This window comes from Methylobacterium sp. J-078 (assembly GCF_022829285.1).
Classification (GTDB): Bacteria; Pseudomonadota; Alphaproteobacteria; order Rhizobiales; family Beijerinckiaceae; genus Methylobacterium.
Genome location: NZ_JAKSYI010000120.1, coordinates 111886 through 167019, shown reverse-complemented (window position 1 = coordinate 167019; position 55134 = coordinate 111886). Strand labels below are relative to the sequence as shown.

Genomic DNA, 55134 nt, shown 5'->3' with positions numbered 1-55134 from the left:
GATCACCGCCTCGCTGGTGGGAGCGGCATCGCTGCGCGCGCCCCCGCTCCGGCCCGGTATCGGCTTGCCCGAGCTCATGCGGCTTCCCCGATCGCTTCGACGGCCCCGTCGCGACCGCCCGTGAAGGCGCGCGCCAGGAGCGCGGTGGCGGTCGCCGGGTCGGTGGTGGTGAGGAGCCGCATCCGCGCCTCCGGATTGAGGCCGCCGCCGGCCTCCGCATAGGCCGCCAGATGCTTGCGGGCGTGGCGCACGCCCATGCGCAGGCCGTAGAGGGCGAGCAGGCCCTGGTAGTGCTCCACCGCCAGGGCGGCCATCTCGGCGCCCGAGAGCACGGGTGCGGGGCGCCCGGCGAGGCCGGCCGCCAGGGCGCCGACGACCCAGGGCCGGCCCACCGCCGCCCGCCCCACCATCAGGCCGGCGGCGCCCGAGCGCGCGAGGCACGTCCGCGCCTCGGCCAGCGTGGCGATGTCGCCGTTGGCGATGACGGGGATCGCCACCGCCTCGACCACGGCGCGGATCGCGCCCCAGTCGGCCCTGTCCTTGTAGAATTGCTGCCGGGTCCGCCCATGAACCGTCACGGCATTCAGCCCGAGCCCTTCGGCCCGGCGCGCCAGCTGGGGCGCGTTGAGGGTCGCGTGGTCCCAGCCGAGGCGCATCTTCACCGTGACGGGCACGCGGACCGCGCCGCGCACCGCCGCGAGGATGCGGGTCGCACCTTCGAGGTCGCGCATCAGGGCCGAGCCCGAGGCCACGCCGGTGACGACCTTGGCCGGGCAACCCATGTTAATGTCGATCACGTCGGCGCCATTCGCCTCGGCGATGCGCGCGGCCTCGGCCATCGGCTCGGGCGCGCAACCGGCGAGTTGGACGATATGGGGATCGACGCCGCTGCCCTCGGCGCGGAGCCGCGCCTCCTGGTCGCCGCGCGCCAGCTCGGCGGCGGCCACCATCTCGGAGACGACCGCGCTCGCCCCGAGGCGGCGCGCGATGCGCCGGACATGCAGGTCGGTGACGCCGGAGAGCGGCGCCAGCAGTACCGGCACCGGCCGACCGCCATCGGTCGTCGCCGAGACTCCGGCGGCCCCCGCCAGCCGGAGAAAGCTCAAATAATCATCAGCGCTCATTGTGCTCAACAAATAGACAAATCGGCCCGCCGCGCAAGCGATTCCGAAGATTTGATTTCAGCTTCTCCCGCGCTTAAACGACAGACCGCCCCATTGGCGGGTCGCCGGAGCCTTCGCATCGCGAACGCGCGGGGGCTCGACGTGCCGGGGTTCCTCATAACACCCGAAGCGCGGGAGCATACGCATGTCCGGCACCGCGTGGAATGCCGCAGCGGTGGTTGTCGCGGCCGGCCGTGGCATCCGCATCGGCGGCGACACCCCGAAGCAGTACCGCCGTGTCGGCGGCCAGGCCGTGCTGACCCGGACGTTGGCGGCCTTGGCCGCCCATCCGGGCATCGCCCGCATCCAGCCCGTGATCGCGCCGGACGCCGTCGACTTCTACCGCGCCTGCCTCGACGACCTCGACGCCGCGACCCGGGACAAGCTCGCCGAGCCGGTCCCCGGCGGGGCCACACGGCAGCAATCGGTCCGCGCCGGCCTCGAGGCCCTGGACGGCGCGGATGCGCCAGACCTCGTCCTCGTCCACGATGCCGCCCGCCCGCACGTGGACCGCGCGCTGATCGAGCGCGCCCTGGTGGCCGGACGCGACCACGGCGCCGCCGTGCCGGGCATCGCCGTCACCGACACCATCAAGGTGGTGGAGGATCTCGGCGACGGCACCGGCCGCGTCCGCGAGACGCCGCCGCGCGAGCATCTCCGCGCCGTGCAGACACCCCAGTCCTTCGCCTACGCCCCCTTGCGCGACGCCCACCGCTGGGCGGCGGAGGCCGATCTCCACGCCTTCACCGACGACGGGGCGCTCGCCGAATGGGCGGGCCTCGCCGTCGTCGTCTTCGAGGGCGACCCGCGCAACCGCAAGATCACCCAGCCGGCCGACCTGATCGAGGCCGATCGCGGCTTCTCCGGCCAAACCCACGACGCCCTAAGCGAGGCCCGTTCCATGACCACCTACGTCACCCGCCTCGGCACCGGCTTCGACGTCCACGCCTTCACGGAAGGCGACCATGTCTGGCTCGGCGGCGTGAAGATCCCCGCCGACCGAGGCGTGCTCGCCCATTCGGACGGCGACGTGGCCCTGCACGCCCTCACCGACGCGCTCCTCGGCGCGATCGCGGACGGCGATATCGGCACGCACTTCCCGCCGAGCGACGAGCAGTGGCGCGGTGCCTCGTCCGATCGCTTCCTGGCGCACGCGGTGGAGCTGGTGCGGGCGCGCGGCGGCAAGATCGACCACCTCGACATCACGGTCCTGGCCGAAGCGCCCCGGATCGGTGCCCATCGGGAGGCGATCCGTGCCCGCATCGCCGAGATCGCGGGCGTGCCCTTGAGCTCCGTCTCGATCAAGGCGACCACCACCGAGAAGCTCGGCTTCGTCGGCCGCGCCGAGGGCCTCGCCGCCCAGGCTGCCGCCACCGTGCGGCTGCCGGAGGCCGCCCCCCTGAACGCCGCAGACGAAACGGCCGAGCGCCGCGCGTGATCGACGACCCCGCCCTGCTCGCCCGCGCGGAGGTGCTCGTCGCCGCCTACGCGGCGGCGGGGCTGACGGTCGCCACGGCCGAATCCTGCACCGGCGGCCTCGTCGCCGCGCTGCTCACCGCGATCCCCGGCTCCTCGGCGGTGGTCGAGCGCGGCTTCGTCACCTACTCGAACGCGGCCAAGACCGAGAGCATCGGCGTGCCCGCCGACCTCATCGCGGCGCAGGGCGCGGTGAGCATGGCGGTCGCCCGCGCCATGGCCGAGGGCGCCCTGGCGCACGCGCATGCCGATATAGCCGTGGCCATCACGGGTGTCGCGGGTCCCGGCGGCGGCAGCGCCGACAAGCCGGTCGGCCTCGTGCATTTCGGCTTGGCCGCGAAGGGCGCGCCCGTGCGCCACCTCGAGCGCCGCTACGGCGATCTCGGCCGCACCGAGATCCGCCGGCAGGCGGTGAGCGACGCCCTCGGCCTGCTCGAATCGGTCCTCGCGCCCGCGTCTTGAAACCGACACGCTCGGCTGTCAGGTTGCGAATCACGGCGCGTCGTTTCGCGCCGGGTTCGCCCTCGAACCGTTGGGGAGGCTGCATGACATCGGTATCGTTCGCCGCCCCGGTCCGCCCGCGCGTCTCGCGCCCGCCGGCCTGACGCCGCCGCGCGCCCGAGCGCGCCGCGCCCGTCCCCTCCCCGCACCTCTCTGAATCCTCTGCCGGTCGCCCGCGTGCGCCCGCCATGCACGGAGTCGGCGCCCGCCCCGCGCCGTGATCGCATCCCATGCTTCTCGACCGCCTGCACGGCGCGGAGGCCTATCGGGCCGTCCTCGCATTCCTCGTCCGCCAGTGGCGGACCCGCCTCCCCCTCGTCGCCGGTGTCGTCGCGGCGATCGTCGGCTCGACGCTCGCCGACGTGTTCCTGCCCCTGTCCGCCGGCCGGCTGGTCGACGCCCTCTCGGCCGCCGACCGCGCGGCGGCGCGCGCGGATGCCCTTCTCGCCTTCGCCGCGATGGCGGGCCTCGGCCTCGTCACCCTAGGCCTGCGCCACGTGGCCTGGGCCCTGGTGGTGCCACTGACCCTCTCGACCATGCAGGCGGTGGCGCAGGCCGGCTTCCACCGGGTCCAGCGCCTCTCCACTGACTGGCACGCCAACAGCTTCGCGGGCTCCACCGTGCGCAAGGTCTCGCGCGGCATGTGGGCCCTCGAAGGGCTGAACGACACGCTGCTGCTGGAACTGCTGCCGGCCTTCACGGTGCTCCTCGGCACCATGATCCTGCTCGGCCTGCAATGGCCCGTGATGGGCCTGGTGATCGGCCTCGGCTCGCTGATCTATCTCGGCATCGTGGTGATGCTCGCCACCCGGGTCATCGCGCCGGCGGCCCAGCTCTCCAACGTCTGGGATTCCCGCCTCGGCGGCGCGCTCAGCGACGCCGTGGGCGCCAACGCCGTGGTCAAGGCCTTCGGCGCCGAGGCCCGCGAAGATGCGCGCCTCGCCCGGCTACTCGGCAAGTGGAACCGGCGCACCCACCGCACCTGGATGCGGATCACCTGGAGCATCACGGCGCAGTTCGCGCTGCTCCTGGTGCTGCGCACCGCCATCGTCGGTACCGCCCTCTGGCTCTGGTGGACGGGGGCGGCGAGCCCCGGCGACGTCGCCTACGTGCTGACCACCTACTTCGTGGTGCACGGCTACCTGCGCGACATCGGCAGCCACATCAACCGGGTCCAGCGGGGCGTCAACGAGATGGAGGAACTCGTCGCCCTCGAGGCCGAGCCCTACGGCGTCGCCGACCGGCCGGGCGCCACGGCGCTCGCCGTGACGAACGGCGACCTCCGGTTCGAGCACGTGACCTTCCACTATGCCGGGCACGAGACGCCGCTCTACCGCGACCTCTCGGTGCACATCCCGGCCGGGCAGCGGGTCGGACTCGTCGGCCGGTCGGGCTCGGGCAAGACCACCTTCGTCAAGCTGGTGCAACGCCTCTACGACGTCACCGGGGGTTGCATCCGCATCGACGGGCGCGACGTGTCCGGGGTGACGCAGGCGAGCTTGCGCGCGCACATCGCCATCGTGCCCCAGGAGCCGGTGCTGTTCCACCGGTCGCTGGCCGAGAACATCGCCTATGCGCGCCCCAGCGCCTCAGCCGAGGCGATTGCGCACGCCGCGCGCCTCGCCAACGCGCACGAGTTCATCGCGCGCCTGCCCCAGGGCTACGCCACCCTGGTGGGCGAGCGCGGCGTCAAGCTCTCGGGGGGCGAGCGCCAGCGGGTGGCGTTGGCCCGCGCCTTCCTCGCCGACGCGCCGATCCTGATCCTCGACGAGGCCACCTCCAGCCTCGATTCGGAATCGGAGGCGCTGATCCAGGAGGCGATGGAGCGGCTGATGCGCGGCCGCACGGCCATCGTCATCGCGCACCGGCTCTCCACCGTGCGGGCCCTCGACCGCATCCTCGTCTTCGACGGAGGCCGCATCGTCGAGGACGGCAGCCACGACGACCTGCTGGTCCGGCCGGAGGGGCGCTACCGCGCCCTGTTCGAGCGCCAGGCCGGCGGGGTGGTGGAGGCATGAGGCGCGCGCCGCACGTGCTCTTCGTGTGCAGCCGAAACCGGCTGCGCAGCCCGACCGCCGAGCAAGTGTTCTCGGACTGGCCGGATCTGGAGGTCGCCTCGGCCGGGACGGATGCGGCGGCCGACGAACCGGTCTCGGCGGAGTGGCTCGCCTGGGCCGATCTGATCGTGGTGATGGAGAACCGGCACCGGGCGCTGCTGCAGCGCCGCTTCCGCGCGAGCCTGAAGCACGCGCGGCTCGTCTGCCTCGACATCCCCGATGTCTATGGCTTCATGGACCCGGACCTCGTCCGGCTGCTGCGCGCCCGCGTGACGCCGCACCTGCGCTGACGTTCAGGCCGCGCCGTAGACCCGGTTCGCCCGCGCCTCGAAGGCGTCGGTGAACTTGCGGAAGGCGCGGTCGAACATCGTGCCCATGAGCATGCCGAGGGTCCGGCTCTTGAACTCGTAGGTGATGAAGAAGTCGACCGTGCAGCCGCCGCCTTCGCCCTCCTTGAACACCCAGCGGTTCTCAAGGTGGCGGAACGGGCCGTCGATGTACTCGGCGACGATGCGCAGGTTCTCGGGGTCGAGGGTGACGCGGGTGGTGAAGCGCTCGCGGATCGCCTTGTAGCCGACCCCCATCTCGGCCACGAGCACCTCCGTGCCGTCCGCCCCCGGCTGGCGCCGCAGCACCCGCAGGGATTCGCACAGCGGCAGGAAGTCGGGGTAGCGCTCCACGTCGGCCACGAGGTCGTACATCTGGCGCGGCGAGTGCCGCACCGCGCGGTTGATCCGGAATGAGGGCATCGAGACTCTAAGCGTTGGCGATGCGGGCGAGACGGGCCGCCTTCAGCTTTGCGAAATCCTCACCGGCGTGGTGGGAGGAGCGGGTCAGGGGCGTCGCCGAGACGAGGAGGAAGCCCTTGGTGTAGGCGGTGGTCTCCAGGCCCTTGAACTCGTCCGGGGGCACGAAGCGCACCACCTCGTGGTGCTTCTTGGTCGGCTGGAGATACTGGCCGATGGTCAGGAAGTCGACATCGGCCGAGCGCAGGTCGTCCATGAGCTGCACGACCTCGTTCCGCTCCTCCCCTAAGCCCACCATGATGCCCGACTTGGTGAAGATGGTCGGGTCGAGTTCCTTGACCCGCTGGAGCAGGCGCACCGAGTGGAAATAGCGCGCGCCCGGGCGGACCGTGAGGTAGTTGCCCGGCACCGTCTCCATGTTGTGGTTGAACACGTCGGGCCGGGCCGCGACCACGACTTCGAGGGCGCCGGGTTTGCGCAGGAAGTCCGGGGTCAGCACCTCGATGGTGGTGGCGGAGCTGCGCGCCCGGATCGCCCGAATGGTGCGGGCGAAGTGCTCGGCGCCGCCATCGCCGAGATCGTCGCGGTCCACCGAGGTGATGACCACGTGGTGCAGGCCGAGCTTGGCCACCGAATCCGCGACCTTGTCGGGCTCACCCGCGTCGAGGCCCTCGGGCAGCCCGGTGCGCACGTTGCAGAAGGCGCAGGCCCGCGTGCAGGTGTCGCCCATGATCATGAAGGTGGCGTGCTTCTTCTCCCAGCACTCGCCGATGTTGGGGCAGCCCGCCTCCTCGCAGACCGTGACGAGGCCGTGCTCGTGCACGATCTTGCGCGTGTCCTCCCAGCCCTTGGAGCCGGGTGCCTTCACGCGGATCCAGTCGGGCTTGCGCTGGATCGGCTTGTCGGGCCGGTGCGCCTTCTCGGGATGGCGCGGACGCTGATCGTTGCGAAGGAGGTCGAGGACGACGGCCATGACAATCCACGGGATTCGCCCGCGACAGGCCGGCGTATCCTCCGACTTAAGCCGTGACGCCCGCCACCGCAAACCCGCCGCGACGGGATGGCGCGACAGGGTCTCGCGTTCGTCAGGCGCCCTGTGATCAGTATCGGCGCCCGGCGATCGCCCGATAGATCGTGATGATGATGACGGCGCCCACCGTCGCCGAGATCAGGTTGCGCCAGAATCCGAAAACCGGGATGTGCAGCTTGTGCGCGAGATAGTTGCCGAGCAGGCCGCCGAGGATGCCCATCACGATATTGGCGATGAGCCCCATATTCGCCGCCGTGAACCGCTCGGCGAGCCATCCCGCCAGCGCCCCGATCACGATAGCCATCAGAAAGCCGACGCCGGGTTGACCCATGGCGCCGTAGACCTGTCCGTCCATCCCGCGTGTTCCCTCTCTGCGCCGCTCGACCCGTGGCCGGCCGGCGCTCAGGTGTCACCGGGCAGCGCGGGTTTCAAGCCGAGCGGTGCCCGTCGCGTCCGGGGCGGCTCCCGATCAGGTGTGGATCACCTTGCCGTACGCATCCAGCACGCTCTCGTGCATCATCTCGCTGAGCGTCGGGTGCGGGAAGACCGTGTGCATCAGGTCTTCCTCGGTGGTCTCCAGGTTCATGGCGACGACGTAGCCCTGGATCAACTCGGTGACTTCGGCACCGACCATGTGGGCGCCGAGCAACTGGCCGGTCTTGGCGTCGAAGACGGTCTTCACGAGGCCGTCCGGCTCGCCGAGCGCGATGGCCTTGCCGTTGCCCGCGAAGGGGAAGCGGCCGACCTTCACGGCAAAGCCCTGCTCCTTGGCCTTGGCCTCGGTGAGCCCCACGCTTGCGATCTGCGGCTGGCAATAGGTGCAGCCGGGGATCTTGGCCTTGTCCATGGCGTGGGTGTGCAGCCCCTTGATCGTCTCGACGCAGAGCACGCCCTCGTGCTCGGCCTTGTGGGCGAGCATCGGTGGGCCGGCGACATCGCCGATGGCGTAGATCCCCGGCACGTTGGTCCGACCCAAGCCGTCCGTGACGACGATGCCGCGCTCGATCGCGACGCCGAGTTTGTCGAGGCCGATCCCCTCGATGTTGCCGACGACGCCCACCGCCGAGATCAGTTTCTCGGCGCTGAGCTGCTGAGACTTGCCGTCGCCGGTCTCGATCGTCGCCGTGATGGCGGCGGCGGATTTCTCCACCTTCGTCACCTTGGCGCCGGTGAGGATCTTGATGCCCTGCTTCTCGAAGCGCTTGCGGGCGAGGCCGGCGATCTCCGCATCCTCGACGGGGAGGATCTGCGGCAGGAGCTCGATCACCGTCACCTCGGCGCCCATGGTGCGGTAGAACGAGGCGAACTCGATGCCGATGGCGCCCGAGCCCATGACGAGGAGCGATTTCGGCATCGTCTCCGGCACCATGGCCTCGTAGTAGGTCCAGATCTGCTTTTTGTCGGGCTCGATGCCCGGGATCGCGCGGGGGCGCGCGCCGGTGGCCACGATGATGTGCTTGACAGAATACGACCCCGCCGCCAGGGCGCCCTTCGGGGCGGGCGCGCGGGTGGTCTCCTTCACGGTGACCTGGCCCGGCTGGTTGCCCTTGGCGGCGGCCGTGATGGTAGCCTCGCCCCAGATCACGTCGACCTTGTTCTTCTTCAGCAGCATGCCGACGCCGCCGTTCAGCCGGGTCGAGACCCCGCGCGAGCGCTGGACGATGGCGGCCGTGTCGAACCCGACCTTCTCAGCCGACAGCCCGTAATCGGAGGCGTGCTGCATGTAGTGGTAGATCTCGGCCGAGCGCAGCAGCGCCTTGGTGGGGATGCAGCCCCAGTTCAGGCAGATGCCGCCGAGATGCTCGCGGTCCACCACGGCGGTCTTGAAGCCGAGCTGGGCCGCCCGGATCGCCGCCACATAGCCGCCGGGGCCGGCGCCGATGATGAGGATGTCATAGGTGTCGGCCATGTGGGCTCCTACGCCCCGGGTTCGGCGGGGCCATGGGTCGGGGATGGGATGATCGCGAGGGCGGCGCGGATCGTCTCGAGGACGCCGTCGATCCGGTGCATCACGTCAGTGTTGGTGACGCGCAGGACGCGGAAGCCTTGTCGTTCGAGGGCGATCGTGCGCGCCTCATCGTAGACGATGCGGTGATCGAGGGTATGCTGCCCGCCATCGACTTCGACGATGAGCCGCGCCGACAAGCAGCAGAAATCCGCAACGTAAAGACCTAGGGCGACCTGGCGCCGGAAGTGCGAGGCCTGGATCGGGAGGCGATGGCGGAGATGACGCCACAACCGCCGCTCCGCATCGGTCGAGGTTCGACGCAGGACCCTCGCATGCACGAGGGCGCGAGGCGAGGCTTCGGCCGATCGCGATTCTCTCCAAGGCATAGGCCGTCGCGCCTCCAACCAACCGATCCGGTTTCCGCGCCTCCCTCCCCCTTGTGGGGAGGGATCGAAGGTGGGGGTGGTTCCGCTAACCTCCGCAGGTCGAGGGTGACCCAACCACCCCCACCTCCACACCCTCCCCACAAGGGGGAGCAGGGACCGTTCTGTTTGTTGCGGACCGACTAGACCAGCATCCCCATCGGGCTCTCGATCAATCCCTTGAACGCCGAGATCAACTCGGCGCCGAGCGCCCCGTCGAGCACCCGGTGGTCGCAGGACAGCGTCGCGGTCATGACCTGTGCGACGGCGGGTGCCCCGTCCCGTACCACGACGCGCTTCTCGCCCGCACCCACCGCGAGGATCGAGGATTGCGGCGGGTTGATCACCGCCGTGAAGTGCTTGATGCCGAACATGCCGAGGTTCGAGACCGAAGTGACGCCGCCTTGGTATTCCTCGGGTTTCAGCTTCTTGGCCCGTGCGCGCGCCGCGAAGTCCTTCATCTCGTTGGAGATGGTGGAGAGCGTCTTCTGGTCAGCCCGGCGGATGACGGGCGTGAACAGGCCGCCGTCGATGGCCACCGCCACGCCGACCTCGGCGTTGTCGAAGCGCAGGATGCGGTCCTCGGCCCAGACGGCGTTCGCCGCCGGCACCCGCATCAGGGCGAGGCCCATCGCCTTGATGACGAAGTCGTTCACCGAGAGCTTGAACAGCGGCTTGCCGTCCTTGGTCGTGCCGGCGCTCTTGTTCAGCTGCTCGCGCAGGGTCATCAGCGCGTCGAGCTCGCAATCCACCGTCAGGTAGAAGTGCGGGGCCACCTGCATCGCCTCGGTGAGGCGCTTGGCGATGGTCTTGCGCATGCCGTCGAGGGGCACTTCCTCATAGGTGCCCTTGGCGTAGAAGCCCCGGACCTGGTCCGTGGTGAGGCCGCTGGCCTTTGGCGCCGCGGCCACCACCGGGGTGGCCTTCGGGGCTTCGGCGGTCTGCGCGGCCTCGGCGGGCTTCGGCGCAGCGGCCTTGCCGGTGCCGGCAGTGAGCGCTGCCCGCACGTCGCGCTCGATCACCCGGCCGCGGGGGCCGGAGCCCGTCACCGCCGCCAGGTCGACGCCCTCCTGCTTGGCGATCCGGCGAGCCAGCGGTGAGGCGAAGACGCGCTTACCCTCGGCCCCGGGGGCGGACGCGGCGCCGGCAGTCTCCGCGCCCTTGCCGCGATCGGGCTTCGCGCCGTCCGGTGCCGCGTCAACGCGGGCGTAGGACATCGTCCCGCCGCCCGGGGTTGCGTTCTCGGCATCCGCCTTCGGGGCTTCGGTCTCGGGAGCCTCGGCCTTGGGAGCTTCTGCGCCGCCCGGGGCCTGGATGCTGGCCGGGTCCTCGCCGTCCGCCGCGATGATCGCGATGAGGTCGTTCACCGGCACGTCGGCCGTGCCCTCGGCCACCAGGATCTTGGCGAGCACGCCCTCGTCGATGGCCTCGACCTCCATCGTCGCCTTGTCGGTCTCGATCTCGGCGAGCACGTCGCCGGATTTCACCGCATCCCCCTCCTTCTTGAGCCACTTGGCGAGGTTGCCCTTCTCCATCGTGGGCGACAGGGCGGGCATCAGGACGTTGATCGGCATGGGGTGAAATCCTGATCGTCAGCGGGCGAGGTCGGGGGGCGGCGGTCAGTTCAGAATCGGTGCGTCGGGATCGAGGCTCTCGGCTTCGAAGCCGGCGCTGATGCGCGCGAAGGCTTCGTCCTCAGCCATCTCCGTCTCCAGCGCGTAGACCCGCGCCGCCTGGCGGGCGAGGTCGGCCAGAAGACGGCCCCAGGTCGCTGGATCGTCGAAGGAGCGGCGCAGGGCGATGCTCACCGCGCCGTCGACGACGCTGGCGCGAAGCACCTCGATGCCGCCGTTCTCGATGGCATCCGGCGGGGCGGACAGTTCTTCGAATTTCTGGGTCATCATCTCGTCTCCGGTCTCTCCCCGGCACGGGGAGAGTTGGAGGTGAACGCGTGCGGCCCTTAGCGGTAGCAGACCGCCTTCACCGCCTCGATGACTTCGGCGACGTTGGGCAGCGCCAGCTTCTCGAGGTTGGCCGCGTAGGGCATCGGCACGTCCTTGCCGGTGACGCGCAGGACGGGGGCGTCGAGGTAGTCGAAGGCGTCGACCATCAGCCGGGCCGAGATCTCGGCGCCGATGCCCGATTGCGGGAAGCCCTCTTCGACGGTGACGCAACGGCCCGTCTTCTTCACCGATTCCACCACCGTGTCGGTGTCCATCGGACGCAGGGTGCGCAGGTCGATCACCTCCGCCTCGATGCCCTCCTCGGCCAGCGCCTGCGCCGCCTTGAGGGCGTAGGTCATGCCGATCGAGAACGACACGATGGTCACGTCCTTGCCGGTACGGTGGATGCGCGCCTTGCCGATGGGCAGCACGAAATCGTCGAGCTTCGGCACCGGGAAGCTCTGGCCGTAGAGGATCTCGTTCTCGAGGAAGATGACCGGGTTCGGATCGCGGATCGCCGCCTTCAGGAGGCCCTTGGCGTCCGAGGCCGTGTAGGGCGCGATGACCTTGAGGCCGGGCACGTTGGAGTACCAGGCCGAATAGTCGTGGCTGTGCTGGGCGCCGACGCGGGCGGCGGCACCGTTGGGGCCGCGGAACACGATGGGGCAGCCAAGCTGGCCGCCGGACATGTAGAGGGTTTTCGCCGCCGAGTTGATGATGTGGTCGATCGCCTGCATGGCGAAGTTGAAGGTCATGAACTCGACGATCGGGCGCAGGCCCGTGAAAGCCGCGCCGACGCCGATGCCGGCAAATCCGTGCTCGGTGATTGGGGTGTCGACCACGCGCCGCGCCCCGAATTCCTGCAGCAGCCCCTGCGTGATCTTGTAGGCGCCCTGGTACTCGGCGACCTCCTCGCCCATCACAAAGACGTCGTCGCTCCGGCGCATCTCCTCGGCCATGGCGTCGCGCAGGGCCTCGCGGACGGTCGTGATGACCATCTCGGTGCCCTCCGGGAACTCCTCCATCACCGGCGCGGGCGCCTTGTTGGTGATGGTGGCGGGCGCCGCCGGGGCCTTCGGCGCGTCGTCGCCGGTCTTGGCGCTCGGGGCGGGCTTCTCCGCCTGGCCTTCGGCCTGCATGTCGGGCGCCGGGGCGGGCTGGGCTGACGCCTCGGGCTTCGGGGTGCCGCCGCCGGCGGAGGCCGCCGAGACGTCCTCGCCCTCGGCCGCGATGATGGCGATCGGCGTGTTGACCTTCACGCCCTCGGTGCCTTCCTCGACCAGGATCTTGGCGAGCACGCCCTCGTCGATGGCCTCGACCTCCATGGTCGCCTTGTCGGTCTCGATCTCGGCGAGAACGTCCCCGGATTTGACCGGATCACCCGCCTTCTTCAGCCACTTCGAGAGCTTGCCCTCCTCCATGGTCGGAGAGAGGGCGGGCATCAGGATGTCGGTCGCCATGAAAAACTCGTCGATCGAGGATGAGGCGGTCAGCCCGTCGGAGGCAGGGGCGCGGCCCCATCCCCCGGTCTCCGGCGCGTGATGGGGCTCAGGCCCGGGCTTCCAGCAGGATGTCGGTCCACAGCTCGGCCGGATCCGGCTCGGGATCGTGCGTGGCGAACTCGGCGGATTCGTTCACGGTCTCGCGCACCCGGGCGTCGGTGGCCTTGAGCTCGGCTTCCGCCACGCCGTGCATCTCGATCAGGCGCTTGCGCACCATCTCGATGGGGTCGTGCTCCTCGCGCATCTTCGAGACCTCGTCCTTGGTCCGGTACTTGGCCGGGTCCGACATCGAGTGGCCGCGATAGCGGTAGGTCTGCATCTCGAGGATGTAGGGGCCTTGGCCGGACCGGGCGTGCTCGATCGCCCGGGTCGCGGCCTCGCGCACGGTGCGGACATCCATGCCGTCCACCTGCTCGCCGGGGATGCCGAACGAGATGCCGCGCTTGGAAAAGTCGGTCTGGGCCGAGGCGCGGGCGACCGAGGTGCCCATGGCGTAGCGGTTGTTCTCGATCACGTAGACCACGGGCAGCTTCCAGAGCTGCGCCATGTTGAAGCTCTCGTAGACCTGGCCCTGGTTGGCCGCGCCATCGCCCATGTAGGTCAGGCTGACGTTGCCGTTCTTCCGGTAGGCGTCGGCGAAGGCGAGCCCGGTGCCGAGGGAAACCTGGGCGCCGACGATGCCGTGGCCGCCGAAGAACTGCTTCTCGCGGCTGAACATGTGCATCGAGCCGCCCTTGCCCCGGCTGTAGCCGCCGCGCCGGCCGGTGAGCTCGGCCATCACGCCCTTGGGGTCCATGCCGCAGGCCAGCATGTGGCCGTGGTCGCGGTAGCCGGTGATGACCTGATCGCCCTCGACCGAGGCCATCTGCATGCCGATCACGACGGCTTCCTGGCCGATGTAGAGGTGGCAGAAGCCGCCGATCAAGCCCATGCCGTAGAGCTGGCCGGCCTTCTCCTCGAAGCGCCGGATCAGCAGCATCTCGTGGTAGGCGTGAAGGTCTTCATCACGGGTGAACTGCGGCGCGTTCGGGGCCGGCGCGTGGGTCTCGGCCGCGCCCCCGGACTTCGCCCCCGCGGAGCGCTTGGCTCCCGCCCGGCTTGTGTCGGAGGCGGCTTGGCCTGCATCCTTCGCGGCATCCATCGGCAACTCCCCGGGACCATCTGTTCACCCGGGGTTCTAGGGCACGCCTCCGGGGAAAGCGAGGCCGCCGGCCCGACAGAACGGGGAAGTTGTCAGTTGCGAAGCCCCTGCGTCGGCGATGAGTTTTGCCCTGCGGGCGGCCTCAGGGGTCGATGATCACGACGTCGTTTGCGTGGACGCGGCCGAGCATGACGCGGGCGCGCTCCTCCAGGAGGTCGCGGTCGATCTGGTCGCTGCGCAGGAGCGCGACGCGGTGCTCCCAGATCGCCCGGTCGGCCTTGGCCGCCGTGAGTTCCTGGTTGAGGGCCCGCGCCTGGATCTTGAGGGCGCGCTTAGCCTCGAGGCCGCGGTTGCCGCTCTCGGCCTGATGCACGAAGTAGCCCACGACGAGGCCCGACACGGCGTAGAGGCCGAGGGGCATCAGGACAGCACGGACGCGACGACGGACCACCATGCCGGCAGGATGCGCGCGCAGGGTTAAGGAAGTGCTGACGCCGAGGGGAGAGACCGCCATGTGTGATGAACCCGGCCGATGATGCGCTTCGACCTCGTCGATCTTTCGCTGTTCCGGCACGTGGTGGAGGCGGGCTCGATCACCCACGGCGCGGGGCGCGCTAACCTCGCGCTGGCCGCCGCCTCCGTGCGCATCCGCGCCATGGAAGAGACCCTCGGGGCGGCACTCCTCACGCGCGGGCGCCAGGGCGTGGTGCCGACGCCGGCGGGCCGCTCGCTCCTCGCCCATGCGCGCGGTCTCCTCGAACGCATCGACCGCATGCAGGAGGATCTGGCCGCGTTCTCGGGCGGCACGGTGGGGCAGATCCGCCTCGTCTCGAACACCAACGCGCTCACCGAATTCCTGCCCGAGGTCCTGAGCGCCTTCCTGGCGCGCCAGACCGGCGTCAGCGTCGACATCGAGGAGCGGACCTCGGACGAGATCGTCGGGCTGGTCGCCGAGGGCTCGGCCGATCTCGGCATCGTCGCCGGCACCGTCGATACCGGCGCTCTGGAGACCTATCCGTTCCGGCAGGACCGCTTCGTCATGGTGGCGGCGGTCGGGCACCCCCTGGCGGAGCGGACCTGCGTGGCCTTCGCGGAGGTGATCGAGCACCCGCTGGTCGGCCTCGACCGGACCAGCGCCCTGACCCGCTTCCTCGCCGACAAGGCCGCGCGCACGGGCCGCCCGCCCATGCGGCTGCGGGTGCAGCTGCGCAGCTTCGACGCCATCTGCCGGCTGGTGGCCTGCGACGTCGGCCTCGGCATCGTGCCCGAGACCACGGCGGCCCGGGCGGCCCGCACCATGCCGCTGGCCATCGTGCCCCTGGAGGATGCCTGGGCCCTGCGCGATCTCACCATCTGCGTGCGCGACCTCGACGCCCTGCCCCGCTTCACGCGGGATTTCGTGGCCCAACTCCGAGGCTGATCCGGCTTTCGCGCGCCGGGGGGCTCCCATCCGGGGCCGCGCTTGGGTACAACCCGGCTCGGGCGCCGTTCCGGTGCGCGCCGAACGGGGGAGTTCGCCGGCCAGATGCAGGATTCGACATCCTCCGCGCCCGATACGGCCCTCGTCGATCCCGACGTCCACGTGGAGAGCTTCCGGCAGGCCCGCGAGGCACGCCGCCTCGAACTCGTGGAAGACTACGTCGAGTTGATCGCCGACCTGATCGGCGACGGCGGCGAGGCCCGTCAGGTCGACATCGCGGCCCGGCTCGGGGTCGCCCAGCCCACGGTTGCCAAGATGCTCAAGCGCCTGGCCGAGGACGGCCTCGTGCAGCAGCGGCCCTACCGGGGCGTGTTCCTCACCGAGGCGGGCCAGGCCCTGGCCGTGCAGAGCCGCGAGCGTCACCGCATCGTCGAGCAGTTCCTGTGCGCCCTCGGCGTCAGGCCCGAGATCGCCCGCCGCGATGCCGAGGGCATCGAGCACCATGTCAGTGCCGAGACGTTGGAAGCGTTCCGGCTCTTCACCGAGCGGATGGGCTGAGGCGCGGAGCCTCTTCAGGTCGATGCGGCGAGCGCGGTCTCCGTATGCTCGGGCATCGGTTCCCCGTCCGGCACCACGTCGACCTCGACCTTGAGCTTCTGCGGGCCTGAGGCGGAGACGATGCCGTCGATGGGCGAGACGTCGGTGTAGTCGCGTCCCCGCGCCACGACGATGTGGTCGTCACACATGCCGATGCCGTTGGTGGGGTCGAGGCCGATCCAGCCCTCCCCGCACCAGACCGAGACCCAGGCGTGGCTGGCATCGGCCCCGCGCAGGCGCGGCCGCCCCGCCGGAGGAATCGTGCGCAGGTAGCCGCTCACGTAGGCCGCCGGCAGTCCGAGGCCGCGGAGCCCCGCGATCATGATGTGGGTGAAGTCCTGGCAGACGCCGGCCCGCAGGGCGAAGGCCTCGGCCAGCGGCGTGTGGACGGTGGTGGCCTTGGAATCGAAGGTGAAATCGGCGCGGATGCGGCGCATCAGATCGACGGCCCCGCCATAGGCGCTGCGGCCGGGGGGAAAGCTCGCCCGGGCGTAGTCCGTCACCGCCGGCACCAGGGGTACGCGCACGCTGGGGAACTGGAAATGTACCGGCCGGTCGGGGTCGAGCCCCCGCCCGGTTACCGCCCGGTCGCGCACCATCTCCCAGGCCGGACCGGATTCGGGCGCGGGCAGCGGATCGCGCTCCACGCGGACCCGCGAGAGGGCCTCGACCCGCAACTCGGTATGAGGCGCGTCGATCGTCACCGAGACCACGTCGAGGCCGAAATAGTCGCGCCGGACCACGCGCAGACTCGGATCGGGGCTGATGGTCAGGGCGCTCTCCAGCACCGTCTGGCCCTCGCCGTCGCGGGGCCGCAGGCGCAGGGCGCAGCGCGCGAAGCGCACGGGCCGCGTGTAGCGGTAGGTGGTGAGGTGGCGCAGCGTGTAGATCACGCGAGTCCCACGAGCTTTTCCGGGCGCAGGGCGTGCGGTCCGTTGGGAAAGTAGCGGGTCGCGATGGCGTCGGCGAGGCGTTCCACCTCGTTCTCCAGGCGTGTCAGGGCCGCACCGTCGAACTCCGCCGCCTCGCCGGTGGCGAACTCCGCCGCGAGCCGGGAGGCGAGGCGCTGGTGCGGCTCGGGGAGGCCGTCGGCCCGCAGCACCGGCAACTGGCTCAGATGCTGGGCGATCGCCTCCACCTGAAAGGCCACCGAGCGCGGGTTGAACGGATCGAGCAGCACCATGTCGCGCACGGGATCGAGGGCGACGCCCTGGAGGTAGCGCGCGCCGAAGGAGACGTGGGCGTCGCAGAGCGACAGCATCACGCCGAGATCCTCCGCCGTGGCGCCGTCGCCGACGAAGCGCGTCGCGAAGCTGAGAGTGTTGATCGCCCGCTCAATGCGCCGGCCGAGATCGACGAAGTGCCAGCCGGCCGTGCGGTTCATGTTCTCCTGCGCGAGGCCGGACAGGGCCGCGATGTGGCTCAGGGCCCGCTCCGCCAGGCCGAGCAGCTGAGCCTCGGGCAGGGCCTGGGTCGCGTCGATCTCGAGGAGATCCCGGAGGTCGGCAAGCGCCCGCCACGCCTCGCCCGAGAGGCGCTCACGCAGGGTGGCGGCGTTGGCCCGGGCCGACAGGCTGTGGCGCAGGGCCGAGCCGTAGGCGTCGCGCCCGCTCAGCGCCTGCTGCGCCAGGGTGGCGGTGGGCAGGTCGGGCGCCTCGATGGCCCCCCACTCGTCGAGGAGCGCGCGGATGCGAAGCGCCGTCGGCGCCTTGGCGTCGCCCGCCATGTCGGCGATCACGGCCGAGCCGACGCTGCCGAGATGCGCGACGACGAGACGGATCACCGCCTCCGCCCGCTCCACGTAGCGCCCAAACCAGAACAGGTTGTCGGCGGCCCGGGACGGCAGGTGCCCGGCGATGCGGCGCACCCGGGCCGAGCCGGGCTGGATCAGCGAGACCGCCTCGACGGGATCGCGCGACAGGATCCAGACATCGGCCGACTTGATGCCGGCCCGCATCTCCAGAGGTTCGACGTCGGGCCGCTCCGAGATGCGGCAGAACCCGCCCGGCATGACGCGCCAGCCCTCGGGCGTGGCCGCCGCGAAGACCCGCAGCACGAAGGGGCGCGGCACCAGTCGTAAGGCGCCGCCCGTCCGGTCCCAGGCCGGCATGGTGGCCAGCGGCATGGTTTCCTGGGCGACGTAGTCGAAGGGCCGGTCGCGCAGGGCGGCGAGGAGCCGGTCCCGCTCGGCATCGAGGGCGTGGGGCGCCAGGATCGCGTCCCGGACGGCGCCCTTCGGCGGCGTCGCCACCGGGCGCAGGCTCAAGGCGCCGAGGTTGTCGCGGACCTCCGCCAGGGCGTCCGGATCGCCGCACCACCAGGTCTTCGGGCCGGCGAGGCGAAGGTCCCGCTCGAGGAGGTGCCGGGCGATGTTCGGCAGATAGGCGGCCAGCGCACCGGATTCGAGGATGCCCGAGCCCGGCATGTTGCCGACGACGAGGCTGCCGTTGCGCAGGGCCTCCACGAGGCCGGGCACGCCGAGGCGCGAGGCCGGGTTGAGTTCGAGGGGGTCGATGTAGTCGGAATCGATGCGCCGCCAGAGCACGTCCGCCCGCTTGAGACCCGACACCGTGCGGATGTGCAGGGCTCCGTCCTGCATCACGAGGTCGTCGCCCTCCACCAGGAGCAGGCCGAGGTAGCGCGCGAGCGCGGCCTGCTCCACGTAGGTCGAGCTGAACACCCCGGAGGTGAGCAGGCAGATGCGCGGGTCGCTGCGCTCGGCCCCCACGGCGAGGCCATCGCGAAAGGCCTGGAAGAAGGCCGCGAGGCGTTCCACCTGCAGGTCGGCGTGCAGGTCCGGGAAGGCGCGGGTGAGGACGAGGCGGTTCTCCAGGGCGTAGCCGGGCCCGGAGGGGGATTGGGTGCGGTCGGCCAGTACCCGCCAGCGCCCGTCGGGGCCGCGGGTGACGTCGGCGGCGTAGAGCTTGAGGAAGCGTCCGCCGGGCGGCGTGACCCCGACGAGGGGGCGCATGAATTCGGGGCTGCCCGCCACGGCGGCGGCCGGCAGCAGCCCCTGCGCCACGAGGTGCCCGTCGCCGTAGATGTCGGCGAGGATGGATTCCATCAGTCCGGCGCGCTCGACGATGCCGGCGCTCAGGGTCTCCCAGTCGTCCTGCTCGATGACGAGGGGCAGCGACCCCAGCGGCCAGGCATGTTCGCGCTTGTCGCCGTAGATCCGGTAGGAGATGCCGGTGTCGCGGATGCGCCGCACCGCCGAGACGAAGCGGGCGCCGATCTCCAGTTCGTCGAGGTCGCCGAGGCGGTCGAGGAAGCGCGGCCACGCACCCTTGGGCCGGCCGTCCGCATCCATGAACTCGTCCGGCACCCCTGCCTGCGGCCGGTAGGCGGAGGTCCAGCGCGCGAGGCGCTCGGCCCGTCCCTGAACCTCCCCTGCGGCCGCTTCGGTCATGGCGCGGTCGCGCCCGGGGGCGTGTAGCCCGGGGGCACGGGTGTGCGCAGGTCGAGGGTCATCGGGAACTCCCGGTTCAACTCTTCCACCGGCATCGCGACCGGGCCGGCGGTGTGGCCGTGCGGCTGGAAGCGGGCGAGGCGCCGCCCCTCCGCTTCGTAGGTGTTGACCGGGAAGGTCTCGTAGTTGCGCCCGCCCGGATGGCTGACGTGGTAGCGGCAGCCGCCCAGCGACCGGCCGCTCCAGGCGTCCAGGATGTCGATGGTCAGCGGCGAGTGCGCGGGAATCGTCGGGTGCAGCGAGGAGGCCGGCTGCCAGGCCTTGAAGCGCAGGCCCGCCACCGCCTCGCCCGAGGTTCCGGTGCCGGTCATGGGCAGGCGCCGGCCGTTGCAGGAAATGATGTGTCGGCCGGGCACGTAGCCCTCGACCTTCACTTGCAGCCGCTCCACAGACGAATCCACGTAGCGCACGGTTCCCCCGATCGCGCCCTCCTCGCCCAGCACGTGCCAGGGCTCGAGGGCTTGGCGGAGTTCGAGCTTCACGCCGCCCTGCTCCACCGTCCCGAAGACGGGGAAGCGGAACTCGCGCTGCGCCACGAAGGCCGCCGGGTCGAAGTCGTAGCCGGCCCCCCGGAGGTCTTCCAGCACGCCGAGGAAATCGGCCCACAGGAAGTGCGGCAGCATGAAGCGATCGTGCAGGCCCGTGCCCCAGCGGACACAGCCGCCCTCCTGCGGTTCGCGCCAGAGCCAGGCGACGATGGCGCGCAGCAGGAGTTGCTGCGCGAGGCTCATGCGCGGGTCCGGCGGCATCTCGAACGAGCGGAACTCGAGGAGTCCGAGGCGGCCCGTGGGGCCGTCCGGCGAGTAGAGCTTGTCGATGCAGATCTCGGAGCGGTGGGTGTTGCCCGTCACGTCCACGAGGATGTTGCGGAAGATGCGGTCCACGAGCCAGCGCGGGATGTTGGGCGCGTCGGGCCGGGGCACCTGCGCCATCGCGATCTCGAGTTCGTAGAGACCGTCGTGGCGCGCCTCGTCCATGCGCGGGGCCTGGCTCGTCGGGCCGATATAGAGACCGGCGAACAGGTAGGACATCGCCGGGTGGCGCTGCCAGTACAGCACGAGGCTCTTGAGGAGATCGGGCCGGCGCAGGAACGGCGAATCGTTCGGCGTGGCGCCGCCCAGAACCACGTGGTTGCCGCCCCCGGTCCCGGTGTGGCGCCCGTCGGTCATGAATTTCTGCGCGCCGAGGCGGGTCTGGCGGGCATCCTCGTAGAGGTCCGTGGTGATCCGCACGGCCTCCCGCCAGGACGGGGCCGGGTGCACGTTGACCTCGATCACGCCGGGATCGGGCGTGACTTTGATGACGCTGAGGCGCGGGTCGAAGGGCGGCTCGTAGCCCTCGATGTGCAGGGTCTGCTTCAGCTCGGCGGCCGCCGCCTCCAGGTGGCTCAAGAGTTCGAGGTACTCGTCCACCCGCTGCAGCGGCGGCATGAAGACGTGCAGGATGCCGTTGCGCGGCTCCACCGCGAAGGCCGTGCGCACGGCGACGCCGGTGACGCCCGAGCCGTTGACGGTCTCCGTGCCGGGATGGCCCTCGGGCAGGGCCGGCCGCTCCTCCAGGGTGTCCTGGGGCTGGTAGTAGGGGTAGTGCTCCGGCGGGACGTAGGGCAGCGAGGACAGGGGCAGGCGGTAGCCCACCGGCGAGTCGCCGGGCGTGAGGAAGGCGTGGCCGCGCCGGAATTCCCAGGGCTCGGAGATCCAGACCCGCTCGGCATCGCCGTCCTTACCGGTGGGCAGGCTCGCCAGCGGTAGCGCGTAGCCGGCGGCCTCGCCCAGGCCCCGCTCGAACACCCGCGCCATCCGGGCATTGGCCTCGGGGTTCGGGTAGTGCGGCTCGGCGGTGGTGACGTTGACGGGCAGGTCGTCGCGCTTCTCGGTCCAGTAGACCGGGTCCTCGAAGGCCGGGAACACGTAGGCGCCGAGGCCAAGGCGCTTGGCGACGCCGTCGATGAGGTCCTTGGCCTTGTGGATGGTGGCGTTGCGCGGGCCATCCTCCGGCGCGATCAGGTCGGAATCCTTCCAGACCGGCACCCCGTCCCGGCGCCAGTACAGGGCGAAGGCCCAGCGCGGCAGGCTCTCGCCCGGATACCACTTGCCCTGGCCGTAATGCAGCATGCCGCCCGGCGCGAACCGGGTGCGCAGGCGCCGGATGAGCTTGTCGGCGAGGCCCCGCTTGGTCGGGCCCACGGCGGCTGCGTTCCATTCGGCCGATTCGAAATCGTCGACGGAGACGAAGGTCGGCTCGCCGCCCATGGTCAGGCGAACGTCCTGTGCCGCGAGATCCGCATCGATGCGCTCGCCGAGCGCGTCCATCGCCGCCCAGACCTCCTCGGAGAACGGCTTGGTGATGCGGGGCGCTTCCGCCACGCGGGTCACCGACATCTCGAAGCCGAACGTGACCTCGGCCGGCTCGGCGAGACCCGCGATCGGCGCGGCGGAGGCGTAGTGCGGGGTCGCGGCCAGTGGAATGTGGCCCTCGCCGCAGAGGAGGCCGGAGGTGGCGTCGAGGCCGATCCAGCCGGCGCCGGGGAGGTAGACCTCGGCCCAGGCGTGCAGGTCGGTGAAGTCCGTGCTGGTGCCGGCGGGGCCGTCCACCGCGGTGGTGTCTGGGATGAGCTGGATCAGGTAGCCCGAGACGAAGCGGGCGGCCATGCCGAGCCGGCGCAGGATCTGCACCATGAGCCAGGCCGAGTCGCGGCAGGAGCCGCTCTTCAGCGTCAGGGTCTCGGCCGCACTCTGGACGCCGGGCTCCATGCGCACGCCGTAGGTGATCTCCCCCGCCACCTGGGCGTTGAGCGCCACCAGGAACAGCACGGTGTTCGTCTCGGCCGGCAGCCGCTCCAGGAAGGCGTCGACTTCCGGCGACATGGCGTCGTCGAGGACGAGGTAGGGCTTCAGCTCGGCGGTGAGGTCGTCCGCGTAGGAAAAGCCCCGGGTCTGGGCATACTCCTCCACGAAGAAGTCGAACGGGTTGATCACCGACATGTCGGCGATGAGATCGACCTCGATCTTCAGTTCGGATGTCTTCTCGGGAAACACCAGCCGGGCCAGCCAGTTACCGTTCGGGTCCTGCTGCCAGTTGATGAAGTGATTCTCGGGCAGCACCTTCAGCGAGTAGGCCGGCACGGCGGTGCGCGTGTGCGGCGCCGGGCGCAGCCGGATCACCTGCGGGCCGAGGGAAATCGGCCGGTCGTAGGTGTAGTGCGTGACGTGGTGCAGGGCGGCTTTGATCGACACGGGGGCTCCCGCTGTATCTGGACAGGGCGCCGGGCGCGGCGGACGCGCATCGGCGGCGGAGGGACGGGGCACCGCCCTGCGGTGTCCCGGAGGAAGCTTCGCTATGACATACGCGAACACGGACCCATGTGCGATGGCCTTCGCGAGGCGGCGTCGACGAGGGCGCGCCCGGCCGGTGGGCTTGCAAGTTTCGTGCATCGGGCGTTCGATGCACGCCGGGCGAGCGGCGTCCGGAACTTCGCGTGTTGCGCATGCTTTGCCACCGGCAAGCGCGCCGATCCGCTATGACGGTTCCTTCACGGGCAGCGTGCGACGCTGGATGTGACAGGCGAGGCGTCCCGCGACGGGTTCATGAAGATCTTCCAGTGCCAGGCCTGTGACCAGCCGATTAGCTTCGAGAGCACGCATTGCGAGAGCTGTCAGCGGCGGCTCGGCTACGTCTGCGACATCCACGAGATGTCGGCCCTGGAGCCCGTGGGCCAGGTCTGGCACGCCTATGCCAACCCGGCACGGCGCTACCGCTTCTGCGCCAATGCCCATTACGACGCCTGCAACTGGCTGGTGCCGGAGGATTCCCCGAACCGCTACTGCGTCACCTGCCGGCACAACCACGTGGTGCCGGACCTCTCGATCGCCTGGAACCTGACGCGCTGGCGCCAGATCGAGGCGGCCAAGCACCGCCTGTTCTACTCGCTCCTGCGCCTCGACCTGCCGCTGATGACCCGGGACGAGAACCCGGCCACGGGCCTCGCCTTCGATTTCCTGGTCGATCCGTCCGAGAGCTACCAGATCGGCCCGCCGGTGCTGACGGGTCACCGCAGCGGCCTCATCACCCTGAACATCGCCGAGGCCGACGACGTCGAGCGCGAGCGCCGGCGGATGCTGTTCGGCGAGTATTACCGCACCCTGCTGGGCCACTTCCGGCACGAGATCGGGCACTATTTCTGGAACGTTCTGGTGCGCTTCGACCAGAGCCTCTGGACCTTCCGCTCGCTGTTCGGTGACGAGCGGCTGAACTATTCGGGCGCGCTCCAGCGCCACTACGCGCAAGGAGCGCCGGCGGACTGGGAGGAGAGCTACGTCAGCGCCTACGCCACGGCACACCCGTGGGAGGATTTTGCCGAGACCTGGGCGCAGTACCTCCACATCGTCGATACCCTGGAGACCGCCAGCACCTTCGAGATGCATGTGCGCCCGCGCCTGCGCCACGGCCCGGCCGAGCCGGTGGTGATCGACTTCGATCCCTACCGGACCACCGATTTCAGCAAGATCGTCGAGGCGTGGCTGCCCCTGACCTACGCGGTCAATTCGCTCAGCCGCAGCATGGGCCAGCCGGCCCTGTTCCCGTTCAAGCTGACGCCGGCGGTGATCGCCAAGCTCTCCTTCGTGCACGAGCGCATCGAGACCGTGCGTTCCATGGGCAGCAGCGATTCCGACGCCGACATCCTGAAGGCGGTGATCACGGGCCTGCGCCAGAAGGTGGCCGCGCCCAACGCCTGACGGATCAGGGCGTGTCCAGGGGCCGGGGCCGACCCTCGTCGTCGATGGACACGAAGGTGAAGGTCGCCTCCGTCACCTTCTCGCGCAGCTGGGTGCGGAAGCGCCGGGCCCAGGCCTCGACCTCGATCTTCATCGACGTGCGCCCGACCTTATCGATCCGCGTATAGACGCAGAGCACGTCGCCGACGCGCACCGGCCGGATGAAGGTCATCGCGTTCACAGCGACGGTGACCGCCCTGCCCTGCGCCCGCTCCACGGCCGCGATGCCGCCGGCTTGGTCCATCTGCGACATGACCCAGCCGCCGAAGATGTCACCGTTGGCGTTGGTGTCGGCCGGCATCGCGATGGTACGCACCGTCAAGTCGCCCCGGGGAAGCGGCACTCCGTCCGTCTCCGTCATGATCTCATTCGTCTCCGCGCGCCGGCTTCGGGCCGGCCCCACCATAGGACGAAGACGGCTGGGCCGCCCATCCGTGATCGGGGTGGATCAGGGCAGCGCGCCGGCCCATTTCAGGCCACCGGCGAGGATGACGGCGAAGGCCGACATCAGGACCTCAAGGGGTAGCGACTTCCAGTACGCGCAGGCTGGGGCGCGCCGTTCGGCGATGGCGTTCATGGACATTCCTCCGGAGCGGCCCGATCTGACGCGGGCCGTCTCGCGTTCGGCAACTTATCGCATGGTCTCCCGGCTTCCCAGCCGCAATTGCGAAATTTAGTTCCGTTGCACAGCCTGCCCGAAACGATGCGGCCCGGCCCCCGCGGGAGCGGGAACCGGGCCGGGACGACGCGAAGGTGCCGTTTGGACGTCCTATTGGACGCTATGGCTTAGTAGTAGAAGCGACGCGGGCCGTAGAAGCGACGACCGTAATAGGGACGCGGGCCGTAGAAGCGGCGCGGGCCGTAGTAGCGACGGCCGTAGAAGGGACGCGGGCCATAGAAACGGCGCGGGCCGTAGAAGCGGCGGCGGTAGCCGTAATACTGCACATTTTGCACGGCGGCCGGGGCTGCCTCGCTCTGAAGGGCGAGGGCGGGGCCGATCGGGGCGGCCGAAGCGCCCTGGGGTGCCATCGCGGCGAAGCCTAAGGCCAGCAGCGCGGCCAGCACGAGTTTCCTCAGCACGTTCTCAACTCCTTGAAATCTGTCGAGTTCGATATCCGTGCCCGCGCGAAATCCGTTCGCAACTCGAACCCGGTCGCAGCAAACGCACGAGCGGCCGAAAGCGTTGCGGGCGCATCGTGCGGCTTGGATGGAATGGTCAACGAAGCCCTGCGCCTCAATCCCGGGGCGCTCTGACATTCGGCGAGCGACAGGCCGCCATGCGGCCGCGCCGGCAGACCTCGCGGGCTCATGCGATCACGGTCCGCTCTCCGTCCGCTTCAGGCTATCCTGAGGGTCATGTCAACGATTCCTGCTTCGGCGCTGCCCTTCACCAGGGCGATGCCGTGCTCGCAATCCTCGCGGCGGACGTAGGCTTCGGCGGAATCCGCGACAACGTTGCCGTTCTGGGTCCGTAGGCGCCAGCGCCAGCCGCCGGCCGAATCCCGGTACAGTTCAAACCGCATCGCGCGCCTCCCGTGAGGCCGGACGCAGGGGCCCGGCCCCATTGAGATGGCCTTCGGGCTCGACTTGGCAATGGCCGTCGCGCCAGCGAGCGCGCGCACGAAAAACGCCGCCCCGGAAAGCCGGGGCGGCGTGATTTCAGGTCAGATGGTGGTCGAGTTCAGGAGCGCGGGCCGCGATCCAGCCAACCGATGGCGCGGCCTTCGCCGCCACCCTGCGGACGCGGGGCCCGGGGGCGCTCGCCACGGGGCTCGGAGCGATGCTCGGCCGGAGCAGCGGCCTGGCGGCGCTCGCCGCGCGGCTCACCCCGGTTCTCCTGCGGACGGGATGCCCCGTCGGCACGGGCCGGGCGTCCGGCGCCGCCGCGGTTCTCACCGCCGCGACCCTCGAACCCGCGGCCCTGGCCGGGCCGGCCGCCGGGGCGGCTGCTCGGACGCTGGCCCTGGCGCTGGCCGGGACGCTGGCCGTTCGGTGCGGGACGGCGCTCCTCGGCCTGGGCGTTGTCCGCCGCCTCCTGGCGGGAGGGCGGGCTGAAGCCCTCGGGGAAGCCCGAAACGGGGATCTTCTGGCGCGTGGTGCGCTCGATGTCCCGCAGGTAGGCCTTCTCCTCGTCGTTGCAGAACGAGATCGCGAGCCCGTTCGCCCCGGCGCGCGCGGTGCGGCCGATGCGGTGGACGTAGCTCTCCGGCACGTTCGGCAGGTCGTAGTTGATGACGTGGCTCACAGCCTCGACGTCGATGCCCCGCGCCGCGATGTCGGTGGCGACCAGCACGCGGCAGGAGCCGTCCTTGAAGGCGGCCAGCGCCCGCTCGCGCTGCGGCTGGGACTTGTTGCCGTGGATGGCGGAGGCGTTGATCGAGACCTTCTCCAGGCCGCGCACCACGCGGTCGGCGCCGTGCTTGGTGCGGGTGAAGACGAGGACGCGCTCGATCGCCGGATCGCGCAGGATGTGGTTCAGAAGGGCCTGCTTCGCGCCGGTATGGGCGAAGATTACCTCCTGGGTCACGCGCTCGGCCGTCGTGGCGACTGGGGTCACGGCGACCTGCACGGGATCGCGCAGATACTGGTCGGCGAGGCTGGCGATGTTCTTCGGCATGGTGGCCGAGAAGAACAGGCTCTGGCGCTCCTTCGGCAGCATCTTCACGATGCGCTTGAGCGCGTGGATGAAGCCGAGGTCGAGCATCTGGTCGGCCTCGTCGAGGACGAGGATCTCGACGGCCTCGAGGGTCAGCGAGCGGCGCTCGATGAGGTCCATGAGGCGGCCGGGGGTCGCGACCAGAATGTCGACGCCGTTGGCCAGCGCCTTCTCCTGACGGGAGATGGTGACGCCGCCGAACACCACGGTGTTGGTGAACGACAGGTATTTCCCGTAGTCGGAGAAGTTCTCGGCGATCTGGTTGGCGAGTTCGCGGGTCGGCGAGAGCACGAGCACGCGGCAGCCGCGGCGGATCGGCCGGCGCGGGGTCTCGGCCAAGCGGTGCAGGATCGGCAGCGCGAAGGCCGCAGTCTTGCCGGTGCCCGTCTGGGCGATGCCGCAGAGGTCGCGGCCCTGCATGGCGGGGGCGATAGCCTGCGCCTGGATCGGGGTCGGGCTCTTGTAGCCGGCCTCTTCCAGCGCCCGCAGCACGGGCTGGGCGAGACCGAAATCGGTGAATTGGGTCAAGGAATAACTTTCAGGCAGCGGGACCGTGCCGGACGACCTCGTGGAGAGGCGCGTCATCGAAGATGATGGTCGGTCCGTTGAGCTGGAGCCGCCCGCGTGCGGGGGCAGTCCGGGTGCATGCACGTTGAAGAGAGGGGCTCAGGTCGCTCGGGGCCCGCTGATGCGATCCGGCGATCCGTCACGCAGCCCTCTCAAGCGGAACCATGACGGCCGCTGACGCTGCAGTCGCGATATGAGCTTTCGCGCCTGCGAAGTCAATCGAAGCTTCGCCACTTCCGGAGGTCTGACCGACCATCATGCGCTGGACGCATGAAGCGCCTCCCCCGTGAGACCGTTGACGTGTCGGCAACACTGGCGTGCTACCGCATGGGACGAGGCCGGAGCGACCGGCCGGGCTGGTTGCGCCCTGGGGACCCATGATCGCGCGCCACACCCTGACCTATGTGGGCTCGCGGGGCTTCGCCGCCGCCCTGAACATGGCGGCCCTGGCGGTGTTCACCCGCCTCGCGCCGACGGACGTGTTCGGGCTCTACCTGCTCGTCCTGTCCTGGGCGCTCGTGCTCTACAGCGCCACCTGCCAATGGCCGAAATTCTCGTTCTTCGCCCTCTACGCCGAGGACCGGGCGGCGCTGCAGGTCGGCACGGTGGTCCGGCTCCTCGGCGGCATGCTGCTGCTGGCCGGCCTCGGTGCGGCCGGGGCGGCGATGGCCGGCCTCATCGCGCCTCGCGCGGCCGCCGCCATCCTCGTCGCGGTCGTCGGCATGACGGCCTTCGAGGGGGCCGCCGAGATCGCCCGAACCCGCCTCGAGGTCAGCGCCGTCGCCCGCTCCATCGTGCTTCGGTCCGTGCTGGTGCTCGGCCTGGGTAGCGCCGCCCTGCTCGGCGGGGGCGATGCCATCGCGCTCCTGGTGGCCACCGCGCTCGCCAACATGCTGGCGGCGATTCCGTCGCTCCTCGCCATCCGGGCTCTGCTGCGCGGGCCGGGGGACCGCGCCGAGGCCCGGCGCCTGCTGGTCTATGGCTGGCCCCTGGTGCTGTCCTTCGCGGCCGCCGCCCTGGCGCAGACCCTGGACCGCCTCATCATCGGGGCCAGCATCGGTGTGGGCGAACTCGGCGCCTACGGGGCCTTCGCCGATTTCCTGCGCCAGAGCTTCGTGGTGTTCGGCGACAGCATCGCCCTCGCGCTGGTTTCCATCGCCAAGCGCGAGGCCCGGGCGGGCGGACTGCCGGCCGCCCGGCCGGTGCTGGAGGACGCGGCCCGCCTGCTCACGGTGATCGCGGCCTTCGGGGCGGTGTTCTTCCTGTCCTTCGACGACGTCCTTGTGAGCATCCTGCTCGGGCCCGATTACCGCGAGACCGCCCTGCGGGTGGCGCCCCTGCTGGTGACCGCGAGCATCCTGCAGATGCTGCGGGCCTATTACTTCGGTCAGGTGATCTACTTCACGCCCACCAGCCACCTCGATGCGGTGGCCTCGGTGACGCTGCTGGTCGCCATCGGCGCCCTCTCGGCCGTGCTGGTGCCCCGCTACGGCGTCGAGGGGGCGGCGCTGGCCATGGCGGTGGGCCAGGGGCTCGCCTGCCTCGTGTTCCTGTTCGGCTCGCGCGGGGGCAGCCGCATGCCGGTGCCGGTGCGGGACGTGGCGATCATCGTCTGCGCCGCGCTCCTGTGCGGCCTCATCCTGGCGGGCCTCGACCGGGTGCCCCTCGATCCGCGCGCGGGCCTCGCCCTCAAGCTCGCCTGCCTCGCCCTGGTCTCAGCCGCGACGGCCTGGGCCTTCAACATCCTCGGCGTGGCCGACCTCACGGCCCGCCGCTTCAAGCGAGCCGCCTGATGCGACAGATCCGGTCCCGCAGCGTGGTGACGGCGGACGGCCTCGTGGTCGCCCTGCGCCCCCTGGAGGCGAACGCCCCCTGGATCGAGGCCTGGCGCGACCTCAGCCGCCGGCCCCTCGTCCACAACCTGTTCTACGATCCCGACTTCGCCCTGCCGGCCTCGGGCGCCTTCGGCCGCGGCGTGCAGGTGGCCCTGGTGGGCGACCGGGCGCCGGAGGAGCCGGGCCTGCATCTCCTCGGGGCCTGGCCGGTGCGGGCCAGGCGCCTGCGCTGGGGCCTGCCGCTCCTCCTCACGATGGGGTGGATGCATGATTTCGGGATCTTCGGGGTGCCTCTCCTCGACGCCGCCGAACCGGCCCGCGCCCTCGACGCCCTGTTCCTCGGCCTGCGACGCCTGATCGGGCCGCGCCTGATGCTGACTCACGTGCCGACGCAAGGGCCCTTCGCCGAACTCCTCTCGGGCTGGCTCGACCGGCACCGGTTGCGCCACGCCCGGTTCTGGGGGCACGAGCGCGCTTTCCTCGACCTGAGGGGGCGCGATACCGTGGCGCGGGCTGCATACCTCGCGCATCTCTCGTCCCGAAAGCGCCGCAAGATGCGCCAAGCCTGGGACCGTCTCAACGCGGAGGGGCCGGTCAGCGTCGAGACGATCCGCGATCCGGCCGACCTGCCCGCCGCCATCGACGACTACATCGCCCTGGAGAGCGCCGGCTGGAAGGGGCGGCGCGGCACCGCCATCGGCGATGACGGGAGCCAGGCCGCGATGATGCGCACGGCCATCGCGGCCTTCGGCGCGCGCGGCGACGTCCGGATCGACCGCCTGCGCCGCGACGGGCGCACCCTGGCGGCTGTCGTCAGCTTCGTCACCGGTAAGCAGCTGTGGAGCCTCAAGATTTCCTACGACGCGGCGGCGGCCAGGCATTCCCCCGGCGCCCTCGCCTTCCACCAGCTGACGCAGGACCTGGTCGCCGACCCCACCATCACCAGCGCCGATTCCTGCGCGCCGCCGAACTACACCCTGCCGGAAACCTTCTGGACCGAACGCCTGGCCCTCGCCCACATCCTCGTGGAAACGCAGGGCGGTGACCCGCTCTTTCCCCTCGCCGCACGCCTGGAGCGGGCGCGGGCCGCCGCCAACGTCCGAGTCAAGGCCTGGCGGGACCGCCTGCGCGCCCGCCGGGAGGCCAGGGGGAGCGCCCCCCACCGGACCGATGAGGCCGGGGCGGGCGACCCGGCCTGAGGTGCCTCACCATCCGAAGCGCCCGATCTCGGTGAGGCGCGCCCGGGTCGAAGCCTCGTCGCGCCCGAGGGTGGCGAGGCGCTGCGAGAGGCCGTAGCAGGTCGCGCAGAACCCGAGCTGCAGCAGGGGGATGCCGTCCTGGCGAGACCGCGCCACGGACGCGATCAGGCAGCCGATCACCGGCTGGTCCTCCGGTAAATCGATGCAGTCGCCGCGAGCGCTCCCGAACAGGGGCCGGTTCGGCCAGTTCAGGGAAACCACTGTGCCGCCGCGCCGGTCGGGGGCCGGCGGCACGGTGTAGCTGCGCAGGAACAGGGCCGCGAAGGCGAGGACCAGGGCCGGAAGGATCAGGGCGCGCAGCATGCCGGGGCTCGATCCCTCACGCCGGTTCGTCGAACCGGCTCCAGCGGAACACTTCCGTGCCGGCGCCGTCGATCACCCGTACCGCCTCGGCGGGTGCGCCCGAGCGCTGCGGCGCGCGGGCCCGAGCGAATAGCAAGAGCGCTCGCTCCTTGGCCCCCTCGACGGAGCCGGTCCGCACGGAGACGCGCTGCCTCACGGGGTCCTCGCCGCGCGCACCGGCCTCGTCCTCCGAGGCGAGTACTTCGATGTGATAGGTCTCGCGCGGGGTCAAAGCATGTCCTGGGGGCGTCCTGCGGTAGCGGTGCCGCCCCCTCCATAGCCGCCGCTATCCGCCTTGGCACCGTGCGTCGCCCACCTGCGACGAAAAAGGCCGGTGCTCCGGTGGCCCGGTTCGCCGGCGCGATGGGTCTCAGCGCGGTAGCGCACCGGCCGGCGCGCCGCCGGAATTGATGCCGCCTCCGGTGCTCGGAAGAGGGGCCGCATTCGGATTCCGCGCGGCGCCGGTCCCCGGCCCGACCCCACCCACGCTGCCGGTGCTGCCGGTCACGCCCGCGCCGCCGGCTGTACCGCCGACGCTGCCCGGGCTGCCCATGCCGGAATTGCTCATGCCGGAATTGCCCATGCCGGGATTGCTCATGCCGCCGGTACTTCCCGGCCCGCTTGTCTGCGCCAGGGCGGTACCTGCACCGAGGGCCAGGGTCGAGACGGCGAGCAAAATGGTCGCGATGCGCATGGAGGGTCTCCTGTTGGCGGTCTTTCCCGATATCAACGCGGCCTACGAGTCGAGGGTTCAAGTGAGCGACGTCACGGCCGGGCGTGCAACACCCGTCCGGATGTGGTTTGGTGCCGGTCCGTGAGCGCCCGAGCGCGAGTCCCGGCCGGAAACCCTCCGGCTCATCGAACAGAGAACACCATGGCGACGACGCCCTTTGTCACGGCCGAATGGTTCCACGCCCGCCTCGGCGCCCCCGACATCGTGATCCTCGACGCGTCCTGGTACCTGCCGGCCCAGGGACGCGACGCGCGGGCCGAGTACCTCGACGGGCATATCCCCGGTGCGATCCGCTTCGACATCGACACGATGAGCGACGAGACCTCGCCCCTGCCCCACACGCTTCCGCGCCCGGAGGTCTTTGCCTCCCGCATGCGGGCGCTGGGCATCGGCGACGGGGCGCACATCGTGGTCTATGACGGGATGGGCCTGTTCTCGGCGCCGCGGGTGCGCTGGATGCTGCAGACCTTCGGGGTCCGCGACGTCGAGATCCTGGAGGGCGGCCTGCCGGCCTGGATCGCGGCCGGTTACCCCCTCGAGGAGGGCGAGGGGCGCCCGCGCACGCGGCGCCACTTCACCGCACGCCTCGACCACGGCGCGCTCGCGGATGCCGGCGACGTCGCCCGCGCCCTGGAGACCGGCTCCGCCCAGCTGGTGGATGCCCGCTCGGGCGCACGCTTTCGTGGCGAGGAGGCCGAGCCCCGCCCTGGCGTTCGCCCCGGCCACATGCCGGGCGCCCGCAACGTCCACTACGCGGCTCTTCAGTCCGAAGGGCGCCTGAAGGATCCGGAGGCCCTGCGAGCGGTCTTCGCCGAGGCCGGCGTCGATGTGAACAGGCCGGTGGTCACCACCTGCGGGTCCGGTGTCACCGCCGCGATCGTCGGGCTGGCCCTGGAGACCCTGGGGCGCCCCCAGCGCGCGCTCTACGACGGCTCCTGGTCGGAATGGGGGGCCGATCCCGCCCGTCCCGTGGCGACCGGTGCGGCTTAAGCCCCGCCTTGCTTGATCCGGACCGCCCGCCTCCGCGCGTCGCGGCGCCTGAGCGCCAGCGCTCGCGCGGGCGCATCCACCTGAGCGTCGACTGCGCGGACGGCCACGACACCCGCATCCGCGACATCGCCGAGGCAGGCCCCGCCCGCCTGCGCCTGCCACGTCGCCCGAGGGGACCCTGCGAGGCCGTCCTTCTCAACACCGCCGGGGGCATCGCCTGCGGGGACACGTTCGGCGTCACGGTCGAGGTCGGAGCCGGCGCCGACCTCGTCCTGACGACGACGGCGGCCGAGAAGATCTACCGATCCGATGGTCCGGTGAGCCGCCTGACGACGTGCGCCACCCTCGCGGCCGGAGCCCGCCTCGCCTTCCTGCCGCAGGAGACGATCCTGTTCGATCAGGCCGCCCTGGAACGGCAATTCTCGGCGGATCTGGCGCCGGATGCGCGGCTCCTCGCTTTTGAGGCCGTCACGTTCGGGCGCACGGCGCGCCAAGAGCCGATCACGCGGGGCCACCTCACCGACATCTGGCGCATCCGGCGCGGCGGGCGACTGGTCTACGCGGATTCCGTGCGCCTCGACGGCGATCTCTCGGTGCAACTCGCGCGCGCGGCGATCGGCGGAGGCGCCCGAGCCATGGCGACCCTGCTCGACGTCTCTCCCGAGGCGGAGGGCCGCCTGGAGCAGGCCCGCGCGATCCTCGACGACGTGGCGCTGGACGGTGTCGCGGCGGCGGCCTCCGCCTGGAACGGCCACCTCGTCGTGCGGTGCCTGGGCACCGACCCGGATGCCCTGCGGATGCTGGCGCAGCGCCTCCTGACCGCCTATCGCGGGCAGCCGCTCCCTCGGGTCTGGCAGGCCTGAGGGTGTCGGAAGGCCCATCGCGCGGCTTGCGGGCGCGTCGGCACGGAGGATGCAATCTCGGTCGCAGGGGCGCCCTCGCCGGCACTCGGACGATTCAAACCCCGGGCGTGTTTCGCCGCCGCGGGTCACATGCCGCGCGCGAAAGACCCCGTCGCGCCGATCGAGGAGACCCGAACCGATGCTGCCCACCATCCTCGATGCCGCGACCCTGCGCGAAGCCTACGCGTCCCGCGAATTGGACCCCATCGTCGTCGCCGGCATCGTCGCGGAGCGCATGGCGACTTCGGCCGATCCGGCGATCTTCATCACGGCGGTGGCGCACGACGACCTGGTCGCGGCGGCCCGCGACCTCATGGAGCGCCATCCGGAGCCGAACTCGCTGCCGCTCTGGGGCCTGCCCTTCGCGGTCAAGGACAACATCGACGTGGCGGGCCTGCCCACAACCGCCGCCTGCCCGGCCTTCGCCTACACGCCCGAGGCGGACGCCGCCGTGGTGGCGCGCCTCAAGGCGGCGGGTGCCCTCGTGACGGGCAAGACCAACCTCGATCAGTTCGCCACCGGCCTTAACGGTACGCGCTCGCCCTACGGAGCGCCGCGCAGCGTGTTCAGCGCCGAGTACGTCTCCGGTGGGTCGAGTTCCGGTTCGGCCGTGGCGGTGGCGGCCGGGCTCGCCTGCTTCAGCCTCGGCACCGACACGGCCGGGTCCGGCCGCGTGCCGGCGGCCTTCAACAACATCGTGGGCATCAAGCCGACCCCCGGGGCGCTCAGCACGACCGGTCTCGTCCCCGCCTGCCGCAGCCTCGACTGCATCACGGTCTTCGCCGCCACGGTGGGCGATGGCACCGCGGTGCGGCGGGTGGCGGAGGGGTTCGACCCCGCCGATCCCTATTCGCGGATACCGATTCCGCGGGCGCTGCCCGCCACCGGTCTGCGCTTCGGCGTCCTGGCACCCGACGAGCGCGAATTTTACGGCGATGCCGAGACGGAAGCGCTCTACGACGCCGCCATCGCGCGCCTTGAGAGCCTCGGCGGCGTGGCGGTGCCGTTCGACTACGCCCCGTTCCGGGAGATCGCGGCCCTGCTCTACGACGGCCCCTGGGTGGCCGAGCGGCTGGCGGCCATCGAGACGTTCCACGCCGATCACGCGGGGGCGATGGACCCGAGCGTTCGCGCCATCGTCGAATCCGCCAGGGGCTACAGCGCCGTCGACGCGTTCAAGGGGCGCTATGCCTTCGAGGCGTGCAAGCGCCGCACAGACGCGATCCTGGCCGGGCTCGACGTGCTGCTGCTGCCTACGTCGCCCACCACCTATTCGGTGGCCGAGATGCAGGCCGAACCCATTCTCCGCAACAGCCATTTCGGGCGCTACACGAACTTCGCCAACCTGCTGGGCATGGCCGCCATCGCGGTCCCGGCCGGGTTTCGCCGGGACGGGCTGCCGGCGGGCGTGATGCTGGTGGCGCCGGCCTTCACGGACGAGGCCCTGGCCCCCTGGGCCGACGCCCTGCACCGCGCGCTCGGCGGTGGCATGGGGCTCGACCGGGCCGCCGCCCTGCCGGAGGCGAGCCGGGTGCCGGGGGCCGAGGCCGATGGGATATCCCTCGTGGTGGTGGGCGCCCATCTCACGGGCCTCGCCCTCAACCACCAGCTCCAGGACCTCGGCGCACGCTTCCTCCGAGCCACCCGCACGGCGTCCGATTACCGCCTCTTCGCCCTGCCCGGCACGGTGCCGGCCAAACCCGGCCTCGTGCGCGAGCCCGGCCATGCCGGGCCGGGCCTTGAAGTCGAGGTCTGGAGCCTCGATCCGGCGAGCTTCGGGCGCTTCGCCGCCGCGATTCCCGCTCCCCTCGGCATCGGCAAGATCACCCTGGCCGATGGCGAGACGGCTTCCGGCTTTCTGTGCGAGGCGCACGCGGTGGCGGGCGCCCCGGAGATCACCCACCATGGTGGCTGGCGCGCCTACCTCGCCGCCAATCAAGCCTGACGCGCTCCGGTCTTGCGGGGGGAAGCGGGCTTGCCCTAAACCTCGCCGCGGCGGGTCCGGCGACCTGCCGACGGGCCGCGCCCCGCGCGCGCCGGCCCCCGAGAGGATCCGGGTTTGCGTCGCACCCTTCGCTGCCGTCTCGACCCCGCCAGCCAGATCGAGGCGGACGGGGCACCCGACACGTGGCGTGCGACGGGCACCGACCCGAACTTCCGCCTCTGGCCGCCGCAGGGCCGCAAGCGCCATCGCGGCGGCTGGGTGCGCCTGCGGGCCGACCTCACGGCCCTCGACCGGGCGAAGCTGACGCCCCTGCTTTACGTCGATGACGGCAAGGGCTTTCGCGAGACCCTGACCGTTCCCCTCGAGCTCGATGCGAACGGCATCGACAACCTGGTGCGGCTGCCGCGCCGCGTCCGAGGCCTGCGCCTCGATCCCCTGAGCGGCCTCGGCCGGTTCCGCCTCGGCCATGTCGAGTTGACTTACCTGGGCCGCATCGGCGCGGTAGCGGAGATCGCGCGCCGTCTCCTTGCGCGCCTGCCGGTGGCCGAACGCCGGCCGGGTCCGCTCCTCGCTCGCGTCAAGGCGCTCGCCCGTGGGCGGGGGCTCGCCGCACTCTGGCAGGACTTCTTCGCAAGCGCCCGGCCGCGGCCGGTGCCGGCGTCCTACATGGCCTGGATCGAGACCGTGGAGACGCCCGCCCGCCTCTCGGTCGCGGCGATGCGCGCCGAGATCGCCGGTTATCCGTTCCGGCCGCGCATCTCCATCATCCTGCCGGTCTACGATACGCCGAAGCGCTGGCTCGAGGCGGCCATCGCGTCGGTGCAGGCGCAGGCCTACGAGGATTGGGAACTCTGCCTCTGCGACGACAACTCGTCGGCGCCGCATGTCTGGCCGATGCTCCAAGCCTACGCGGCGGCCGATCCCCGGATCAAGCTCCACCGCCGCCGGAGCAACGGCCGGATCTCCGCTGCATCGAACGACGCCATGGCGCTGGCCACCGGCCGCTACATGACCCTGATGGACCACGACGACGCGATCCCAGACAACGCGCTCTTCGAGTTCGTCCGGATCCTGAACGCCGACGAGAGCGTCGACTTCATCTATTCGGACGAGGACAAACTCACGATCGACGGGGTGCGCTACGAGCCGTTCTTCAAGCCGGACTGGTCGCCCGAGGCCCTCGAGGCCTGCATGTATACGGCGCACTTGGCGCTCTACCGCATGGACATCGTCGCGCGGATCGGCGGTTTTCGCGACGAATGCAACGGCGCGCAGGATTACGACTTCGCCCTGCGCTACACCGAGCACGTGCGCAACGTCGTCCACGTGCCGAAGGTGCTCTATCACTGGCGCGCGATCCCCGGCTCCACCGCCCAGACGATGGACAACAAGGACTACGTCATCGCGGCGGCGATCCGCGGCCTGGAGGATCGAGCCCGGCGCACGGGCGAACTCGACTTCGCCCGCTCCAGCGCCTTCAAGGGCTGCTTCGCGTTGCGGCGCAAGCTGACCGACCGCCCCCTCGTCTCCATCGTCATCCCGAGTGCCGGCCGCGACAGCATCGTCGGCGGCCGCACGGTCGATCTCCTGGCCGCCTGCCTCGACAGCGTCGCCGCTCTCAGCACCTACGCCCCCATCGAGTTCGTGGTGGTCGACAACGGCGACCTGCGGCCCGATACGCTGGCGGCCATCGAGCGGCACGGCGCCCAACGCGTGACCTGGTCGGAGCCGGTCTTCAACGTGGCCGCCAAGATGAATCTCGGCGCGGCCACTGCGCGCGGCGAGGTGCTGGTTTTCCTCAACGACGACATCGCTGTGATCAGCCCCGACTGGATCGAGGCGCTGCTGGCACAGCTCCAGATCCCCGGCGTCGGCGCGGTTGCGCCGAAGCTCCTCTTCGAGACCGGCGAGATCCAGCATGCCGGCGTCTCGATCGTTGACGCGACGCCCGACCATGTCCGGCGCGGATATCCCGGCGACGATCCGGGGCACTATTTCTCCACCGTCGGCAATCGCAACTACCTCGCGGTGACCGGTGCCTGCCTGATGGTGCGGCGAGCCGAGTTCGAGGCCGTGGCTGGGTTCGACGAGGGCTTTGCCGTCAACTACAACGACGTCGACCTCTGCCTGCGGCTGCGGGAGCGGGGCCTGCGCAGCGTCTACTGCGCCCAGGCGAGCCTCTACCACTACGAGAGCCGCAACCGCGCCCGCACCGTCGACCCGGCCGAGCATCAGCGCTTTCGCGATCGCTGGGCGGAAAAGCTCCCCCGCGATCCCTATTACGGCGAATGGTTCGAGGCCCTGCCGCCGACCTTCGAGCTCGACCCGGCCCGGTTCTGAGCCTTCGCCGGTCGCGAAGGCTTCTGCCGAAAAGTCCGAATTGCGAACGGCTCCAAGGTAGGCGCATCGTCCCTCGGACTTCGAGGGGCGGAATCACGCGATGCCGGCAGGGGCGTTCATGGGCGGGGAGGCGACGGTGGTGCTGACCGCCCTCCTGCTCGTGCTCTGCATGGGCCTGTGGGCGAGCGGCCTGATCGCCGAGATCGTCACCGCGATGCTGTTCTTTGCCGGAGCGATGCTGTTTCGCCTCGCCCCCCCTGCGGTCGTATTCTCGGGCTTCGCCTCCTCGGCCTTCTGGCTGGTGCTCAGCGGCATGGTGGTGGGCCTTGCCATGACCCGCTCGGGCCTCGGCGACCGCCTGGCGCGAAGCCTTTCCGGACACCTCTCGGCCTCCTACCCGGCCTTCGTCGCCGGCATCGTCGCCCTGTCCTTCGCCGTCGCCTTCGTGATGCCGTCCAATCTCGGCCGCATCGCCCTGCTGGTTCCGGTGGTACTCGCCCTCTGCGACGCCTTCGGCCTCGGTGTGGGCCGGCCGGGCCGGCACGGGGCGGTGCTGGCGGTGGGGCTCGCCACGCCGATCCTCTCGGCCGCGATCCTGCCCGCGAACGTGCCGAACCTCGTGATGGCCGGCACCGCCGAGACGCAGTACGGCCTCCACATCGCCTACCTGCCCTACCTCCTGCTGCACGCGCCGGTGCTGGCTCTCGTGAAGGGCATGCTACTCGTGCTGGCGATCGTCCGGCTGTTTCCGGACCGCCTCGACCACGGCGAGAACGGGGCCGCCCTCGTTAAGGAGCCACTACGGCCGGAGGCGCGCCGCCTCGCGGTGATCCTGGCCGGCACCCTTGGCTTCTGGGTCACCGACAGCCTGCACGGCATCGCCCCGGCCTGGGTCGGCCTCGTCGCCGCGATCCTCTGTCTGATGCCCCGCATCGGCGTGCTGCCGGCCGAAGCCTTCGGCGCGGTGAACCTGCGCACCTGCTTCTACGTCGCCGCCCTGCTGGGCCTCGTCGCCACCGTGAACGAGACCGGACTCGGCGCCCGCCTCGGCCACGCCCTCCTCCACGTCGCGCCCCTGACCCCGGATGCACCGGGTTACAACTTCGGAATTCTGACCGGGCTGGCGGCGATCCTCACGGTCGCCGTCACCGCCAACGGTGCCCCGGCGCTCTACACGGCGCTCGCCGGTGAGATGGCACGAGCCAGCGGCCTGGACCTCATGGCGGTGGTGATGATCCAGGTGGTCGGCTACTCGACCCTGTTCCTGCCTTATCAGGCGCCGCCGATCGTCCTTGCGGTGGATCTCGGCAAGGTGCCGCTGCGGGCGGCGACCAAGCTGACCCTCGCGACCGGGCTCGCCTCTCTCCTCGTCGTCGCACCCCTGGATTATCTCTGGTGGCGTGCGCTCGGATGGCTGCCATGAGGCGGAACGAAGCGAATGACGATTCGGCCCCTGTGTCGCATGTGCGCTGCGGCAAAGCGGGGTTGCGCATTGGCGCCTGCCCGCTAGCACTTTAGAGACGATCCAAATTTTTCTGAGGCCCATCTCAAAATTGAATGGTGCCGCCCAGTCGAGGACCTTCAGCACGATGGCTCCAACCGTCCGTCCCACGGTCGCCCAGCCGCTCTCGCCCCATCTCCAGATCTACCGCTGGACCTGGACCATGGCGATGTCGGTGTTCCACCGCATCACCGGCACGGCCCTCTACGGCGGCGCGGCCCTGGTGGCGATCTGGCTCGTGGCCCTCGCCTCGGGTCCGGCCGCCTACGGCACCGTGGCGTGGTTCTTCGGCTCCATCGTCGGGCGCCTGGTGCTGTTCGTCTACACCTGGATCCTGATGCACCACATGCTGGGCGGCCTGCGCCACTTCATCTGGGACCTCGGTTACGGCTTCGACCGCGCCCAGCGCATGGGCCTCGCCCGCGCGACCCTGATCGGCTCCGTCATCCTGACCGTCCTGATCTGGGCGCTCGCCCTGACCCTGCGCTGAGGAGCCGGACCGATGGCCGACAACCGCCAGAACACGAACGTCACCATGCGCACGCCCCGCGCCCGGGTGAAGGGCCTCGGGGCCTCGGGCCACGGCGCGGGCCATTTCTGGACCCAGCGCCTCACGGCCGCCGCCAACGCGCCCCTGATGCTGGCCTTCGTGGTCATCGTCGCGCTGATGGCGAACCGGCCCTATCCGGAGGCCGTCGCGCTGATGTCGCATCCGGTGGTGGCGCTGATCCTGATCCTCGCCGTGATCTCGGTCACGGCCCATATGAGGATCGGGATGCAGGTCATCATCGAAGACTACGTTCACGACAAGAAACTCAAGCTCCTGAGCCTGCTCGCCAACAATTTCTACGCGGTCGTCGTCGCCGTGGCCTGCCTGTACGCGATCCTCCGCGTCAGCCTCGGCAAGCTCGTCTGACCCGCCCCCCGAACCCGAAGGATCAGCCCATGGCCACCAACGGAACCAACGGCAACGGCGCCCCCGCCTACACGATCAACGACCACACCTTCGACGTGGTGGTGGTGGGCGCCGGCGGCGCGGGCCTTCGCGCCACCGTGGGCTGCTCCCAGGCCGGCCTGCGCACCGCGTGCATCTCCAAGGTGTTCCCGACCCGCTCCCACACCGTGGCGGCGCAGGGCGGCATCTCGGCCTCGCTCGGCAACATGGGCCCGGACGACTGGCGCTGGCACATGTACGACACCGTGAAGGGGTCGGACTGGCTCGGCGACCAGGACGCCATCGAGTACCTCGTGCGCAACGCGCCCGCCGCGGTCTACGAGCTCGAACACTGGGGCGTGCCGTTCTCCCGCACCGAGGAAGGCAAGATCTACCAGCGTCCCTTCGGCGGCATGACCACCGATTACGGCAAGGGCACCGCCCAGCGCACCTGCGCGGCGGCCGACCGCACCGGCCACGCCATGCTGCACACGCTCTACGGTCAGGCGGTGAAGAACCACACCAACTTCTTCATCGAGTATTTCGCCCTCGACCTCATCATGGACGAGGAGGGCCGCTGCCTCGGCGTCATCGCCATCGACCAGGCCTCCGGCGAGATCCACCGCTTCCGCGCGCAGATGACGATCCTGGCCACCGGCGGCTACGGCCGCTCATACTTTTCGGCCACCTCCGCGCATACCTGCACGGGCGACGGCAACGCGATGGTGCTGCGCGCCGGCCTGCCGCTGCAGGACATGGAGTTCGTGCAGTTCCACCCCACCGGCATCTACGGCGCCGGCTGCCTCATCACCGAAGGGGCACGGGGCGAGGGCGGCTACCTCACCAATTCCGAGGGCGAGCGCTTCATGGAGCGCTACGCCCCGAGCGCCAAGGACCTCGCCTCCCGCGACGTGGTCTCCCGCTCGATGACCATGGAGATCCGGGCCGGGCGCGGCGTCGGCAAATCCAACGACCACATCTACCTGCATCTCGACCATCTCGACCCGGCGATCCTTCACCAGCGCCTGCCGGGCATCTCGGAATCCGCCAAGATCTTCGCCGGCGTCGACGTCACCAAGGAGCCGATCCCGGTTCTGCCGACGGTCCATTACAACATGGGAGGCATCCCCACGAACTATCACGGCGAGGTGCTGACCCTGAAGAACGGCAACCCCGATACGGTGGTGCCGGGCCTGATGGCGCTGGGCGAGGCCGCCTGCGTCTCGGTGCACGGGGCCAACCGCCTCGGCTCCAACTCGCTGATCGACCTCGTGGTGTTCGGGCGCGCGGCGGGCCTGCGCTGCGCCGAGATCGTCGAGGCGGGTGCCCGTCAGATGGACCTGCCGAAGGATTCCGCCGACAAGGCCCTCGGACGCCTCGACCGCTTCCGCTACGCCAATGGCGGCACGCCGACGGCGCAGCTGCGCGCCGAGATGCAGAAGACGATGCAGAACAACTGCGCGGTCTTCCGCACCGGCGAAGTGCTGGAAGAGGGCAAGTCTCTCATCCACAAGGTTGCCGCCGGCATCCCCGACATCCACGTCAACGACCGCTCGCTGATCTGGAACACCGATCTCCTCGAGACGCTGGAGTTCGACAACCTGATCGGTCAGGCCGTCGTCACCATGGAATCCGCCGCCAACCGCAAGGAAAGCCGCGGCGCCCATGCCCGCGAGGACTTCCCGGATCGCGACGACAAGGAGTGGATGAAGCACACGCTGGCCTGGATGGACGACACCTCCAAGCAGGTCACTATCGATTACCGCCCGGTCCACACCTACACGATGTCGAACGAGATCCAGTACATCGAGCCGAAGGCGCGCGTGTACTGAGGAAACGACTGGTGTCGTTCCCCGGATTGGTTCTCACGAGACGGATTTAGGCACGCCAAACCATGGCTCAGTTCAATCTACCCAAGAACTCTCAGATCACCGAGGGCAAGACCTGGCCTCGGCCGACGGGCGCCAACAACCTGCAGGAATTCCGGATCTACCGCTGGAATCCCGATGACGGGAAGAACCCGCGCGTCGACGTCTATCAGGTCGATCGGGACGATTGCGGCCCGATGGTGCTCGACGCCCTTCTGTGGATCAAGAGCAAGGTCGACTCGACCCTGGTGTTCCGCCGCTCCTGCCGCGAGGGCATCTGTGGCTCCTGCGCCATGAACATCGAGGGCCAGAACGCGCTGGCCTGCACCATGGGCATCGACGAGTGCCAGGAGCACGCCAAGGGCAAGAAGACCGGCGCGGTCCGAATCTATCCGCTGCCGCACATGCCGGTGCTGAAGGATCTCGTCCCGGACTTGACGAACTTCTTCGCCCAGCACGCCTCGATCGAGCCCTGGCTCCAGACCGAGACGCCGGCTCCCGAGGGCGAGTGGAAGCAGACGCCGGAGGACCGCGCCCAACTCGACGGGCTCTACGAGTGCATCCTGTGCGCCTGCTGCACCACCTCGTGCCCGAGCTACTGGTGGAACGGCGACCGCTTCCTCGGCCCGGCGGCCCTGCTCCAGGCCTATCGCTGGCTGATCGACAGCCGCGACGAGAATACCGGCGAGCGCCTCGACGCCCTGCACGATCCCTTCCGGCTGTATCGCTGCCACACCATCATGAACTGCGCCAACACCTGCCCGAAGAGCCTGAACCCGGCGAAAGCCATCGCCGAGATCAAGAAGATGATGATCGCCCGCGAGGTGTGACCGCCGGCTTCGGCCGAGGTCGGACAAAGGAGAAGGGGCGCGCGGTCGATCGGACCGCGCGCCCCTTTTTCGTGCGCCGGGGTTCACGCGTGCGTGAGCCCCGGCGACCGCCGGTCTTACTCGGCCGGTGAGTGGTGCGGCACGTGCACCGCGCCGGACTCCGCCTCGGGCTGGATGCCCTCGTTGGCGTCCTTGCGGCGGAAGATCCGCATCACCACCACGAAGAACACCGGCACGAACAGCACCGCCAGGATGGTGGCCGAGATCATGCCGCCGAGCACGCCGGTGCCGATCGCCTGCTGGCTCTTCGAGGCCGCGCCCGTGGCGATGGCCAGCGGCACCACGCCGAAGATGAAGGCGAGGGAGGTCATCACGATCGGGCGGAAGCGCAGGGTCGAGGCCTCGATGGTGGCGTCGACCAGGGACTTGCCCGGCTTCCACAGGTCCTTGGCGAATTCCACGATGAGGATCGCGTTCTTGGCCGAGAGACCGATGATCGTGATGATGCCGATCTTGAAGTAGACGTCGTTGGGCAGGCCGCGCAGGTACACGGCCGCCACCGAACCGATGATGCCCAGCGGAATGACCAGCAGCACCGAGAACGGGATCGACCAGCTCTCGTAGAGGGCGGCCAGACACAGGAACACGATCAGGATCGAGAGGCCGAGGAGGAGCGAGGCCTGGGAGCCCGCCTGCTTTTCCTGCAGCGACTGGCCGGTCCAGGCGTAGCCGAAGCCCTTCGGCAGCTGACCCATCAGGCGCTCCATCTCGGCGATCGCGTCACCCGAGGTGTAGCCGGCCGCCGGTTCGCCGGTGAAGCGGACAGACTGGTAGCCGTTGAAGCCCACGATCTGCGAGGGGCCGACACCCCATTTCAGCTCGGCGAAGGACGACATCGGCACCATCGTGCCCGAGGCGTTCTTCACCCCGTAATTCAGCAGGTCGGGCGCCTGCATACGCTGCAACTGCTCGGCCTGGACGTAGACGCGCTGCATCTTGCCCTGGTTCGGGAAGTCGTTGGTGTAGACCGAGCCGAGGTTGACCTGGATCGTGCTGTTGATGTCCTCGAACTTCACCCCGAGGGCGGCCGCCTTCTCGCGGTCGATGATCAGCTCCGCCTGCGGGGTCGGGGACAGGCCCTCGATCTTCATCTTCTGCAGGATGGGGCTCTTCTTCGCGAGGGTGAGCAGTTGCGATTCGGCCGCCGTGAGGGCCGAGTAGCCGCGCTGGGCCCGGTCCTGAAGGCGGAACGAGAAGCCGGCGGCGTTGCCGAGGTTGTCCACCGGCGGCGGCTCCTGCGCGTCGACGATGGCGTCGCGATAGCCGGCGAGCGCCGCATTGGTGTCGGCCACGAGGGCGCTGGCGGAATTGGCCGCGTCGCGCTCGCTCCAGGGCTTCAGGGTGACGAAGGCCTGGCTCAGGTTCGGGCCCTGGCCCGAGAACGAGAAGCCGTTCAGCATCGTCACCGTGGCGACGCCGGGCCGGGCCAGCAGGTACTGCTCCACCTCGCGCACCGCCGTCTGGGTCCGGTTGAACGAGGCGCCGGGCGGAGTCTGGATGTCGACGGTGAAGAAGCCCTGGTCCTCGATGGGCAGGAAGCCCTCGGGCAGGCGCAGGAAGGCGAAGCCGACCCCGACCAGGAGGGCGAGGTAGACCATCATCACCTTGCCGGAGCGCTTGATGAGCGCAGCGACGCCGCGGCCGTAGCGCGCCGTCTCGCGGTCGACGATTCCGTTGAACCAGCCGAAGAAGCCGCCCTTGGCGTGGCCGTGGCCCTTCTCGATCGGCTTGAGCAGGGTCGCGCAGAGTGCCGGGGTCAGCGACAGGGCGAGGAGCGCCGAGAAACCGATGGAGGTCACCATCGCGATCGAGAACTGCCGGTAGATGATGCCCACCGACCCGGGGAAGAACGCCATCGGGATGAACACCGCGACGAGCACCAGGGTGATGCCGATGATCGCACCGGTGATCTGGCCCATCGCCTTGCGGGTGGCCTCCTTCGGCGACAGCCCCTCCTCGTTCATGATCCGCTCGACGTTCTCGACCACCACGATGGCGTCGTCGACGAGGATGCCGATCGCCAGCACCATGCCGAACATGGTCAGCACGTTGATCGAGAACCCCGAGAGCAGCATCACCGTGACGGTGCCGAGCAGCGCGATCGGGACAACGATGGTGGGGATGAGGGTGTAGCGGATGTTCTGCAGGAACAGGAACATCACGACGAACACCAGTACCACCGCCTCGACCAGGGTCATCAGGACCTTCTTGATCGAGGCCTGCACCGCCGGGGTGATGTCGTAGGGGATGTCCCATTTCAGGCCCGGCGGGAAGAACTGCGACAGCTCCTCCATCTTGGCGCGGATGGCCGTGGCGGTCTCGAGGGCGTTGCCGTCGGGAGCCAGGGTCACGGAGATGCCCGCCGCCTCGCCGCCGTTGAGGCGGGTCGAGAACTGGTAGGCGTCGCCGCCGAGCTCGATCCGGGACACGTCGCGCAGGCGCACGTTCGAGCCGTCGGAATTCGCCCGCAGGACGATGGCGCCGAAATCCTCGACGGTGTTGAGCTGGCCCTTGACGATGATCGGGGCGAAGACCGGATGGTTGCTCGGGCTCGGCTGGGCGCCGACCGCGCCTGACGCGATCTGGATGTTCTGATTGCGGATCGCGTCGGTGACGTCCTCGGGCGTCAGCGACAGGCCGCGCAGCTTGTCGGGATCGACCCAGACGCGCAGGCTGCGCTCCGTCGAGTACAGCGTGGCGCGCCCGACGCCGGGCACGCGCCGGATCTCGTTGATGACGTTGCGGATGAGGAAGTCGCCGAGGCCGATCTCGTCCATCTTCCCGTCGGTCGAGACCAGCGTGATGATGTTGAGGGTCGCGGCCGAGGCTTCCTCGACCAGGATGCCCTGTTGGCGAACTTCGGCCGGCAGGCGCGCCTCGACGCGTTTGAGGCGGTTCTGGACCTCGACGGAGGCAAGCGCCGGGTCGGTGCCGGGCAGGAATGTCGCGGTGATGTTGATCGAGCCGAACGAGTCGGTGGTCGACTCGAAGCTCATGATGTTGGCCGCCCCGTTCAGCTCATCCTCGATGAGCCGGGTCGTGCCCGTGTAGAGGCTCTCCACCGAGGCGCCCGGGAAGGCGGTGGAGAGGGCGATCGAGGGCGGCGCGATGACGGGGTACTGCGCCACCGGCAGCATGGGCAGGGAGAGCGCGCCGCCCAGGATGATGAAGAGGGCGACGACCCACGCGAAGACCGGACGGTCGATGAAGAAACGGGCCATGGTTCAGCGCACCTGCGAGACGGGCTTGGCCGTATCGGGTTTGGCCGCATCGGCTTTGGCGCCATCGGGCTTGCCGGCATCCGCCTTGGGCTGGCCCGGCTTGGCGTCGGCCTCGGCATCCGCCGTGTCGGTGTCGCGCGGCTTCGGCTCGTGGTCCTCGGTGGCCGTCTTCAGTTCGACGGTTTTCACCTCCTGGCCGGCGACGATCTTCTGCACGCCCTCGACCACGACCCTGTCGCCGGCCTTGAGGCCGGAGCGGATGATCCACTGGTTGCCGACCACGGAGCCGACATCGACGGGCTGGAGCATCACCTTGCTGTCGTCGCGCACGACCCAGACCTCGGCCTTGCCGTCGCTGGTGCGCTGGATCGCCTGCTGCGGCACCGCGAGCGCGTCGGTGTCGATGCCCTGCTTGATGCGGGCGCGAACGTACATGCCGGGGAACAGCTCGTCGTGCGGGTTCGGGAACAGCACGCGCAGGGTCACCTGGCCGGTGCTGGGGTCGGCGGTGACGTCGGAGAACAGCAGCTTGCCGGCCGAGCCGTAGAGCGAGCCGTCATCCATGATGAGGTGGACGTTCGCGGTGTCGGCCGAGAGCCGCGAGAGCTCGCCGCTGGCGAGATCCCGGCGCAGCTTGTTCAGCTCGCCCACCGACTGGGTGATGTCGACGTAGATCGGGTCGAGCTGCTGGATGGTGGCGAGGTTGGCGGTTCCTCCCTGCTCCACCAGGGTGCCCTCGGTGAGGAGCGCCCGGCCGATGCGGCCCGAGATGGGGGCGCGGACATCCGTGTAGCCGAGGTTGAGCTTGGCCCGGTCACGGGTCGCCTTGGCGCCGGCGACCTCGGCTTGGGCCTGCTTCAGGCCCGCATAGGCGGCATCGTACTGCGCCTGGCTCGCGGTCTGGCGCGAGAGGAGCTGCTCCAGGCGGTCGGCCTGCTGGGCGGCGAGGACCTGCGCGGCCTCCGTGCGCGCCAGCGCCGCCTCGGCGCTCAGGAGTTCGACCTCGAAGGGGGCGGGATCGATCTTGTAGAGAACGTCGCCCTCCTTCACGAGGCTGCCCTGCTCGAAGGTCCGCTTGACCACGAGGCCGGATACCCGCGAGCGCACCTCTGCGATGCGCAGGGGGGCGACCCGCCCCGGCAGGTCCCGCACGTAGGGAATCGGTTGCTCGCGGACGGTCACGATGCCGACTTCGGGCGCCGGACCGGGAACGGGCGCGGCCGCCTGTTGCTTCTGGTTGCATGCCGAGAGGGCGACCAGCACGAAGCCGGCGGCGAGGGAAGCCGGCCGGGCCCGGAACAGGCGGGTGGTGAGAGACGTCACGATTACTTCGCTCCTGCGAAAGTTCGGTTCGACGACGCTCGCTGGGCGAGTCGGCATCACCGTGTTCAGGGTCCAGGGAGCCGGGATCCGTAATCGGATCCGCCCTCTGGCAAGCGGCGGGCCACGGCCGCCATCACGCCAGCATCGACGCTGCGGGGGCCGTGCTCGAGGGGCGGGGGGCCATTCCCGGTTCGGAGAGCCCGCCATGATTGTGTAACGATCACTGACGGCGAATCCCTGGATGCCGGACAATCTTGGCAATCCGACGACACCGGTTGCATCCGGCTGTACGGGACCACGCAGGGATAGGCGGCGCTATGGGCGCTCAGCCGACCAGAGACGGCCTCGGTGGCCTGTCCAGGGGGATAGCGGCTGTGGCCTTCAGCCCGCCGGTCGAGCGCGGCGAGGTGGGACGGGGCATCCGTGAGACCGCCAGCGCACCGATGCGGGGCTGGACCGCTTCCTCGCAGGCGTCATCCAGGTCGAGGAGCGTGCTGGCGACGCGGGCACCCGCATCCGAAGCCGGAAGTCCCGCCGCATGCGCCAGCACGGGCCGGACGTCGAAGCCACGTGGCACATCCCCGGCGACGTGGAGCAGGGGGAGCAGGGCGCAGACGAGGAACAGCAGGGCCAGCAGCCCGGACCCGGCCGCCACGAGGGCACGCACGGCGGAGCGGGGACCATGTCCGAGCCACGATGAGCCGGTGCGACCGCACGCGTCGACACGCATCGCGAAGTGGGGGGCCAAGCTTCTCACGTTCCGGACTCTGGGGCCGCGGCTGCGGCACCGCAAGTTCCTGCGGCATTGTGTCAGCCCCTTTCCGAGCCTTCGGCGCCCGGATCGGACGGCGTTGCGGGGATCACACAGGACCCCGTGAACGTGTCCGGCTCGGTTGACCGCCCTCACGTGCGCCGTCAAGGCTCCTGCCCCCGACCATGAGCCTTGATGGTTTCGGGGCCCAGAATGGCCCCCGGAGCCTGTCTCGGCTGGAGGACAGACCATGCAGACGCGCCGCGTTCTCGCCGCATCCGCCCTGGCGGCGGCCCTGACCGTATCGACCGGACCGGCCTTCGCCGGAAACCCGTTCGACAGCGGGCCCATCGCCGACTTCATGAACATCTTCAAGGAGCAGGCAATCCCGCGCGAGACGGTCGCCTGGAAGGGTGCCGAGAAGCCCGGCACCATCGTGGTTTCGACGAGCCAGCGCCGGCTCTACTACGTGCTCGGCGGCGGTCAGGCCGTGCGCTACGGCGTCGGCGTCGGCCGCCAGGGCTTCTCCTGGTCCGGCGAGAAGCGCGTGACCATGAAGAAGGAATGGCCGGATTGGCGCCCGCCGTCGCAGATGTTGGCGCGCCGGCCCGATCTGCCGCGCTTCATGGCCGGCGGGCAGGACAATCCCCTCGGCGCCCGCGCCCTCTACCTCGGCTCGTCGCTCTACCGCATCCACGGTTCGAACGAGCCCGAGACCATGGGCGCCGCCGTCTCCTCGGGCTGCATCCGCATGACCAACAAGGACGTGGTCGACCTCTACGACCGCGCCAAGGTCGGCACCCGGGTCGTCGTCCGCAACTGAGACGCCTGTCCGGCGCTCGCCCCATCCTCCATTCCGCCTCCAGTCGGTCTTCACTGGGCCATGACGTGAGGACGGAATGATCTTCGGGGTAGATGTCGGCCTGCTCGCGGGTCTCTTCGCGATGGCTGTGGCGGCCGGCTGCGTCGATGCGATCGCGGGCGGCGGCGGCCTGCTCACGGTGCCGGCCCTCCTGCTCGCGGGGCTCGATCCGGTCTCGGCGATCGCAACGAACAAGCTCCAGGGGAGTGCCGGGGCGATCTCCTCGACCCTCGCCTTCGCCCGGCGGCGACTGATCCACTGGCCGGATGCCTGGAAGATCGCGGTGAGCGCCGGCTGCGCCTCGATCGCGGGCGCGCTCTGCGTCAGCTTGCTGCCGCGTGCCGTGCTCGACGCTGCCGTGCCGATCCTGCTGGTCGGCATCGCCGTCTACTTCGCCACCGCCAAGCGCATGAGCAACGAGGACGCGGCCGCGCGGATGACGCCGAACTGGTTCGCCCTGACCTGGGCGCCGGCGGTCGGCTTCTACGACGGCGTGTTCGGTCCCGGCGCCGGCGCGTTCTACATGATCGGTTTCGTGACCCTGCTGGGCCTCGGCGTGGTGAAGGGCACCGCCCACACAAAGCTCGCCAACGCGGCGAGCAATCTCGGCAGCCTCGCGCTCTTCGCGATCGGCGGCCATGTGGTCTGGGCGATCGGCCTGACGATGGCGGTGGGTGCCTTCCTCGGTGCGCAGATCGGCTCGCGCCTCGCGATCCGCATGGGCGCCCGGCTGATCCGGCCGCTCCTCGTCGGGATCGCCTGCCTGATGGCGCTGCGCCTGCTCTCCGATCCGGCCAATCCGTTGCGGCGGTCGGTGGTCGGCCTGTTCGGCGGTTGACCGGCGCCGCGCGATTCGTCGATCGCGGGTACCGAGCGGCGTCGGTGGAAGTGCCCCCGGACGCCGATCAGGCTGTCTGCGTCGCCAGAACGTAGGCGACGATCGCGTTGGCGTGTCCATGGCCCATGCCGTGCTCGGCCTTCAACATCGCGACCAGATCCATGTGCTTGGCCGGAAGCCGCGCGCGGACGAGATCCTGCCACGCGCCGATGGGCCGGCCGTACTGCTTCTCGATCGACGGGAAATAGGAGGCCGGTCCCTTGGTCGGTTCAGCAGCCACGGCGCGACACCCTGCGAGCGCGTTCGGATGACGGCAGTGTGATCATGGCAGGTCCCGACCGCAACATGCGTGCGTCGGGATGCCCGATGACCCGCAAGCGAGCGCTCCCGTCCCGACGCAGCCGGCTCGCGACCGAACCTCAGCGCGGCATGAAGGCCCAGTAGTCGAGGTCGAGGATCACGGACGGGTCGTAGGCGTCGCCGACCTTGTCGGGGTAGTTGCCGCAGGGCTGGTTCTTGGTGGCGACCGTGCGCAGGCGGAGCGCCCCGATATCGCCGCGGCCGGGCAGCTCGGCGGTCTCCAGCACCTCGCTCCAGGCGTAGACCGTGTCGCCGGCAAACAGCGGGGCGACGTGGCGGCCGGCATTGATGCCTGCCAGCGCGAAGGCGTTGCCGAGCCCGTTGAAGCTGAGCGCCCGGGCCAGCGAGATGACGACGCCCCCGTAGATCAGCCGGCGGCCGAAGCGGGTATCCTTGGCCGCGTAGCCGTCGAAATGCACCTTGGCGGTGTTCTGGTAGAGACGCGTGGCGATCTGGTGCTCGGCCTCCTCGACGGTCATCCCGTCGACGTGGTCGATGCGCTCGCCGACGACGTAGTCGCCGAAGCGGTGGGGCGAGCCGGCGAGTTCGAGATCGTAGGCGGTGGCATCGAGGGGCGGCAGGGCGCCGGCGAGGTCGGCCGGGTCGACCACCTTGGCGAAGGTCGGCACGTGCTCCTGGGCGATCGTCGCCGCCGGATCGCGCTTCTTCACCAGCACCCAGCGGCAGTAGCTCAGCACGGTCTCGCCGTTGGCGTCCGAGCCGGTGGAGCGCACGTAGACCACGCCGGTCTGGCGGTTCGAGCTTTCCTTGAGGCCGATCACCTCCGACACCGTCGAGAGGGTCTCGCCCGGATAGACCGGCCGGCGGAAGCCGCCCTCGGCATAGCCGAGATTGGCCAGCGCATTGAGGGAGATGTCCGGCACGGTCTTGCCGAAGACCACGTGGAAGGTGAGCAGATCGTCGAGGGGGCTCTGCGGATAGCCGATGGCGCGCGCGAAGGCGTCCGAGGACTGCACGGCGAAGCGCGGGCCGTAGAGCGCGGTATAGAGTGCGACGTCGCCGAGGGTGACGGTGCGAGGCGTGGCGTGGCGGATGGTCTCTCCGAGGCGGTAATCCTCGAAGAAGCGGCCGGGATTGGTCTTCATGACGGTCTCGTTCCCAGGGCGGCGCGGTGGCGCTTCGATTTCTTGTGTGGGGCGGGCCGTCGTCGCGTTCCGCCCCTCGCCGGCTCTTCGGCTCAGCGGGTGTAGATGGTGGTCTGCGTCGGCACGAATTCGTGCAGCAGGCGGCTCGCGAACAGCAGCAGCAGGACGAGCACGATCGGGGACAGGTCGACGCCGCCGAGATTGGGCAGGATGTTGCGGATCGGGCGCAGCACCGGCTCGGTGAGGCGGTAGAGCACCTCGCCGATCTGGGAGACGATGGGATTGCGGACGTTCACCACGTTGAACGCCACGAGCCAGCTCAGCACGGCGCTGGCGATGAGAACGTAGATGTAGAGCTGCACGACGGTGTCGAAGAGCCAGATGAAGGCGTTCATGCGCGGAAACGAAGTCCTCGTGGCCCCGCGCTCGCAGGGCGCATTACGCGCACGCAAAGCCGCAGGATTTCTGGAATTGACAGGTCGGCGTGTGCGAGCCTAAAAGGCCGCCACCCCGGAACGGGGCTGTAGCTCAGATGGGAGAGCGCCGCAATCGCACTGCGGAGGTCAGCGGTTCGATCCCGCTCAGCTCCACCAGGTTTCCCCAGGGACGGGTTTTCGCCCTGGGTGAGACATCGGTGGTTTTCATATCATTCAGACCGCTCGGCGCAGCGGGCGCCTCGTAAGGCTAGGTGCTTCAGTTATCCTTGAGCGGGTCGTGTCCCCAGTTCATCAGCGACAGCCGCCAGGCCGAATCCTTCACCTTGGCCTTGTCGTCCGGTCCGCCCTGCTTGAGGTGGCGGCGGACGTATCCGACGACCTTGGCCATATGGGCGTAGTCGTCGTCGCTGAGGTCGGCCTTCTTCGTGCGCAGGAGTTCGACGATGCGACGCCCCTCGCGGTGGCCCGTCGCCTCGCCGCCATCCTTCTTCTGGCCGACGGACTTGCTCTCGTCGGTCTCGAGAAAGGCTTCCAGCTTGGCGGGTGGCATGTTCACGGCCTCGCGGAAGGCCGCGTAGGTCTCGGCGTGATCGTCGGCTCGGTCTGCCATTCGCGCGTCGTCTCCCGGGTGATCGGGCGGAAAACCGATCCACGTTTCCGGGAGTTCCGTGCTTGACCGGGTTGCGGCGTCCCTTGCCCGGCGCTCAGGCGATCAGCCAGGCCATCGCGATCACGCCCGCGAAGAACAGGGCGTAGGTCACCAGGATGGCGACGATCTCACGGTGTTGGATGACGAGGTTTTCTGAGGCGGTCAGCATGGCAATCGGCCGGGTGTGGGATGAGCCCGTTTATCTCACGCCCACGCTTGGAATTCGATGATCACGACGCCGTCCACAGCGAGGAAATTGCCGATGTCTCCCGGCCGCCACAGAGCCGCTTCAGGCCGGCAGGCCGGAGGGCAGATCGAACAGGAAATTGTCCACCGCCGGAATGGTGACGGCAAGGCCGGTGCTCGCGCCGTAGCGCGCCTTGGACAGCCGCCAGGGGAAATCCGTACGGGCGCGAATCGCCTCCGAGGGGCGCAGGCGCCGGGGCGTCCCGTCGGCCCCGATCTCTTCCACGAGGAGGAAGCCGTAGACCTGCAGACGCGAGGCGATGAGCTTGGTCTCGCGGTCGCCCGCCGCCACCGCGAGGCTGCCGGTCGCGTAGACCGCGTCCATCAGGGCCCGCTGCTCGCTCCGCCGGGCCGCGACGCTGCCCCGTGCCGGGGTCGCGGTCTGCTGCGGCCGGGGGGCCGTGCGCCGGAAGGGAACGACATTGTCCATCGTCGCCGGAACGCTACCCATACGCCATCATCCTCGCGATACGCCCGAGGGCCGGGGAACGCCTCCGGCCTTCCCCTGATTTCGACGGTTCCGCTTAATGCCTCGCTAACGCTGGCGGCCCGTCCTGTCCCGGTTTCGCGGACGGGGCGGATCGGACGCACCGGAATTCGGCGCCACGGTTTACCCGCGTGGGCATCTGGGGCAGTGAGAGACCTCGTCGATCAGGGTCGGCGACCGAGCCTGCGGGGCGACGCGATGGCATCCATCTTCGAAGCGCACAGCTTTGCGATCCTCGCCCATGCGGGCCAGATCGATAAGGGCGGGCAACCCTACATCCGGCACCTCGAGCGGGTCGCGAACGCCTCCGTCGTCCGCGCCGGCCATGCCAAGTCCGTGGACCGCCTGCCGATCGACCCGATGGAGGTGATGCAGGCCGCGATCCTCCACGACGTGCTCGAGGATACGCCGACCACCCCGGTCGGCCTGCGCGCGGAGGGCTTCTCCGAGCCCGTCATCGCGATGGTCCGGCTGCTGACGAAGTCGCCGGAGCCGATGCCCTACGATGCGCGCATGACCCGTCTCATCGGCGAGGGCCATCTCGGCGCGATCCTCATCAAGATGTCGGACACCGAGGACAACCTGAGCCCGGACCGAACTCTCCCGGACGGGGCGGCCCTGCGCGAGCGCTACGCGACGGCGTTCCAACGCTTGAAGGCCGCCGCAATCGCCCTGGGCTATACCGGCGCCTGAAATCCGCGCCGCCGACAAGCGAAAGCCCCGCGCCGTGAGGCTGCGGGGCTGGACGCGTCGTTTTGACGGAACCGACGCGTCGGTTTTACTTGCCGCTGGGGGCCGCGCCGCTGCCGGTCACGCCGTTGCCACCGGTTCCGCCGGGAGCGCCCTGCGTCGCCGTGCTCGGACCGCCCGAGGTGCCGGCCGGCGCCATGGTGGAACCGGTGGCCGCCGGCGCGCCGGTGCGCTCCATGGACTTCTCGCCGTTGCTCTTCACGCTGCCCGGATTGTTCATGTTGCCCGTGGCGGAGCCGCCGCCGGCCGCGGTCTGGGCGAAGGCGGAACCCGTGAGGGCGAGGGCGAGCGACCCAGCAACGACAAAGGTTTTGATCGACATGGTGCGTTGTCTCCTGTTGTTACCAACTTGGAAACTCAACGCGCCGCGTCCAGCATTCGTTCAACGCAAACTTCGGACGCGGAAATCTTAGGATTTTTCGAAGGCGCGTCCGATTTTACCGCGTTCGTCGATCGGGTGGTTCGAAAACGATACGCTGTGTCGTGTGCTGGATATTTCGCGGCCGATGCGGAGAAACTTGCCATTCGGGTGCTGTGGACCCGCGGGCTCGTGCGCCGCCCAACAGGCGTTAGCCGTCGCTGCCCGGGCGATCGACGTTCTGTTCGGCCTCGTCGAAGGTATAACCCTCCAGCCAGTCCGCGCTGTTCTGCGAACCGGCCGGATACGGGTTCTCGGAATCGGGCATTCCAGCCAGCTTGGCGGCCTTGCCCTCTTCCATCACGGTCTTTGAAACCACGGTCATCTCTCGGCACTCCTGTGTTGCCCGTCGCAGGACAGGTAGAGCGCCGCCACGATCCGGGGACCGGCGTGCCGCGAAAAACCCGTCACGGCCGAGACCGGGCGGGTTGTTCGCGGATCGAGCGAAGTTTGGTTCAGGCGAGCTTGGTGCTGAACCGGGCGGTCGTCTTCTGGCGGACCTCGTCCTCGGTGACGCCGTCGGCGAGCTCGACGAGGGTCATCCCGCCCTCACCTTTCTTGTCGATAGTGAAGACGCCGAGATCGGTGATGACCATGTCCACCACGTGGGTGCCGGTGAGCGGCAGGTCGCAGGCTGCCAGCAACTTGGGGCTCTCCGAGCCGTCCTTGCCCTTGGCGGTGTGTTCCATCACCACCACCACCTTCTTGACGCCGGCCACGAGGTCCATGGCGCC

Annotated in this window: 55 protein-coding genes and 1 tRNA gene (2 of these 56 cut by a window edge); 22 read left to right on the top strand and 34 right to left on the bottom strand. The window is 69.9% G+C overall.

All coding sequences use genetic code 11. From position 1 onward, the window contains the following. Together MKK58_RS21350 and dusB are read right to left on the bottom strand one after the other, a co-directional pair. A protein-coding gene (locus tag MKK58_RS21350) for a two-component system sensor histidine kinase NtrB (protein ID WP_243914598.1) crosses the window boundary here: on the bottom strand, positions 1-78 show its 5' end (the start). Its footprint begins 1077 nt before the window's first position; only the first 78 of its 1155 coding nucleotides appear in the window; its start codon is at positions 76-78; its stop codon lies off the left edge, out of view. After that, the gene (dusB, locus tag MKK58_RS21345) at positions 75-1124 is read right to left on the bottom strand and encodes a tRNA dihydrouridine synthase DusB (protein ID WP_243914597.1); all 1050 of its coding nucleotides are present in this window, start codon (positions 1122-1124) and stop codon (positions 75-77) included. Before dusB ends, MKK58_RS21350 begins: the two co-directional genes overlap by 4 nt. 184 nt (positions 1125-1308) lie before the next feature. Between dusB and MKK58_RS21340 the strand changes: the two genes are divergently transcribed. The 4 genes from MKK58_RS21340 to MKK58_RS21325 all read left to right on the top strand — a co-directional run bounded on the left by MKK58_RS21340 (position 1309) and on the right by MKK58_RS21325 (position 5487). Further along, positions 1309-2601: a bifunctional 2-C-methyl-D-erythritol 4-phosphate cytidylyltransferase/2-C-methyl-D-erythritol 2,4-cyclodiphosphate synthase gene (locus MKK58_RS21340; RefSeq protein ID WP_243914596.1), complete on the top strand. Its 1293-nt coding sequence runs from the start codon at positions 1309-1311 to the stop codon at positions 2599-2601. Next, positions 2598-3101 carry a CinA family protein gene (locus tag MKK58_RS21335; protein WP_243914594.1) on the top strand — a complete coding sequence of 168 codons (504 nt, stop codon included), beginning with the start codon at positions 2598-2600 and terminating at the stop codon, positions 3099-3101. Before MKK58_RS21340 ends, MKK58_RS21335 begins: the two co-directional genes overlap by 4 nt. Before the next feature lie 269 nt (positions 3102-3370). Then, a complete protein-coding gene (locus tag MKK58_RS21330) occupies positions 3371-5158 on the top strand; it encodes an ABC transporter ATP-binding protein (RefSeq protein WP_243914593.1) in 1788 nt (595 codons plus the stop codon). After that, entirely contained in the window at positions 5155-5487 is a 333-nt protein-coding gene (locus MKK58_RS21325) for a low molecular weight protein tyrosine phosphatase family protein (RefSeq protein WP_243914592.1), read from the top strand. Before MKK58_RS21330 ends, MKK58_RS21325 begins: the two co-directional genes overlap by 4 nt. 3 nt (positions 5488-5490) lie before the next feature. Here the strand turns inward: MKK58_RS21325 and MKK58_RS21320 are convergent, their stop codons facing one another. The 10 genes from MKK58_RS21320 to MKK58_RS21275 form a co-directional block, all read right to left on the bottom strand. Then, complete coding sequence (locus tag MKK58_RS21320; RefSeq protein ID WP_243914587.1) at positions 5491-5946, bottom strand: type II toxin-antitoxin system RatA family toxin; 456 nt, start codon at positions 5944-5946, stop codon at positions 5491-5493. Positions 5947-5953: 7 nt separating this feature from the next. After that, complete coding sequence (gene lipA / locus MKK58_RS21315) at positions 5954-6916, bottom strand: lipoyl synthase (RefSeq protein WP_243914585.1); 963 nt, start codon at positions 6914-6916, stop codon at positions 5954-5956. 127 nt (positions 6917-7043) lie between these two features. Continuing rightward, the gene (locus MKK58_RS21310; RefSeq protein WP_243914574.1) at positions 7044-7328 is read right to left on the bottom strand and encodes a GlsB/YeaQ/YmgE family stress response membrane protein; all 285 of its coding nucleotides are present in this window, start codon (positions 7326-7328) and stop codon (positions 7044-7046) included. A gap of 114 nt (positions 7329-7442) precedes the next feature. After that, entirely contained in the window at positions 7443-8882 is a 1440-nt protein-coding gene (gene lpdA / locus MKK58_RS21305) for a dihydrolipoyl dehydrogenase (protein ID WP_243914572.1), read from the bottom strand. Between the two features lie 8 nt (positions 8883-8890). Further along, positions 8891-9307, bottom strand: a complete 417-nt coding sequence (locus MKK58_RS21300; protein WP_243914817.1) for an endonuclease domain-containing protein — start codon at positions 9305-9307, stop codon at positions 8891-8893. A gap of 179 nt (positions 9308-9486) precedes the next feature. Then, entirely contained in the window at positions 9487-10917 is a 1431-nt protein-coding gene (locus MKK58_RS21295) for a pyruvate dehydrogenase complex dihydrolipoamide acetyltransferase (protein WP_243914571.1), read from the bottom strand. A 45-nt stretch (positions 10918-10962) separates the two neighbouring features. Further along, the gene (locus MKK58_RS21290) at positions 10963-11244 is read right to left on the bottom strand and encodes a DUF5076 domain-containing protein (RefSeq protein ID WP_243914569.1); all 282 of its coding nucleotides are present in this window, start codon (positions 11242-11244) and stop codon (positions 10963-10965) included. 59 nt (positions 11245-11303) lie between these two features. After that, positions 11304-12746: a pyruvate dehydrogenase complex E1 component subunit beta gene (locus MKK58_RS21285; protein ID WP_243914566.1), complete on the bottom strand. Its 1443-nt coding sequence runs from the start codon at positions 12744-12746 to the stop codon at positions 11304-11306. Positions 12747-12834: 88 nt separating this feature from the next. Then, positions 12835-13929 carry a pyruvate dehydrogenase (acetyl-transferring) E1 component subunit alpha gene (gene pdhA / locus MKK58_RS21280; protein WP_243914565.1) on the bottom strand — a complete coding sequence of 365 codons (1095 nt, stop codon included), beginning with the start codon at positions 13927-13929 and terminating at the stop codon, positions 12835-12837. Between the two features lie 142 nt (positions 13930-14071). Further along, the gene (locus MKK58_RS21275) at positions 14072-14383 is read right to left on the bottom strand and encodes an FtsB family cell division protein (protein ID WP_243914816.1); all 312 of its coding nucleotides are present in this window, start codon (positions 14381-14383) and stop codon (positions 14072-14074) included. Between the two features lie 78 nt (positions 14384-14461). Here MKK58_RS21275 and MKK58_RS21270 point away from each other — a divergent pair, with 78 nt between their 5' ends. Next, positions 14462-15349: a LysR substrate-binding domain-containing protein gene (locus tag MKK58_RS21270; RefSeq protein ID WP_243914564.1), complete on the top strand. Its 888-nt coding sequence runs from the start codon at positions 14462-14464 to the stop codon at positions 15347-15349. A 105-nt stretch (positions 15350-15454) separates the two neighbouring features. Continuing rightward, entirely contained in the window at positions 15455-15907 is a 453-nt protein-coding gene (gene mntR / locus MKK58_RS21265; RefSeq protein ID WP_238280835.1) for a manganese-binding transcriptional regulator MntR, read from the top strand. Between the two features lie 14 nt (positions 15908-15921). Here mntR and MKK58_RS21260 read toward each other — a convergent pair whose 3' ends face one another. The 3 genes from MKK58_RS21260 to MKK58_RS21250 are packed head-to-tail and all read right to left on the bottom strand — an operon-like array spanning position 15922 to position 22651. Then, positions 15922-16839 (bottom strand): transglutaminase family protein, encoded by a 918-nt coding sequence (locus MKK58_RS21260; protein ID WP_243914563.1) that lies wholly within the window; start codon positions 16837-16839, stop codon positions 15922-15924. Then, complete coding sequence (locus MKK58_RS21255) at positions 16836-19355, bottom strand: circularly permuted type 2 ATP-grasp protein (RefSeq protein WP_243914562.1); 2520 nt, start codon at positions 19353-19355, stop codon at positions 16836-16838. The genes MKK58_RS21260 and MKK58_RS21255 overlap by 4 nt, the downstream gene beginning before the upstream one ends. Continuing rightward, positions 19352-22651 carry a DUF2126 domain-containing protein gene (locus MKK58_RS21250; RefSeq protein WP_243914561.1) on the bottom strand — a complete coding sequence of 1100 codons (3300 nt, stop codon included), beginning with the start codon at positions 22649-22651 and terminating at the stop codon, positions 19352-19354. Before MKK58_RS21250 ends, MKK58_RS21255 begins: the two co-directional genes overlap by 4 nt. 351 nt (positions 22652-23002) lie before the next feature. Between MKK58_RS21250 and MKK58_RS21245 the strand changes: the two genes are divergently transcribed. Beyond that, positions 23003-24151 (top strand): putative zinc-binding metallopeptidase, encoded by a 1149-nt coding sequence (locus MKK58_RS21245; protein WP_243914559.1) that lies wholly within the window; start codon positions 23003-23005, stop codon positions 24149-24151. 4 nt (positions 24152-24155) lie between these two features. Here the strand turns inward: MKK58_RS21245 and MKK58_RS21240 are convergent, their stop codons facing one another. The 5 genes from MKK58_RS21240 to MKK58_RS21225 all read right to left on the bottom strand — a co-directional run bounded on the left by MKK58_RS21240 (position 24156) and on the right by MKK58_RS21225 (position 27374). Continuing rightward, positions 24156-24551: an acyl-CoA thioesterase gene (locus MKK58_RS21240; RefSeq protein ID WP_243914558.1), complete on the bottom strand. Its 396-nt coding sequence runs from the start codon at positions 24549-24551 to the stop codon at positions 24156-24158. Positions 24552-24638: 87 nt separating this feature from the next. Beyond that, on the bottom strand, positions 24639-24767 hold the full coding sequence (locus MKK58_RS26895; RefSeq protein ID WP_279578490.1) for a hypothetical protein: 129 nt from the start codon (positions 24765-24767) through the stop codon (positions 24639-24641). 209 nt (positions 24768-24976) lie between these two features. After that, positions 24977-25270 (bottom strand): hypothetical protein, encoded by a 294-nt coding sequence (locus MKK58_RS21235; RefSeq protein ID WP_243914557.1) that lies wholly within the window; start codon positions 25268-25270, stop codon positions 24977-24979. A gap of 257 nt (positions 25271-25527) precedes the next feature. Next, positions 25528-25713 (bottom strand): YegP family protein, encoded by a 186-nt coding sequence (locus tag MKK58_RS21230; protein WP_243914556.1) that lies wholly within the window; start codon positions 25711-25713, stop codon positions 25528-25530. Between the two features lie 158 nt (positions 25714-25871). After that, complete coding sequence (locus tag MKK58_RS21225) at positions 25872-27374, bottom strand: DEAD/DEAH box helicase (RefSeq protein ID WP_243914555.1); 1503 nt, start codon at positions 27372-27374, stop codon at positions 25872-25874. Between the two features lie 416 nt (positions 27375-27790). On the opposite strand from MKK58_RS21225, the gene MKK58_RS21220 reads away from it, so the two are divergent. Next, positions 27791-29206: a lipopolysaccharide biosynthesis protein gene (locus MKK58_RS21220; RefSeq protein WP_243914550.1), complete on the top strand. Its 1416-nt coding sequence runs from the start codon at positions 27791-27793 to the stop codon at positions 29204-29206. After that, complete coding sequence (locus MKK58_RS21215; protein ID WP_243914548.1) at positions 29206-30447, top strand: GNAT family N-acetyltransferase; 1242 nt, start codon at positions 29206-29208, stop codon at positions 30445-30447. Before MKK58_RS21220 ends, MKK58_RS21215 begins: the two co-directional genes overlap by 1 nt. 6 nt (positions 30448-30453) lie before the next feature. Here the strand turns inward: MKK58_RS21215 and MKK58_RS21210 are convergent, their stop codons facing one another. The 3 genes from MKK58_RS21210 to MKK58_RS21200 form a co-directional block, all read right to left on the bottom strand. Next, positions 30454-30810: a hypothetical protein gene (locus MKK58_RS21210; RefSeq protein WP_243914546.1), complete on the bottom strand. Its 357-nt coding sequence runs from the start codon at positions 30808-30810 to the stop codon at positions 30454-30456. Positions 30811-30826: 16 nt separating this feature from the next. Further along, on the bottom strand, positions 30827-31081 hold the full coding sequence (locus tag MKK58_RS21205) for a hypothetical protein (protein WP_243914544.1): 255 nt from the start codon (positions 31079-31081) through the stop codon (positions 30827-30829). 138 nt (positions 31082-31219) lie between these two features. Beyond that, on the bottom strand, positions 31220-31543 hold the full coding sequence (locus MKK58_RS21200; RefSeq protein ID WP_243914542.1) for a hypothetical protein: 324 nt from the start codon (positions 31541-31543) through the stop codon (positions 31220-31222). A gap of 180 nt (positions 31544-31723) precedes the next feature. On the opposite strand from MKK58_RS21200, the gene sseA reads away from it, so the two are divergent. The 9 genes from sseA to MKK58_RS21155 all read left to right on the top strand — a co-directional run bounded on the left by sseA (position 31724) and on the right by MKK58_RS21155 (position 42892). After that, a complete protein-coding gene (gene sseA / locus MKK58_RS21195; RefSeq protein ID WP_243914540.1) occupies positions 31724-32572 on the top strand; it encodes a 3-mercaptopyruvate sulfurtransferase in 849 nt (282 codons plus the stop codon). 8 nt (positions 32573-32580) lie between these two features. Further along, a complete protein-coding gene (locus MKK58_RS21190) occupies positions 32581-33435 on the top strand; it encodes an urease accessory protein UreD (RefSeq protein ID WP_243914539.1) in 855 nt (284 codons plus the stop codon). A 178-nt stretch (positions 33436-33613) separates the two neighbouring features. Beyond that, positions 33614-35419: an allophanate hydrolase gene (gene atzF, locus MKK58_RS21185; protein ID WP_243914536.1), complete on the top strand. Its 1806-nt coding sequence runs from the start codon at positions 33614-33616 to the stop codon at positions 35417-35419. Between the two features lie 114 nt (positions 35420-35533). After that, entirely contained in the window at positions 35534-37759 is a 2226-nt protein-coding gene (locus MKK58_RS21180; RefSeq protein WP_243914535.1) for a glycosyltransferase family 2 protein, read from the top strand. Between the two features lie 100 nt (positions 37760-37859). Continuing rightward, complete coding sequence (locus tag MKK58_RS21175; protein ID WP_409565284.1) at positions 37860-39182, top strand: SLC13 family permease; 1323 nt, start codon at positions 37860-37862, stop codon at positions 39180-39182. A gap of 166 nt (positions 39183-39348) precedes the next feature. Next, on the top strand, positions 39349-39750 hold the full coding sequence (gene sdhC / locus MKK58_RS21170) for a succinate dehydrogenase, cytochrome b556 subunit (RefSeq protein ID WP_243914533.1): 402 nt from the start codon (positions 39349-39351) through the stop codon (positions 39748-39750). A 12-nt stretch (positions 39751-39762) separates the two neighbouring features. Next, positions 39763-40176, top strand: a complete 414-nt coding sequence (gene sdhD, locus MKK58_RS21165) for a succinate dehydrogenase, hydrophobic membrane anchor protein (protein ID WP_243914532.1) — start codon at positions 39763-39765, stop codon at positions 40174-40176. 29 nt (positions 40177-40205) lie between these two features. Beyond that, positions 40206-42026, top strand: a complete 1821-nt coding sequence (gene sdhA / locus MKK58_RS21160; protein ID WP_243914530.1) for a succinate dehydrogenase flavoprotein subunit — start codon at positions 40206-40208, stop codon at positions 42024-42026. Between the two features lie 62 nt (positions 42027-42088). After that, on the top strand, positions 42089-42892 hold the full coding sequence (locus MKK58_RS21155; protein ID WP_056474864.1) for a succinate dehydrogenase iron-sulfur subunit: 804 nt from the start codon (positions 42089-42091) through the stop codon (positions 42890-42892). 116 nt (positions 42893-43008) lie between these two features. On the opposite strand, the gene MKK58_RS21150 is transcribed toward MKK58_RS21155, so the two are convergent. The 3 genes from MKK58_RS21150 to MKK58_RS21140 all read right to left on the bottom strand — a co-directional run bounded on the left by MKK58_RS21150 (position 43009) and on the right by MKK58_RS21140 (position 48163). Further along, positions 43009-46173: a multidrug efflux RND transporter permease subunit gene (locus MKK58_RS21150; protein ID WP_243914528.1), complete on the bottom strand. Its 3165-nt coding sequence runs from the start codon at positions 46171-46173 to the stop codon at positions 43009-43011. Positions 46174-46176: 3 nt separating this feature from the next. Next, a complete protein-coding gene (locus MKK58_RS21145) occupies positions 46177-47553 on the bottom strand; it encodes an efflux RND transporter periplasmic adaptor subunit (RefSeq protein ID WP_279578489.1) in 1377 nt (458 codons plus the stop codon). Positions 47554-47821: 268 nt separating this feature from the next. After that, complete coding sequence (locus MKK58_RS21140) at positions 47822-48163, bottom strand: hypothetical protein (RefSeq protein ID WP_243914524.1); 342 nt, start codon at positions 48161-48163, stop codon at positions 47822-47824. Between the two features lie 334 nt (positions 48164-48497). On the opposite strand from MKK58_RS21140, the gene MKK58_RS21135 reads away from it, so the two are divergent. Continuing rightward, positions 48498-49070: a L,D-transpeptidase gene (locus MKK58_RS21135; RefSeq protein WP_108034334.1), complete on the top strand. Its 573-nt coding sequence runs from the start codon at positions 48498-48500 to the stop codon at positions 49068-49070. A gap of 76 nt (positions 49071-49146) precedes the next feature. Further along, on the top strand, positions 49147-49947 hold the full coding sequence (locus MKK58_RS21130) for a TSUP family transporter (RefSeq protein ID WP_243914521.1): 801 nt from the start codon (positions 49147-49149) through the stop codon (positions 49945-49947). 67 nt (positions 49948-50014) lie between these two features. Here MKK58_RS21130 and MKK58_RS21125 read toward each other — a convergent pair whose 3' ends face one another. From MKK58_RS21125 to MKK58_RS21115, 3 genes are all read right to left on the bottom strand, one after another. Continuing rightward, positions 50015-50227 (bottom strand): DUF4287 domain-containing protein, encoded by a 213-nt coding sequence (locus MKK58_RS21125; protein ID WP_243914520.1) that lies wholly within the window; start codon positions 50225-50227, stop codon positions 50015-50017. Positions 50228-50366: 139 nt separating this feature from the next. After that, entirely contained in the window at positions 50367-51413 is a 1047-nt protein-coding gene (locus MKK58_RS21120; protein ID WP_243914519.1) for a MaoC family dehydratase, read from the bottom strand. A gap of 92 nt (positions 51414-51505) precedes the next feature. Beyond that, complete coding sequence (locus tag MKK58_RS21115; RefSeq protein ID WP_238282964.1) at positions 51506-51808, bottom strand: YggT family protein; 303 nt, start codon at positions 51806-51808, stop codon at positions 51506-51508. Positions 51809-51930: 122 nt separating this feature from the next. Here MKK58_RS21115 and MKK58_RS21110 point away from each other — a divergent pair. Next, positions 51931-52006, top strand: a tRNA-Ala gene (locus tag MKK58_RS21110). A gap of 100 nt (positions 52007-52106) precedes the next feature. Here the strand turns inward: MKK58_RS21110 and MKK58_RS21105 are convergent. Both MKK58_RS21105 and MKK58_RS21100 read right to left on the bottom strand, forming a co-directional pair. Then, positions 52107-52460 carry a DUF3140 domain-containing protein gene (locus tag MKK58_RS21105; protein ID WP_243914518.1) on the bottom strand — a complete coding sequence of 118 codons (354 nt, stop codon included), beginning with the start codon at positions 52458-52460 and terminating at the stop codon, positions 52107-52109. Between the two features lie 328 nt (positions 52461-52788). Then, positions 52789-53196, bottom strand: coding sequence for a hypothetical protein (locus MKK58_RS21100; protein WP_243914517.1), 408 nt, complete (start codon positions 53194-53196; stop codon positions 52789-52791). A 234-nt stretch (positions 53197-53430) separates the two neighbouring features. Between MKK58_RS21100 and MKK58_RS21095 the strand changes: the two genes are divergently transcribed. Further along, on the top strand, positions 53431-53925 hold the full coding sequence (locus MKK58_RS21095; protein WP_243914516.1) for a phosphohydrolase: 495 nt from the start codon (positions 53431-53433) through the stop codon (positions 53923-53925). Between the two features lie 85 nt (positions 53926-54010). Here MKK58_RS21095 and MKK58_RS21090 read toward each other — a convergent pair whose 3' ends face one another. The 3 genes from MKK58_RS21090 to MKK58_RS21080 all read right to left on the bottom strand — a co-directional run. Further along, positions 54011-54304 (bottom strand): hypothetical protein, encoded by a 294-nt coding sequence (locus MKK58_RS21090; RefSeq protein WP_243914515.1) that lies wholly within the window; start codon positions 54302-54304, stop codon positions 54011-54013. Between the two features lie 247 nt (positions 54305-54551). Continuing rightward, positions 54552-54725, bottom strand: a complete 174-nt coding sequence (locus tag MKK58_RS21085) for a hypothetical protein (protein WP_243914513.1) — start codon at positions 54723-54725, stop codon at positions 54552-54554. A gap of 130 nt (positions 54726-54855) precedes the next feature. Beyond that, positions 54856-55134, bottom strand: the final stretch of a protein-coding gene (locus tag MKK58_RS21080; RefSeq protein WP_243914511.1) for a 3-oxoacid CoA-transferase subunit B. Its footprint extends 381 nt past the window's final position; 279 of the gene's 660 nt are visible here — the last part of the coding sequence; its start codon lies beyond the right edge, outside the window — the gene reads right to left on this strand; its stop codon occupies positions 54856-54858.

What these genes read in the sequence shown, in the direction of transcription:
- dusB (WP_243914597.1), bottom strand. Translation starts at nt 1,124, where the DNA reads ATGAGCGCTGATGATTATTTGAGCTTTCTCCGGCTGGCGGGGGCCGCC.
- MKK58_RS21340 (WP_243914596.1), top strand. Translation starts at nt 1,309, where the DNA reads ATGTCCGGCACCGCGTGGAATGCCGCAGCGGTGGTTGTCGCGGCCGGC.
- MKK58_RS21330 (WP_243914593.1), top strand. Translation starts at nt 3,371, where the DNA reads ATGCTTCTCGACCGCCTGCACGGCGCGGAGGCCTATCGGGCCGTCCTC.
- MKK58_RS21325 (WP_243914592.1), top strand. Translation starts at nt 5,155, where the DNA reads ATGAGGCGCGCGCCGCACGTGCTCTTCGTGTGCAGCCGAAACCGGCTG.
- MKK58_RS21320 (WP_243914587.1), bottom strand. Translation starts at nt 5,946, where the DNA reads ATGCCCTCATTCCGGATCAACCGCGCGGTGCGGCACTCGCCGCGCCAG.
- lipA (WP_243914585.1), bottom strand. Translation starts at nt 6,916, where the DNA reads ATGGCCGTCGTCCTCGACCTCCTTCGCAACGATCAGCGTCCGCGCCAT.
- MKK58_RS21310 (WP_243914574.1), bottom strand. Translation starts at nt 7,328, where the DNA reads ATGGACGGACAGGTCTACGGCGCCATGGGTCAACCCGGCGTCGGCTTT.
- lpdA (WP_243914572.1), bottom strand. Translation starts at nt 8,882, where the DNA reads ATGGCCGACACCTATGACATCCTCATCATCGGCGCCGGCCCCGGCGGC.
- MKK58_RS21300 (WP_243914817.1), bottom strand. Translation starts at nt 9,307, where the DNA reads ATGCCTTGGAGAGAATCGCGATCGGCCGAAGCCTCGCCTCGCGCCCTC.
- MKK58_RS21295 (WP_243914571.1), bottom strand. Translation starts at nt 10,917, where the DNA reads ATGCCGATCAACGTCCTGATGCCCGCCCTGTCGCCCACGATGGAGAAG.
- MKK58_RS21290 (WP_243914569.1), bottom strand. Translation starts at nt 11,244, where the DNA reads ATGACCCAGAAATTCGAAGAACTGTCCGCCCCGCCGGATGCCATCGAG.
- MKK58_RS21285 (WP_243914566.1), bottom strand. Translation starts at nt 12,746, where the DNA reads ATGGCGACCGACATCCTGATGCCCGCCCTCTCTCCGACCATGGAGGAG.
- pdhA (WP_243914565.1), bottom strand. Translation starts at nt 13,929, where the DNA reads ATGGATGCCGCGAAGGATGCAGGCCAAGCCGCCTCCGACACAAGCCGG.
- MKK58_RS21275 (WP_243914816.1), bottom strand. Translation starts at nt 14,383, where the DNA reads ATGGTGGTCCGTCGTCGCGTCCGTGCTGTCCTGATGCCCCTCGGCCTC.
- MKK58_RS21270 (WP_243914564.1), top strand. Translation starts at nt 14,462, where the DNA reads ATGATGCGCTTCGACCTCGTCGATCTTTCGCTGTTCCGGCACGTGGTG.
- mntR (WP_238280835.1), top strand. Translation starts at nt 15,455, where the DNA reads ATGCAGGATTCGACATCCTCCGCGCCCGATACGGCCCTCGTCGATCCC.
- MKK58_RS21255 (WP_243914562.1), bottom strand. Translation starts at nt 19,355, where the DNA reads ATGACCGAAGCGGCCGCAGGGGAGGTTCAGGGACGGGCCGAGCGCCTC.
- MKK58_RS21245 (WP_243914559.1), top strand. Translation starts at nt 23,003, where the DNA reads ATGAAGATCTTCCAGTGCCAGGCCTGTGACCAGCCGATTAGCTTCGAG.
- MKK58_RS21240 (WP_243914558.1), bottom strand. Translation starts at nt 24,551, where the DNA reads ATGACGGAGACGGACGGAGTGCCGCTTCCCCGGGGCGACTTGACGGTG.
- MKK58_RS26895 (WP_279578490.1), bottom strand. Translation starts at nt 24,767, where the DNA reads ATGAACGCCATCGCCGAACGGCGCGCCCCAGCCTGCGCGTACTGGAAG.
- MKK58_RS21230 (WP_243914556.1), bottom strand. Translation starts at nt 25,713, where the DNA reads ATGCGGTTTGAACTGTACCGGGATTCGGCCGGCGGCTGGCGCTGGCGC.
- MKK58_RS21220 (WP_243914550.1), top strand. Translation starts at nt 27,791, where the DNA reads ATGATCGCGCGCCACACCCTGACCTATGTGGGCTCGCGGGGCTTCGCC.
- MKK58_RS21215 (WP_243914548.1), top strand. Translation starts at nt 29,206, where the DNA reads ATGCGACAGATCCGGTCCCGCAGCGTGGTGACGGCGGACGGCCTCGTG.
- MKK58_RS21210 (WP_243914546.1), bottom strand. Translation starts at nt 30,810, where the DNA reads ATGCTGCGCGCCCTGATCCTTCCGGCCCTGGTCCTCGCCTTCGCGGCC.
- MKK58_RS21200 (WP_243914542.1), bottom strand. Translation starts at nt 31,543, where the DNA reads ATGCGCATCGCGACCATTTTGCTCGCCGTCTCGACCCTGGCCCTCGGT.
- sseA (WP_243914540.1), top strand. Translation starts at nt 31,724, where the DNA reads ATGGCGACGACGCCCTTTGTCACGGCCGAATGGTTCCACGCCCGCCTC.
- atzF (WP_243914536.1), top strand. Translation starts at nt 33,614, where the DNA reads ATGCTGCCCACCATCCTCGATGCCGCGACCCTGCGCGAAGCCTACGCG.
- MKK58_RS21175 (WP_409565284.1), top strand. Translation starts at nt 37,860, where the DNA reads ATGCCGGCAGGGGCGTTCATGGGCGGGGAGGCGACGGTGGTGCTGACC.
- sdhC (WP_243914533.1), top strand. Translation starts at nt 39,349, where the DNA reads ATGGCTCCAACCGTCCGTCCCACGGTCGCCCAGCCGCTCTCGCCCCAT.
- sdhD (WP_243914532.1), top strand. Translation starts at nt 39,763, where the DNA reads ATGGCCGACAACCGCCAGAACACGAACGTCACCATGCGCACGCCCCGC.
- sdhA (WP_243914530.1), top strand. Translation starts at nt 40,206, where the DNA reads ATGGCCACCAACGGAACCAACGGCAACGGCGCCCCCGCCTACACGATC.
- MKK58_RS21155 (WP_056474864.1), top strand. Translation starts at nt 42,089, where the DNA reads ATGGCTCAGTTCAATCTACCCAAGAACTCTCAGATCACCGAGGGCAAG.
- MKK58_RS21150 (WP_243914528.1), bottom strand. Translation starts at nt 46,173, where the DNA reads ATGGCCCGTTTCTTCATCGACCGTCCGGTCTTCGCGTGGGTCGTCGCC.
- MKK58_RS21145 (WP_279578489.1), bottom strand. Translation starts at nt 47,553, where the DNA reads ATGCCGACTCGCCCAGCGAGCGTCGTCGAACCGAACTTTCGCAGGAGC.
- MKK58_RS21135 (WP_108034334.1), top strand. Translation starts at nt 48,498, where the DNA reads ATGCAGACGCGCCGCGTTCTCGCCGCATCCGCCCTGGCGGCGGCCCTG.
- MKK58_RS21130 (WP_243914521.1), top strand. Translation starts at nt 49,147, where the DNA reads ATGATCTTCGGGGTAGATGTCGGCCTGCTCGCGGGTCTCTTCGCGATG.
- MKK58_RS21120 (WP_243914519.1), bottom strand. Translation starts at nt 51,413, where the DNA reads ATGAAGACCAATCCCGGCCGCTTCTTCGAGGATTACCGCCTCGGAGAG.
- MKK58_RS21115 (WP_238282964.1), bottom strand. Translation starts at nt 51,808, where the DNA reads ATGAACGCCTTCATCTGGCTCTTCGACACCGTCGTGCAGCTCTACATC.
- MKK58_RS21105 (WP_243914518.1), bottom strand. Translation starts at nt 52,460, where the DNA reads ATGGCAGACCGAGCCGACGATCACGCCGAGACCTACGCGGCCTTCCGC.
- MKK58_RS21100 (WP_243914517.1), bottom strand. Translation starts at nt 53,196, where the DNA reads ATGGGTAGCGTTCCGGCGACGATGGACAATGTCGTTCCCTTCCGGCGC.
- MKK58_RS21095 (WP_243914516.1), top strand. Translation starts at nt 53,431, where the DNA reads ATGGCATCCATCTTCGAAGCGCACAGCTTTGCGATCCTCGCCCATGCG.
- MKK58_RS21090 (WP_243914515.1), bottom strand. Translation starts at nt 54,304, where the DNA reads ATGTCGATCAAAACCTTTGTCGTTGCTGGGTCGCTCGCCCTCGCCCTC.
- MKK58_RS21085 (WP_243914513.1), bottom strand. Translation starts at nt 54,725, where the DNA reads ATGACCGTGGTTTCAAAGACCGTGATGGAAGAGGGCAAGGCCGCCAAG.